Here is a 56,912-nt window from a genome sequence, read left to right as displayed (position 1 = left end):
ACTGTGTGTTCCTCCGGAAATAGGGATAAGCTTAACACTTGTCGATCCTTTTTTTACCATGGCGTCATAAGCCGTCTGTGAATTCAGAAAAGGAACATAAGTGTCCTTGTCTCCATGATAAAGATTGGTCGGTACCTTAGGAGCCCAGTCGTAAATGTCATTGTCTTTTACCGCGTCAATGAACTTAGTGTCGGTGCCGTTAAGGATGCCGGTCACAAACGAAGGCTGCAGTATTTCATCAAAACTTTTGCTGATCAAGGCCATGTGTCCGTCTTTTTGTATCTGGCTCAGGTATGGTTCGATGAAATAGGTATTGAGGTTCCTGTTGAGGCCGTAAATACGGTCATAAGTTTGAAGAACCCAGATATAAGAACGGTTATTGCTGGCCTCTCCGCTGGTTTTATTTTTCAGGAAAGATTCGATGGTTTTGGTCTTATTATATGCACCGGCTCCGCAGCTTGACGCTTTCAGGTTGAATTCGGAAGCGTATTTTTCTTCAATCAGCTTTTGCATCGCCAGCGTGACATATCCTCCCTGGGAATATCCGCCAATCATCAGGTTGTTGTTCCAGTTAAGCTTTTCTTTGGCAATGAATTCTTTTACCGCCCTGATAAAGTCCACGTTGGATTCAGAAGAACCTTTATTGTGTTCGTAAGGGTGGGGGACGTCTTTTGAATCTCCATATCCTATATAATCCGGCAGACCCACGATAAATCCTGTGGAGGCGAGGACTGACCCGAGGGTTGACTCGGTGGCAGGGTTAAAATAAGAAGGAGCGTCTTTTTCGTTAAACAGCGTACCATGCTGCACACAACTCAGGGCAAGTTTCTCTGTCGAAAGATCTGTCGGAACCATTACAGCACCCGATGCTGTGATGGACTCACCTGTGATGGTCTTGGTTTTATACGAAATCTTGTATTGTTTGATACCAGAGCGGATCAGAAAACTGGCTGCACTGGCTTCAGGGCCAAAACTGGCTACTATCTGGGTTTTCAGATCTGCCTGACTGATGGTGTTGACTAATACGGAATTGGTAAGGTAGGACGGTTGAGGATCGGGGTCGTTTTTAGTGTCTTTACAGGCTACAAAAAACACAGCAAATACGATAAAAAGCCACTTATAACTTTTAAGCATTGACATTACTTGTTTTAATTTATTTCAAATATAGTTATTAATGACTTATGCCGTAGTGATTTTTAAAAGGACCTAATTTGATCAGAAAGATAAATTGAAATAGTTTAATAATATATACAAATAGTTCTATTTATTATTTCTCAGTTTGTCCAGTAAATGACTCAGCTGCTCCGCTTCTTCATCTGTGATGCCTACCATCAGTCGTTCAAGTTTCATCAGGTCCTCTTTGATGATTTTTAAAAGTTCTATGCCTTCATCCGTAATGATGACATCGCAGGCCCTCCGGTTGGTTGACCGCTGATCACGGGTGACCAATCCTTTTAAAAGAAGCTTATCCACCAGCCTCGAAGCATTGGACATTTTGTCCAGCATGCGTTCTATGATCTCATTGATCGTAATCGGGTTAGGATACTGACCATTCAATATTCTCAATACATTGTACTGCTGGCTGGTGATATCGTAATTTTTAAACACCTGGTTATGATTGAGGCCAATCCAGTTGTTAGTAAACATGATATTGACCATCACCTCTTCTTTTTTACTCGAAAAAGGTCTTGTTTGTTTTATTTCGTTTGCTAATCCCATAATTTTACAATCGGAAGCGTAAATGCTTGTAATAACATTAAATACTTATGTATATATTAACTTATAACGTTAATATTAAGTTCAACATTATCAATTAACTATAAAATGATTTTATCCCGTCCGCTTGTTGTGGGTTCCAACTCGCCCAGAAGAAAGGAAATAATGGCAAGTGCCGGTTTTGAATTTACGGTGATGGTCCGCCCGACAGACGAAGTATTTCCTGAGGACCTTCCTGCTCATGAGGTACCTGTTTACCTGGCTTCGTTAAAAGCCGCCTGTTTTGAAGGAGAAATGGATGAGGCCATTATTTTGTGTGCTGATACTGTGGTGATTGTAGACGGGAGGATTCTGAATAAACCGGCTTCAAGAGAAGAAGCCGTCAGTATGCTGAAGTCCCTGAGCAATAAGACACACCAGGTGGTGACAGGCGTTTGCATCAAAACAGGAGAGGAGTATGACACTTTTTCAGATACTGCTTTTGTGAGTTTTAAGGATTTGTCTGACGAGGAAATTGCCTATTACCTGGACACATGTCATCCGTTTGACAAAGCGGGAAGCTACGGAGTACAGGATTTTATCGGGATGATCGGCATTCCGAAAATTGAAGGATCATTTTATACCGTGATGGGTTTGCCCGTTCACCTGGTTTATGAACACCTGAAAAAATACATACAGTGGAACTGAATATTTTCCGGGATCTTTTCCATACTTGACGTAATGAATTTCTTAAATTGCCATTTTTAAACCAATCTGATGAAAAGAGAAGATGTAATCATATATCTGAACGAAGAAGACGAGAAGATTTACGTGAAGGTTCCCAAAGGTATTGAGACTCATTTCCAGCTTCAGAATCTTGCCGGGAAAATCATCCAGGAAGCTATCCATTTTGATGCCCTGCATGATTTTGATTTATCAGGTCTTCCGGAGGGAAATTATTTCGTGATTGTCAACCAGGACGAGCGGATCAGTACCAAAAAAATCATCAAAGGGTATCATCCCTGAAATACATTAAATCCAAAAAATAACCGATATTTGATCAGCCTTAAAAAAACGAACTATGAAACTTGTATTTTTATGCCCTTACTGGGGGCTGGAGCATCTTTCTTATCATGAAGCCGCCAAAAAAGTAAAAGCAGCCGGATATGACGGAATGGAAATAAGACCCTGGGATGAAAAATGGGAGGAAGCGGTTAAAGCCTGCAAAGACCTTGACCTGGCCCTCGTTCTGATGTCGATTACCGGCGGAAATTCCTTTACTGAATACAAAGAAAATCACCAGAAACTTCTTGAGAAATGTGTTTCTTACAAGCCACTTAAAGTCAATTCCCATACCGGTAAAGATCATTTCAGTTTTGCTCAGAATTCTGAGCTGATCAGGATTGCTGAGGGCATAGAAAAGAAGTCGGGCGTTGAGATCCTGCATGAAACGCATCGTTCGCGGGTTTTGTATTCTGCCCCCTCTGCGGTCGATTTCTTTAAATCTTTTCCCCAGCTTAAAATCACTGCTGATTTTTCTCACTGGGTCAATGTCTCTGAATCCCTGCTGCAGGACCAGCCTGAAACGATGGAAGCGGCCATTCGTCATACCCGCCATATTCATACGCGGGTAGGGCACCCTGAAGGCCCGCAGGTCAATGATCCGAGAGCCCCGGAATGGAAAGGGGCTGTGGAGGTGCACATCAGCTGGTGGGACAAAATTGTGAAAAACCACCTGGCAGCCGGAACAAAACAACTGAGCATTACCTGCGAATTCGGACCTGCCGGTTATTTGCCGACATTGCCTTATACCCAGCAGCCCGTAGCCAGCCAATGGGACATTAACCTGCATATGATGAACACCCTGAAAGAAAGGTGGAGTAAAATGCTTTAAATCTATCATTTATAAAACCTTAAAATGGACAAACAACGCATTATCATCGATATGGATGATGTATTGGCAGATGCCAATAAAAAGATCCTCGAGAATTTCAATCTTGCCAACGGGATGGATCTGAAAAAAGAATTTTTTGCTGATAAATCTTACTACGACTTTGTGCATCAGTATAATTATGAACCTGTCAGACAAAAACTTTTTGAGCCGGGTTTTTTCCGGAATCTTGAAGTGATTGAGGATGCAGTGGAGGTAGTGAAAGAACTGCATGAGAAACACGAGGTCTTTATTGTTTCTGCCGCGATGGAATTTCCCAATTCCCTGATAGAAAAGTATGATTGGCTTGGAGAACACTTTCCTTTTATTTCCTGGAAAAATATATGCCTTTGCGGTGATAAAAGCATTATCAAAGGTGACGTCATGATCGATGATCACGAAAAAAACCTGGTGAGTTTTGAAGGAAAACCTTTGCTTTTTGATGCCATGCATAACCAGACCCTGAAGGGTTATCAGCGGGTATTAAGCTGGAAAGAAGTTCATCAGTATTTTTTCTCTTAAACCTAAACGTCTGGAAAAATGGAGCCGGAAAAGATAGTTGAACAGTTGTCGATGTTTCCCCACAGGGCGGTAGCTTCCGGAAATGAAACCAAAACCCTCGATTTTCTGTCGGGCTTGTTCGAAAATCAGCAGGTCGAACGCGAGCGTTTCAGGACTCCGAAAAATTACATTGTCATTGTTCTCTGGCTTATTTCCGGGCTGGTTGCCGGTTTATTGCTCCTGCATGCTGTTCCGGTGGCGGGACTTTTCCTGGTCATTATTTTTGCGACGATGGCCTTGCTTTATTTTAACTGGTATGCGTCTCCAGTCACTAACTTCCCGCCGTTGAAGGACTCATACAACCTGGTGGTAAAGAAAGAAAGCAGGCCTGGGAAGAAAAAACTGTTGCTGATGGCCCATTGGGACACTGCCCCGATTTCGATCCTTTATACCCCTAAAATGGTGGGCAATTTTCGCAGTTCTTTAAAAATAACCCTCATCCTGATGGTGATGGCTGAGTTTACAGCCGTTTTTCACTATTTTATGCCCAATAAGATCACCATGTTTGCCCTTTGGGCCCTGGCTTTGTATTTTGGGATTCAGGCTGTTGTGGCTACGGTTGATTTTTTCAGGTTCGGATATTCCAACGGAGCTTCAGACAATGCCACCGGTGTGGCGGCGGCCATTCAGACCGCCAGGAATCTCTGGGACAAACCGCTTAAAAACCTGAATGTGGAACTGGTCCTGACCGGGGCTGAAGAAGTGGGAATGATCGGTTCAAAAGCCTATCTGAAAAAGCATTACAAAGAATTTGATAAAAACACTTTTCTGATCAATTTCGATACCCTGGGAGCCGGGAATCTCAAGATCATCAACAAAACAGGAAGCTGGGGAGATATTGTTTATACCAATAAACTTGTCGAAATTGCAGAAGAAATCACGGCTGGGAAAACCGGGCTTGAGCATGTTAAAACCGGGGCCTGGCATACGGCTGATTTCGATTCTGTGTGGTTTCACAGGGCCGGTATTCCGTCGGTCACGCTGGCGGCCCTGGATGCCGGCGGCAGGATGCCCAACATTCACCGTCCGACGGATATCCTTGACCACGTTGATTTCAGGCCGATGAACGACGCAATTTTACTTGCTACCCTGATGGGTGAAAAACTGAATAAAAATGAGTAAGGTATTAACAGCCATTTATTTCTTTATCCTGGGTGTGGAAATCATCGCTGATTCTTCAGGAGATACGCAACTGATGTATCTGACGAAGCCTTTGCTGATGCCGGTACTGATGTTTGGCTATCTGCGGTCCGTTCCCCGGGGAGGACTCAAAAAGTTTGATTATTTTATACTTCTGGCATTACTTTTCTCCCTATCAGGCGATGTTTTCCTGATGTTCAGACAGGAGAAGTTCTTTGTTTTCGGCTTGGGGTCTTTTCTGCTCGGGCACGTTTTTTATATCCTCCTGTTTACGAAAAACAACCGGTTTAACTTTCTCAGGGCCTTGCCTTTCCTGATTTATTCGGTTACTTTTTTCCTGATCCTTTTCAATAAATTACCGGAAGGGCTTCTCATTCCTGTAGGGCTTTACAGCCTGGTTATCGCACTGATGGGAATCTGGGCAGCTAATCGTAAGGCAGAAGTCAGAAGCTACTACCTGGTGCTCAGCGGGGCGGTTTCGTTCATTGTTTCAGACTCACTTATCGCCTACGGGAAGTTTATCAGAGAGCTGCCTTACTCGAGTTTCTGGATCATGACTACCTACGGACTGGCCCAGTACCTCATTGTTGAGGGGACCATCGCCGGAAAAGAAGGCAGATATAAGTACAATGCGTCATTATGATCTGGTAAATTCTCTGTTTAAAAAGGGCTTTTACAGAGCGGTAAAAGGCTGTAAAACAGCCTGTATAAGCTGAATTTTGAATATCTCTGTGATATTTAGCTGTTTAACTCCGAAATTTCTCAGGAATCTTTGATAAATGAAAAAAAAGATTTACTTTTGCAATCCAAATTTTTATTAAACAATAAAGTTCATTAACATGTACGCAATCGTAGAGATCGCAGGTCAGCAATTTAAAGTAGAAAAGGGTCGCTATATTTACACCAACCGTTTGGTAGGTGAAGCGAACGCTGAGCTTGCATTCGACAAGGTACTCCTTGTTGATAATGAAGGAGCCATTTCAATAGGAGCTCCAACTGTAGCCGGTGCATCCGTAAAAGCTACAATTTTAGAACACTTAAAAGGCGAGAAAGTAATCGTTTTTAAGAAAAAGCGTCGTAAGAGCTATCAGAAATCAAATGGTCACCGTCAGGCATTGACCAAGCTGGTAATCAATGATATCGTAGCTTAATAAGAAATTCAAATCCTTCGGGACTATTTATTAAAAAATTAAATTTTTAGAAATTATGGCACATAAGAAAGGTGTTGGTAGTTCAAAAAACGGTCGTGAATCAGAAAGTAAACGTCTTGGCGTTAAATTATATGGTGGTCAGAGTGCTATCGCTGGTAACATTATTGTTCGTCAGCGTGGAACAAAACACAACCCGGGTCGTAACGTAGGGTTGGGAAGAGATCATACTCTTTTCGCTCTTGCTAACGGTATCGTAACTTTCAACAAAGGCCGTGACGGAAAATCTTTCGTTCACGTACTTCCAACTGAAGTTGTTGCTGAAGCATAAGTATTATACTTCTTCAAAAGAGAGAGGCTCCCTTGCAGGTGGCCTCTTTTTTTATGCAGGTCATTTTCATGATCTGGTAAACTAATTCAAGTGTATATCTGTTGTAAAAAATAAATAAGAGAACTATGTTGAAGCGTAATACAATGATTTATACCGAATTGAGCCCGAATCCGAATTCAATGAAATTCGTGCTTAATTTTGAGCTGGTGCCCGACGGGCTTTCTTTTGACTATCCCGATATGCCATCTGCCCTGGCTGAAGATAAAGCTTCTCCGCTGGCGGCTGATTGTTTCCAGTTTCCGTTTGTGCAAAGGGTTTTTATCGCCTCCAATTTTGTGACGATCACCAAAGACCAGGAAACGGTGTGGGAAGATGTCCTGTTTGATTTTAAGAAGTTTATCAAGATATATTTTGACGAAAACTACCCTGTTTTTGCCAATAAGACCATCGAGAAAAATACCCTTATCATTGATGCCAATGATTCACAGGTTGTGGCTAAAATCAAAGCAACGCTTGATCAGTATGTACGCCCTGCTGTGGAGTCAGACGGTGGAGCGATCAACTTCTCTTCTTATGATGAGAACACGGGTCTTGTAAAGGTTTATCTGCAGGGTTCATGCAGTGGTTGCCCGTCAGCTACGGTGACACTGAAAGACGGTATCGAGCGTTTGCTGACTACCATGGTGCCGGAAGTGAAAGAAGTCGTGGCAGAAGGTGTTTAAAATACGCTGAAGCTTGTAAGATATGAACAGGCCGGGGCTGAAAAGCTCCGGCTTTTTTATTTGAGGTTATTGATCGCTTTGATCATCTCGTGGCGGTGTCTTCTCTTTTGAAGGATCGTGGGGGCGGCCACTCTTTCCTTGCAGTCAAACAAGCCGCATTTTTCACAGGTCTGATTAACCTGCAGTGAGACAATGGCCGGGTCATTCAGGAATTTTACCGTGTCCCTTAATTTCTGATCAATCTGGAAGCCCAGGGTAACACTCACGTTGGTTTGCTCGAGGATATTCAGCGGCCGGGCGACAGAAATGACAAAATATTTATTTTTAGCGTCGATGTAATCAGAAATCTGGACATCGATCAGGGGCTGGGTATACTTTTTATTCCACTGCACCGCTGATAAATCATCCAGGATTTTCAGGGATATCCACCTTCTGCAATAGTTTTCATTTTTTGATTCCTGCGGATCATGCTGTTTTGATAAATGCATTTCTTTGGTCAGTGAATAGGTTTTAGAACCTACCGGGGCCTCAAAACGCAGAAAGAAAACATTGTCTATTCCAAAAAAGTCAGGAAGTACATTGCTTATCCGGTGTAAAAGGGTTTCAGGAGTGGCCTGAAAGCCCGAGATCATTTCCTGGAAGGCTTTAGCAGAGAATTTCTCGAGTTCGAAGAAACTCCTGAGTCTGGATACCAGCTTTTCCCGGCGGATCAGGATGGCTCCGGCAAAATAAGAAGCTTTGAAATTATTAAAGACTTCTTCAAAAGAATTTACCTCAATCCATGAAGAGGTCATGGGTCTTTCTTTGAGGTTCATGTACAAAAAACCAAGTTCACGGCCTAAGGTAAACGCCCGCTGATCGGATGATATCCGTTTGTTGATCATCAGGGTCTTGGTTTTCGGAATATATACCGACCTGATGTTGGCAATGGTCGGATGGTCTTCTTCGTCAAAATAATTGATAGAAATACCGTAACGGTCAGAAAGCAGATTGCCCAGAAGGAATTCATCTATCTGTTGGTCTTCACTTAGTTTAAACTGCGTCAGGAAATTGGCAGCCTGCTCTTCCAGTTCCGGAAAATTATTATCGTGCATCTCCTGGTACGACCTCAGAACGGCAAAATAAAACTGTTCAACGCTCATGCTGTAGCTTCTCCCGATCTTGATCACGGTATTGATAAAAGCACTGAGTTTGGTTGGAGCATCAGAAAGCATTTCGAGGAGGTTGGCAGGATCTATTCCAAAGAAGTCAAAGGGTATTTCGGTCAGGAAATTAGAGTTGAGCAGTTGTGAGATGGGTTCCAGTTTTTTGCTCAGTTTGAGCGAGACGAGTGTATCATATTCAATCCCCAGGGCTTCGGCCAGTGCCGAAATTTTGTCGGTCTTGGGATATTTCTTGCCTTTCTCAATTTCATTAATGTACGACATAGACAAGCCTGACTTCTGAGAGAGATCGCTGAGCGAGAGATTTCGCTCTTGTCTGATCTGTTTCAGTTTCAATCCAAATATCAGTCGGATGTGATCGGTGTTTAGGCTCATAGTTTGGCGTTAGCAAATGGTTCTTAAATATAGCAAAATAATCTTATAACCACTGTCGCTACATTATTTTTAAATATTAAAGATGAAGTTGATTTAGTGTGAAATGAAATAAAAATCAGAGTTTTTCTGATTTTTATCACTTGTTTTCAATGGATTATATAAAAAAAATAATAAAGTTTAAGAAATGGAAACTTAAACTTTATTATTTATAAAAAATGCAAATGTAATGATCTGAAATGCTGTTACCCTTGATTTTATTTGGTAACTGAAAATTCAAGGTTCAGAGCTTCGCCTACTCCGGTAAGGAAATTTCCTGTAGGAGCCTGAAGTGTCAGCTTGCTGTTGGTGATAGCCAGGATCTTGAATTTGATAGGTGTCTTCAGGCTTTTGATATCCACGTCAACGGCTGTTTCGTTGTCTGCCAAAGCCCAGGTGCCACGGTCAACGATCAGTTTATTGGCTTTTTCATACGCTCTTGCTTCTCCGTTGCTGCGGAATTCAAACGTCATGTTGAAAAGAAGGTCGGCGGCTGAATTAGTTAACACTTTGCCGTCTTTATCGGTCATTTTTTCCAGTGTCCAGCCATTTTGAGTGATTAATTCGACGGTCGTTTTTTGAGCCTCGGGGTCATTGTTTTTACCGCAGGCAAAAACCACAACAGCCGTTAATATAAATAAAAATACTTTTTTCATCTTTAATGAGTTAAATTTGTAATACAACGAATAGTAATACAGTTAATGTCTGCAAAATTAGTTTTTTTTTATAAAAGAATAGTTAAAAATGTCCATTTCGGGGCATTTTTTATTCTGATCTCCGGCTTTTTTAACGGATTTGCACAGGATTGCCCTCAAAACCCGCTGCCGTCTTTTACTCCGGCAACGATCAGCAATCACGTCAACTGGCAGCAGTTTCCGGAATTTTCGTTGCCGTTTAAGGTCATTTACGGCGGTCAGGCTTCGTTTAGTAATCCTGACATTGTGTTGAAAAGGGGCTTTTCTCATCTTGCGACGCCACATGATATCAGCTCTGTGCAGAAGTCACAACGGGCCATGATTTATTCGGGGACTGCCTACCCCAACCGCAGCCAGCCCTGGGAAATTTATAAAGGACCGTGGGGAAATGATATGGGTATTTATACCAATAAATGGGCAGCAGAATTTAACTATTTCAAACAGATTACCGGAAACCAATCGACGGTCGAAACAGATCTTTTTGTGTATGATATCGAACGCCAGCAGCGAAGCAACGATTCGATACTGGTGCTCAAAAATATGGCAACGACGCCGGTAGCCTACAGGAGTTTATCCAACGAAAACTTTATCGAGCAATATAAAAAGAGTCTCCAGGAGTTGTACGCTACTGCCGTAAACTTCGGGAAAAACGGCCCTCTGAATCCTTCCACCCAGGTAAGTTCTTATGCTGATACGCCCATATGGAACACTTTTACCAACATACAGGGATACACCTGGGCACAATGGAAGCAAAATCCTGCCGTGATTAATTACCTGATCTATAATTTCGGTCAGAACCAGGTGGGCGGGTCGTTTTACAATGCCCTTGATTTTCTGACACCTTCAGCTTATTATTATTATGATTATCCGCATCCTTTTGCCTCTGAATATTTGAGTTATCTTTTGTTCCAGATTGAGGCTAACCGGGCCTGGTCAACCAAAGACAACATTGTTTTTGTGTGGATGAAATACAGTTTTAACCAGGAATATAAAGGCAAATTCATCAAACCCTGGATGGCGGAGGCCACCGCGATCTTTCCGTTTTTTGCGGGAGCGAAGGGATTGTGGCTCTGGGATGATTTCACGGGCCAGAATCAGAACTATTCTACCTATGAGTATTTCCTGAAAGGGCTTTACCGCCTTTCCCTTTTCAAAGATATGTTTACGGGTTCGTATGAAAGGGTGGAGGAGACTTCTGCAAGAGATTACAATGAAAACAAGAAGCCGATCTGGCGGGGTGTGGTGAAAGGAAGTAATATCCTCGTAGCAGCCCATAACCCTTATGCCAAAACGGAGGATGAACTGGTGACAGTGCTGGTTACCTATAAAAACTGGTCAAAAGTGATTCAGCTGAAAGGTTATGAGGTGTTTTTGTGTCAATATGACCTGAATGCCGTCACCGGTCTTGAGCCTTCCGGCAATATCGGAAAACTCTCGCTTTATCCGAATCCGGCTGTGGAGGATTTTACTGTGGAGTTCACTCTGAAAAAAACAGAAGAGGTCAAGGTCTTTGTGCATGATCTTCAGGGAAGGTTAATTGATGAGCATGTGGTGGAAGGTCTTGCCGGTATCAATACAAAGAAAATAGAGGTGAAGGGATATCATCAGCTGATTGTGACCGTGATGACCCCTGAAGAACAGCTGACGAAAAGAATAATAGTTAAATGAGCCATAAAAACAGGTTAGCGAAAGAAACGAGTCCGTATTTGTTGCAACACGCAGAAAACCCGGTGGATTGGTATCCCTGGGGCCCTGAGGCCCTGGAGAAAGCCAGGTCTGAGAATAAAGTCATATTGGTGAGTATCGGTTACTCTGCCTGTCACTGGTGCCATGTCATGGAGCATGAATCGTTTGAAAACCAGCAGGTAGCAGAGGTAATGAACCGGCATTTTGTCAACATCAAGGTGGACAGGGAAGAGCGGCCGGACGTGGATGCGATCTACATGGATTCACTGCAGGCCATGGGTGTTCGTGGCGGATGGCCTTTGAATGTCTTTCTGATGCCTGATGCCAAACCCTTTTACGGAGGTACTTATTTTCCTAAAAACAACTGGGTAAATTTGCTTCACAGCATACAGAGTGCTTTTAATGAGCAGCGGGACAAACTGCAGGAATCAGCCGATGGTTTCGCTTCGAATCTTCAGCAGAAAGAATCTGCCAAATACCGTCTTAATCTGAGTCCGGCGACTTCCGAAGCGGGTTTCACGGAGGATGAGCTCAGGATATTGTTAAATACGATTTCAAAAGATTTTGATACAAAGGACGGCGGTATGCGTCGTTCGCCGAAGTTTCCGATGCCGGCCATCTGGGATTTCCTGACCGGTATGGGCGATCTGACGGGGAGTGAGCCTTTGCTGGCTCATCTTAAACTGACCCTGGACAGGATAGCCTTGGGTGGCATTTATGACCATCTGGGCGGTGGTTGGACGAGATACTCGACTGATGAAATATGGAAGGTGCCTCATTTTGAAAAGATGCTGTATGACAATGGTCAGCTGATGACGGTTTATGCAGGTGCTGCCGGATTGTTCAGGGAACTGGGCATTTATCCTGAAAGTGTTTCATTATACCAATGGGCTATCCGCAAGACGATCGCCTGGCTGGAAAGAGAAATGACAAATCCGGAAGGTGGGTTTTACTCTGCACAAGACGCTGATTCTGAAGGCGAGGAAGGTAAATATTATGTTTGGAAAGCCTCAGAGCTTAAAACGGTTTTAGGCGAAGATTACGATACGTTCGCGACCGCTTATGAGATAACCGGAGAGGGCAACTGGGAGCACGGCAATAACATCCTGCATCTTGAAAACCTATTGCCTGCCGGAGATTGGAGTAAGCTGGAAAAAGTGCATGACCTGCTTTTTGAAATCAGGGATAAAAGAATCAAGCCGGGACTGGATAATAAAATTCTGTGCTCATGGAATGGACTGATGCTCAATGGCCTGATTGACGCCTACAGAATGTCGGGTGATGAATTGATAAAAATGCTGATCCTTAAAAATGCGGAATTCATACGGGAAAACCTGCTCATCAGGGTATTTGACGAAGATGGAAAAGAGGGCAGGGGGCTCTGGCATATGCATTCGTTGAAAAATGCTGATGGAAGTGGTATTCACGGTTTTCTCGAAGATTACGGCACCATCATTCTGGCTTTTGTTAACCTTTACCAGGTTACTTTTGACGAAAGCTGGCTGAAAGAAGCAGAGATGCTGGCTGATTATACCCTGGCCAACTTTTTTGATGCAGAGGAAGGTCTGTTTTATTTTACAGACATCCAGGGTGAAGAACTCATCGCCAGAAAGAAAGAATTATTTGATAACGTCATTCCGGGCTCCAACTCCATCATGGCTCATGCATTTTTGAAACTTTCGGTTTTAACAGGCAGAAGTGACTTCAGGGAATTAAGCGAAAGCATGTTTTTTAAACTTAAAAACCTGATTTTGGCTGATCCCCAGTGGCTGTCTAACTGGGCAGCTTTAGGACTGTCTTTTACGATGCCGATGCCGGAAATCGTTTTGTCCGGGCCGGATATTCATCGTTTCCGCAAAGAACTGGACCTGAAGTACTATGATTACAATAAGGTATTTGCAGGGACCCGGACCGGGTCAAAACTCCCGCTGCTGGAAGGAAGGAATTCAAACGGAGATACGACGATGATTTATGTTTGTTATGAAAATACCTGCCAGCTGCCTGTTTCTGAAGTGAACAAAGCCGTTGAAATTTTAAAACAAAGTTGAAGAATTCCTGTAAAATATGGCCCATAAGCGAATCAGCCCTGATCGTGAGTTTTGAACAAACCATCAGCGAAACGGTGCATGACCAGGTTTTGAGTCTCCAGAAAGCTATTCTTGATGATCCTTTTCCAGGTTTTACAGAATGCGTTCCGGCTTATGCTTCGCTGACTGTCTTTTATGATTTTTTTGAACTAAAAAAGAAGGTGAAGTCAGTTCTGCCATATCTCACGGCTGTTTTGAAGGAAAAATCAGATGAACTGGCTGATCACTGGGTCAGTAATGAAAACCGTTTGATTGAAATCCCGGTAAAATATGATGGTGAAGACCTGGAGTACGTAGCGGAATCAAACGGTTTGTCTGTAAAAGAAGTCATTAAAATTCACGCTTCCGGATCATACCGGGTCTACATGCTGGGATTTCTTCCCGGATTCGCTTATCTCGGGGGCATGGATCGGCGGATTGCCACACCGAGGAGGATAAACCCCAGACTGGCTGTTGACGCAGGCAGTGTAGGGATAGCGGGCCCTCAGACAGGTATTTATCCCATGAAAAGTCCCGGAGGCTGGCAGATCATCGGCAAAACTGAAGTACCGTTGTTTGATCCGGAAAACAAGACACCTGTTTTACTAAGAGTAGGAGATATTATAAAATTCACAAAAATATAAAATCATGATCATAGCTAAGCCGGGTTTATTAAGCACATTTCAGGACGACGGTCGCAGGAAATACCTGGCCCAGGGTATTAACCGGGGAGGGGCGATGGACCGCCTTTCACTGGAAGCGGGTAACATTCTTCTCGGGAATTCACCGTTTGAGGCGGCTATGGAAATACATTTTCCCGGGCCTGAAATACTTTTTGAAGAGGCATGTGCCTTCACCATCACCGGGGCAGATTTTGGAGCTGAATTTAACCACAAGGCATTATTGAATTATAAAATATATCATGCCGAAACAGGGGATATCCTGAAATTTACAAGAAAAAATGCAGGAGAAAGGGCATATCTGAGTGTGGCAGGAGGCTTCAGAATACCGGCCTGGCTGGGTTCCAAAAGTGCCGGCTATTCTCCGGGCAATTCCCGCCTGAAAGTAGGCGATAAAGTCCGGGTTAATAAGACGGCTCTTTCAATAGCTGAGTCGGGATTTGGTATTTCCAGGGAATTCCAGATGATAAAGAAACCCGTCCAGAAAATAAGATTTGTAGCCGGAAATGAATGGGATTTACTCGATAAGGATTCTACATACCACTTTCAGAAAGGTATTTATGAAATCACACCTAATTCCGACCGCATGGGTTACCGTTTGTCCGGTAAAAAACTGGAAGTAGTTAATCCTCATCAGTTGTTGTCTTCTGCCGTGTCTTTCGGAACGATACAACTGCCACCTGACGGACAGATGATTGTGTTGATGGCTGATGCCCAGACTACCGGAGGATATCCCAGGATAGGGTTTGTGGCGGAGGTCGATCTCCCTGTTCTGGCACAATGCGGCCCGGGTCAATCCGTCACATTCGAAAAAATTGAATTTGAAGAAGCGGAAAACCTTCTGGAAATCCGTTCACATGAAATAAAAAAACTCAAAGCGTCTGTTAATCTCATAAGAAACAAGGCCGGATGAAAGCATTGAAAATAGATCTGAACTGTGACATGGGGGAGTCGTTCGGAGCCTGGGAAATGGGCAATGATCTCGCTGTGATGGATTATGTTACTTCGGTAAATATTGCCTGCGGATTCCATGCAGGTGATCCGGGTATTATGCGGAAGACGGCGGCGGCGGCCCTTCAGAAAGGTGTAAAAATCGGAGCTCATCCCGGTTTTCAGGATTTACAGGGTTTTGGCCGGAGAAACATGGATGTAACGGCCCAGGAAGTTTACGACCTGTGTCTGTACCAGATCGGGGCTTTGCAGGCCACCGTGAAGGCTCTGAGGGGTAAATTGCATCATGTAAAGCCACACGGTGCCTTGTACAACATGGCTGCTAAGCAACCGGGGCTGGCGGAAGCCATTGCCGCTGCGGTAAAAAGTGCTGATTCTGATCTGTATTTGTACGGTCTTTCTGGAAGTTGCCTCATCGCGGAAGCTGAGAAAGCGGGTCTCAAAACCTTTTCTGAAGTGTTTGCTGACAGGACTTACCGCAATGACGGTTCCCTGACTCCCAGGAATGAACCCAATGCCTTGCTGGAAAACCTGGCTGAAATCGAAAAGCATGTACTAAGGATGGCTGATGAGAAGAAGGTAGTATGTGCAGACGGCAGTGAAATTAAGATCAAAGCCGATACGGTATGTATTCATGGCGACGGCAAAAACGCTTTGCCCATCGCCATGAAATTATTCGAGATCCTTATTTAACCAGCTCTCCGCTGATTCTCAATAAGTTCAATTCAGATATCTTAACATTATACTGGGCTACGACCAGGCGGTTCAGAGCCGTATCAAATCTTGACTGGGCATCACTCAACTCCAGGATAGTGGAGGCCCCAAGCTTAAATTTCTCCAGCGATATTTTGAGGTTTTCTTCAGCCAGCTCCTTGTTTTCCATTTCAAGTGACAAAAGAGATTTGTCGGTCTGGTATTGGTTATAAGAAGAATTCAGATCCGCGGAGATCTGATTGAGAAGGTCGTCTTTTTGCTGCTGAATAATCTCCGTATTGATTTTGGTCAGCTGAATATTCCTTTTGATCCTTTGTCCGTCAAAGATCGTCCAGGCCATCGTAATACCCGTATTCAAACCTACCTGCTGGTTGAGGGTGATCAAACCGGCGTTGTTCGTGTTGAATGAGTAACCGAAAGAGCTGTTTAAAAGAATTCTCGGTAATCTGAATGACTCTGCTTCTTTTTCATTCAGCAGGTTGATTTCAGCTGATTTATTGATCAGTAAAAGCTCCTGGTTCTGGGTTTTGGCCCTCTGAAGCAACTCATCCAGGTTATAATTAGGATTAAGCTCAAGCTCTTCATTGACCGTGAATTCCGTACCTGCGTCCCTGGCCAGTAATGAATTAAGCCTAATTTTAGAAGACTTCAGCTGGCTTTCCGCATTGATGAGGTTGGCTGTCTGGGTCGTCAGATCCGTTTTGGATTGCAGATAATCCAGCTTTGAACCACGACCTATCTGCCATCTTTCATCTGTGATAGAAAGACGCTCGTCGTAATATTTAATGATGGTTTTCAGAAACTGAACCGTCCTCTGCAACCTTTGCACGTCATAAAAAGACTGCATGACATTGCTGAGGGTATTTTGAATGACCACCTTGCTCTGGATCTGACTTTGTTGCCCCTGGGCTTTCAGGCGGTCATAAATGACATACATTCTTCTGCCGTCATAGATGGTCCAGCTGAGTGCCAGGTTGGTGTTCGGGGTATAGGACTGCCCGAAACGGTTGATGACCCTGCCATCCACAAAGTTCTGATTTACCTGGTTAAAAGTAGAGTTAAATCCGGTGTTCCAATCAATAATAGGCACCATACCTGCATTCGATTTGAAAATCCGGTTTTCAGCAGCTTCAATTTGCTTTTTAGATATTTTGATCCCGAAATTTGATTCAAGTGCTTTGTCTATTACTTCATCAATTTTAAGAACTCCCTGAGCATGTCCTGAAAGAGTGATGGTCAGAAATGAAATAAAGAGAAATATATGTTTTTTTGGAAAACCCTGCTTTTTAATTCTTATGAAATTATTCATTGTCAAAAACCTAATCTTTTTAGTTTATTTTTAAAAGGCATAGCTGAATTTACTTTCAGCGACGGCTGTTTTTATACCGGTTCTTCAGCCAGTTTATCAATTTTCTTCATCTGGTCATAATCCTTATTTCTGCTGAAATAGATATAGAAAGCAGGAATGACATACAAGGTAAGCAGAAGAGAAACCAACAAACCACCGATTACTACAATACCCATCGCACGGCGGCTTTCCCCGGCTGCTCCCAATGCCAGGGCAATCGGAAGTGCACCCAGTACCGTCGCCAGGGTAGTCATAAGAATCGGTCTCAGACGAAGCGTCGCGGCCTCAAGGGCAGCATCTGCTTTGTCCATGCCTTTTTCTCTCAGCTGATTGGCAAATTCCACAATCAGGATCCCGTTTTTCGTTACGAGACCAATCAACATGATGATACCGATCTGGCTGAATATATTCAGTGTCTGACCAAATAACCAAAGTGAGAATACCGCTCCGGCAATGGCCAGGGGAACTGTAAACATGATGATCAAAGGATCTATAAAACTTTCAAACTGGGCAGCAAGGATCAGGTAAACCAGAACAAGGGCCAGACCGAATGAGAACAAGGTATTCGATGCACTTTCTGCAAAGTCCCTTGAAGAACCTGTAAGCGTGGTTTTTATCGCCTCATCATTCAGTTTATCCCTGATAGCGTCCATGGCTTTTATACCGTCGGCAATCGTCTTGTCAGGAGCAAGCCCGGCAGAAACCGTGGCACTCATATACCTGTCATAGTGATATAGCTGCGGAGGGCTGCTGTTCTCAACCGCTGAAACGATATTGTCCAGCTGAATAAGGTCGCCCACATTATTTTTTACAAACATACTTTTCAGGTCAAAAGGCTCATTACGGTTTTTACGGTCAAACTGACCTATTACCTGGTATTGCTTGCCTTTCATGGTGAAATAGCTGAATCGCTGTCCTGCAAAGGCCAGTTGCATGGTTTGAGCAACATCAGATACCGAAACGCCTAGACTCTTTGCTTTTTCACGGTCTATTCTGATAGATAACTCCGGCTTACTGAATTTAAGGTTAACATCAGAAATGATGAATGTAGGATCTTTCTGTACTTCTTCCATAAACTTCGGAAGATATTCCCTCAGTTTTTCAAAACCGGGAGCCTGTATCACGTATTGTACCGGGAGCCCGCCTCTTTTATTTACCGCAATCGTTTGCTGCTCATTCACAAAAGCCCTCGCATCAGGGAGCTTTTTCAGCAAGGCAGTCATTTTATCCGCAATTTCGTGTTGAGTACGTTCTCTTGTGTCTTTCTTCTTCAATGAAATCCTCGCAAATCCGGTGTTGGTACTTCCCGTTCCGCCGAAACCTGGTGCAGAAACCGTCATCATACCGTCGATTTCCGGAATGGAATCTGAAAGCAGTTTGGCTGATTTGACAATGAAATTATCCATGTATTCATAAGACGAACCTTCCGGACCGGTCATCTGGACCTGCAGGAACGAACGGTCATCCAGCGGAGCGAGTTCTGATTTCAATTCTTTACCGAAGAAGAAGATCATTGATAAAGTCAGTACCATCACCGGGAATGCCAGCCATTTTTTGGTAAGAAAATTCTTAAGGCTGTTCATGTATCCGCTCTCCATATTGGTGAAGAATGGCTCAGTGGCCTCATAGAACTTATTTTTCTTATGCGTTTTCCTGTTAAGATAGGCATTAAGCATCGGGGTCAGGGTCAGTGAAACGAAGGCCGAAATCAATACGGCGGAGGCGAGAACAATACCGAACTCTCTGAATAACTTACCTACGAAACCTTCCATGAAAATCACGGGCAGGAATACCGCCGCCAATGTAATGGAGGTGGAGATTACCGCAAATATGATTTCATTTGAGCCCTTCACAGCCGCTTCCACGGGATTCATACCCTCTTCAATCTTCTTGAAGATGTTCTCCGTGACCACAATACCGTCATCCACCACAAGACCGGTGGCCAGAACAATGGCCAGGAGGGTCAGGACGTTGATGGAGAACCCGAAAATATACATGATAAAGAAGGTGCCTACCAGCGAAACCGGGATGTCAATCAATGGTCTGACGGCCACAATCCAGTCCCTGAAGAACAGGAAGATGATGATAATTACCAGTACAACCGCTATCAGGATGGTTTCACCCACCTCAGTAACCGATTGTTTTACAAAGACGGTATTGTCAAGGATGGTTTCCATCGTAAAATCCTTGGGAAGGATCTTTTTGATCTCATCTCTTCTTTTATAAACTTCTTTGGCAATATCCAGGTAGTTGGCTCCCGGCTGGGGTTGTATAGCAATCCCTACTGTAGGGTTTCCTTTCCAGCGGGCTATGGTTTCCTGGTTTTCTGCTCCTATTTCTGCGTACCCGATATCTTTCAGACGAACAACATTCTCATTAATGTTACGGATGATGAGGTTGTTGAAATCTTCCTCAGTCTGGAACCTTCCGATGGTTTTAACCACTAGTTCTGTGGAATTTCCCTGAAGTTTACCACTGGGAAGCTCAACATTTTCACGATCCAGGGCCGCTTTTACGTCCTGAGTGGTGATGCCTTGTGATACCATTTTGTCCGGGTCCATCCAGATCCTCATAGAGAACCTCTTGAATCCCCAGATCCTCACCTCACTGACACCTTCTACGGTCTCCATTCTCGGAGAAATAACATTTTCGGCAAAGTCACTGACTTCCAGAAGAGTTCTGGAATTACTTTGAAGACTCAATGACATGATAAACTCAGAGTTGGCGTCGGCTTTTCTTACCGTCGGCAAGCCATCAAGGTCTTTCGGCAACAGGAAAACCGCCTGCGAAACCTTGTCTCTTACATCATTCGCGGCTCTTTCCATATCTACCCCGAGATCAAACTCGATGGTGATGTTGCTTGAACCCTGGTTACTTGATGAACTTACAGAGCGGATACCTTCCACGCTGTTCAGGGCTTTCTCCAGGGGCTCAGTGATCTGAGATTCAATGATATCAGCATTGGCACCGGGATAACTGGCTCCTACCGTTACAATCGGCGGGTCAATAGACGGATATTCACGGACACCCAGGAACTGGAATCCGATGAATCCGAATAACAGGATAAGCAGGTTCATGACAATGGCAAGAACCGGCCTTTTAATAGATAATGTTGATATTGACATAAAATTATTTTTTAGTAAACACAGGAGCACCTGGTTTTAATGTCATTAATGCTGTCGTTATTAAAGAATCACCTATAGAAAGTCCTTTCAATACCTGCACTTTCTTGTCGGTTCTCAGGCCGGTCTCAATCATAACCTCTTCTGCCAGACCATTACGCTTCACAAATACTTTTTTTCCTTCCAGTACCGGGATGATGGTTTCTGAAGGGATCATGATAGATTGCTCACTGCCCAGGTTAAGGTTTACTTTAATAAACATACCCGGTAAAAACAGGCTTCTCGGATTCTGAGTGATGGCTCTTACTTTAAGGGTCCTCAGAACAGCATCAATTTTCGGGTCAATAGCGATGATTTTTGAAGTAAATGTTTCGTTACTTCCGTCAATTTGAAAACTAACGGTTTGTCCGTTTTTCAGAGATGATAAATATTTTTCAGGGATAGCAAAATCAATTTTGATAGGGTTGGTCTGAACCAGGTTGGCAATGACGGTGGCAGGAGTCACATAGGCTCCTTCAGAGATGTTCTTAAACCCTATTCTGCCTGAAAAAGGGGCTCTGATCTCCGTTTTTTCCAACTGAACCTTGATCAGTTCTTTATCTGCATCAAGCGTACTCACCCTGTTCAGTGATATCTCGTATTCTTCTTTGCTGATGGCGTTGATTTCAAGCAATTTCTTTTGTCTTGCTTCGATCTGTGCCGCCAGTTTCTCTTCGACTTCGATTTTCTTTAGCTGGGCTACAAAATCATTATCCCTGATTTTGGCGATCAGCTGTCCTTTCTGAACAAATGAACCTTCGTTGATGGTCAGTTTTGTAATTCTGCCTGATATTTCACTTCTGATCTCTACTTCTTCATTAGGGATGGAAGTACCGGAAGAAAATACAATTTTGTCGGATTGGTCAATACCTACTAAAATGGTGCTTACCGGCAGTGGGGGCTGTTTTCCGCCAGGACCACCTGGTCCGCCACCTTTTCCACCTTGTGGACCACCTTTTTCTTCTGAACTGAAGAAAAATATTTTGCCTAAAATGAGTAAGACGATTACAATTGCAGTGATGATTAAAGGACGCATAAATACGGGATTAGAGACTATGTTTCAGAGATGATATTAAAAATTTACTAAAATAAATTAAAAATTATGGATTGTCGTCAAAACTGTGGATAATTTCATTGATTGAATAGACAAAAGAAAGTAATTAAGAAACGAAGAAAAAATGATGCCAAATTGAATTTTACGAATATTTTATTGGCCTTACGTATGCCTGAATTCAGCTTTTTATCCTTATTTTTTCTTTGTTTTTTGATAAATTTAAGATGTTTTTGCCCTTCAGACCTTATTATCTGACCTGTAATGCCAATGTTAATTTTTTTATAGTAGTTTTATCCGGTTTTTGAACTGTAATTACCCAACCTGCTGAAAATGAATAAAAAGAACTCTGCCCTGATAGGAGCAGCATTTTTGATGGCTACTTCTGCCATTGGTCCCGGTTTTCTGACCCAGACCACCGTTTTTACGGAACAGTTACTGACCAGTTTTGGGTTTGTCATTCTGCTTTCCATTATTTTGGATATTGTGGCCCAGACTTCGATCTGGAGAGTGCTGACGGTTTCTAACCTGAGGGCCCAGGACCTGGCCAATCAGTTTTTCCCTTATCTGGGGCATTTCCTTGCTTTCCTGATCGTTTTCGGAGGGCTGGCCTTTAATATAGGTAATATAGCCGGGGCAGGATTAGGTCTGGAGTCGCTGCTGGACGTTCCTCCTGTTTATGGAGGCCTCATTACGGCTGTTCTGTCTATCATTCTTTTTATAGCCAAAGATTTCGGGCGGACGCTCGATATTTTTGTGAGAGCCATGGGTGTGATTATGATTATCCTGATCATTATGGTTTGTTATCAGTCAGGCCCGCCTTACGGAGCGGCTTTGTCCGGTACGTTTATACCTGAGGTGTTTGATGCCAAAGCTACCATTACACTGGTGGGGGGCACAGTAGGGGGCTATATTACATTTGCAGGAGCCCACAGGCTTATTGATGCAGGAATGACCGGCAAAGAGAATCTCAGGGAAGTTACTAAAAGTGCTTTTTCAGGAATATTGATTACAGCCTTGATCAGGTATTTCCTTTTCCTGGCCAGCCTGGGTGTTATTCTGGCAGGCGGTGTTTTACTGGAGTCCAACCCGACCTCTTCGGTTTTTGAGTTTCCTTTCGGTGAACTGGGCAAGCGGTTTTTCGGGCTGATGATGTGGTCTGCGGCCATTACATCGGTTATCGGATCGGCTTTCACGTCCGTCTCATTTCTGAAATCCCTGCATCCTTTTTTTGATAAGAATGAAAGAATTATCATTGTGGTGTTTATCCTTGTTTCCCTGACTGTTTACCTGGTTTTCGGTAAACCGGTGAAGCTCCTGATTTTTGCAGGATATATCAACGGTTTTATTTTGCCCATAGGCCTGGCCATCGTTTTGCTGGCTACCAGGAAGTTGAAATCTGTGATGAACTATGAGCATCCCATATTGCTGACCATAGGAGGGTGGACGGTGGTTGGGATTATGAGTGTACTGGCCCTGAAAAGTCTGACGGAAATTTTTTAGAAAAAGCTTATCGTCTAATTATTTTTATTGTATTTTTGTGACATATATTAATTCAAAAAAATCTTATATACTATGTTTGGCTATCAATTTCCAACCTGGGTTCCGATATTATTCTTTGTTTCATTGTTAGTGCTGTCGTTTTTAACGGGCAAATGGCTGGTGAAAAAAGAAAGAAAATACTAAGAAAAATGGCGGCTTTAATGGCCGCCATTTTCATTTAAAATATACCTTCTTCCAGGTGGAGGATTTTAACCTCCGGTAATTTCTTCGTTAACAAGCGGGCCACTATACTGCTTCTTGTGCCGTTTGAACAGGCTACAATGATCTGATTGTATTTCTTAAGGGCTTCTACATGGTCGGTTATCTCATGTGGCGGAATATTGATTCCCCCGATATTAAAATCTCTGAATTCCCATGTTTCCCTGACGTCAAGAAGAACCGTATTTTCTTCTTTCAGGTAATTCTCTAATTCACTTTGTGTTATCTCCTGAAATTCATTCATCTGTTTTAGTTTTTACATCATGCCGGCATCGGCCAGGCTAAAATACCCATTATCGGTAAATATAATGTGATCGGTTACATTTATTTCGAGTATTTTACCGGCGGCTACCAGGCCTTTGGTAATGCTCTTATCCTGCTGACTGGCATTTTTATTTCCTGAAGGGTGGTTATGCACCAGGATCAGCGAGGTAGCAAGGTTCTCAAGGGCGTGTTTGAAAATAAGTTTAGAGTCTGTGAAGGTGCCGGATACACCGCCTGAGCTTATCCTTACTTCTTTGATGATGACGTTCCTTTTATTGAGCAGCAGAATCCAGAACTCTTCATGTTTAAGGTCCAGCAGAAACTGTTTGAAGTAATTGTAAACGTCCCGGGAGCCGCTGATCTGTGGTTTGCCTTTGTACTCACTTTCTTTTCGCCTTCGGCCCAGTTCAAGAGCCGATACGATGGAGATGGCTTTGGCTTCTCCGATCCCTTTGAACTTCATGAGATCATTCGTTGATAACTTGGCAAGCTCATGGAGGTCGTTGCCCACACTGGCCAGGATCTGCCTGGACAGTTCAACGGCGGAAACATCAGCATTGCCTGACCCGATCAGGATAGCGATCAGCTCGGCTTCAGTGAGGGCATACTTGCCTTTGTCTCTGAGTTTTTCACGTGGGCGATCTTCTTCTGCCCAGTTTTTGATGGCATTGGAATGCGGATTTTTCATTGTGTCGGATGGTGGTGTAAAACAAAAAAAAGCCAACTGAATAAACAGGTGGCTTACGAATTTCTTTTCGCAGAAATTAGGCTGCTAAACGGTTAACAAGCTTAGTCAATGAAGACTTAAGGTTAGCTGCTTTGTTTTTGTGAATCACGTTTTTACGGGCCAACTTGTCTACCATTGAAGAAACAGTTTTTAACAAGGCTTCTGCCTGCACTTTGTCAGTTGTCTGACGCAATTTTCTGATTGCCGTACGTGTAGTTTTATGTTGAAAACGATTTCTAAGACGTTTAGTCTCGCTCGATCTGATTCTCTTTAATGCTGACTTATGATTTGCCATTGAATAAAATTTTTTCTAAATTCCTCTATTAATTGGGGTGCAAAAATACGAATAAATATTGCTTTTGCAAAGGATAAGCTAAAAAATATATCTTTTTTTCTAACTTAAGTTTCTGATAATAAATAAAAGAGGCCGGCGTGAACCGGCCATATTATCTTATACAGCTATTATGCTCTGCCTAATGCCTTCAACATGGTTTCACCGATTTCAGCAGGTGATTCCACTACAAAAATGCCACATTCTTTCATGATAGCCATCTTGGCAGCAGCAGTATCGTCTGCTCCGCCGATGATAGCTCCGGCGTGACCCATTCTGCGGCCTTTAGGGGCTGTCTGGCCGGCGATAAAGCCTACAACAGGTTTCTTGTTGCCGGTAGCCTGAATATATCTTGCAGCTTCAGCTTCCATGCCTCCGCCGATTTCTCCGATCATAACGATGCCTTCAGTTTCAGGATCGTTCATCAGCAGCTCCACAGCCTGCTTGGTGGTTGTTCCGATGATCGGATCACCTCCGATACCGATAGCGGTTGTCTGACCTAAGCCAGCTTTGGTCAGCTGATCCACAGCTTCATACGTTAATGTACCTGATTTGGATACCACACCGATAGTGCCTTTCTTGAAAATAAAACCTGGCATGATACCTACTTTAGATTCACCGGCAGTGATAACACCCGGACAGTTAGGCCCGATAAGCGTTACGTCTTTTCCCTGAATATAAGATTTGGCAGTGATCATGTCTTTGGTAGGGATTCCTTCAGTAATACAGATGATTACTTTAATACCCGCATCAGCAGCTTCCATGATGGCATCAGCAGCAAATCCCGGTGGAACGAATATAATAGAAACATCTGCACCGGTTTGTTGAACAGCTTCTTCCACGGTATTGAAAACCGGACAATCCAGGTGAGTCTGTCCACCTTTACCCGGAGTAACGCCACCTACAACATTGGTACCATATTCGATCATCTGTCCGGCATGAAATGAACCTTCCGAGCCGGTAAATCCCTGAACAATAATTTTTGAATTTTTATTTACAAGAACACTCATTTTACGAATTTCGGCCGTTTGAAGACCTATTTTAAAGGTGATACTCTGAATTATTGAAAAACTTACCCAAAAATAGGTTTGAAATTAGAAGAATACAAAAAAAGTTTCGGCAGGCAGAATTGAAAATATACGCAAACGGCTATAAACCAGTAGCTTATATTAATCTGACAACTTGAAAAAATATAATTATTTATGCTTAGGGCAATCGCAGGCATTTTTGCCTTTGAAGAGGCGTTTGAAAAAGCCGTTTTTCTTTTTGTACCTCCCGCTCTTTTTTCTCTTGCCACCCTGGTTGATTTCGGTTTTTGCAGCAGGTGTGGCGGCAAAACTTTCTAATCCCGACGCAGAAAACAGGACAGTGAAGAATAGGAATAAGATGTATATCCGGGAGTTTTTCATGATGAATTGGCTTTCTTGTTTTAACGCAGAAAAAGGGGACAACGTATTTCGGTCAGATCAAAAATAACAGATCAATCGCATCCCGGGAAATTATTTGCTGAAAAATGTCATTTTCAGCAGAGCTTACCTCCGGTATGTTTTGATTATCAGGACTATAGAGGAGGAGGAAAGTTGTGCTGCAGGCTGCTCCCGTTTTTAACGAAAATTAACATTTTAAATCCGGCCGCCATGCAACTATATGCAAAACGCAGGGTCATTGGGCTAAACTTAAAACAATTTATCAAAATGAAAAAGTCATTGGTATTACTAAGCGGCGGCTTGTTGCTGGCCGGAGTGGCTTTTGCTCAGGAGAAAACAGAGCAGAAGAAAGAAAAGATCAAGGTTAAGGTGGAAAAGAACATTAATGGCAAAAAAGAGGTGTTCGAAAAGGAAATCGATGCTTCAGGAATGTCTGAAGATCAGAAGAGCGACATGATTGATCATCTGCAGGATTCTCTGGGTATAAAACACGGAAAAGGCGGAAAGGTGAAGATCATGATTGATGAAGATTCTGAAGAGCTTGACAATGATGATTTTACCTTTGAACACAAGCCAAGGGTTCGTGTTTATAAAAGACGTGGTAATTTCGATTCGAATAGTTTTTCAAACGATTTTGAATTTGATATCGACAAATTCTCCGAACGCATGAAGGATGTTTACGCCGATCTGCCGAGGAGAATAGAACAATTACCACAGATACACCGTTGGGATGACCACGTATTTTCGGCAGTTGACGGTGCCCCGATCCGTTCACTCGATGTTTTCCCTAACCGCCCGGATGTGGAAACACTCAACGTGAGATTCTATGCCCTGAAAGAAGGAGATGTGAACATTACGGTGGTGGACCTTAAAGGAAATGTGGTTTCAAAATCTGAAATAAAGGCTTTCAAAGGAGAGTATGTAGGTCAGATCAAGCTTAAAAAGGCAGATCCGGGTGTTTACTTTGTGATCGTAGCACAAGGGGATGACGGGATATCTAAAAGGGTATCTATCTGATAAAAAGCAGGAAAGAGTGGGGGAGATAAGGAGGAATCCCTGAATGAACAGAAAAGACCGGAAAATAAAAATTGAAAAAAAATTAGTACTTTGTATTGCATAATACTAAATAAAACATATATCTTTGCAAAGTAATTTATCAATCAACAATTATGAAAAAGTTCTTCTTATTTTTCCTGATCTCATTGACCGCTCTTAATGCTTCGGCTATCGGCTTTACAGAAAGTCACTCATTAGCCAAAGGGAAAAACCAGCATTCGATCGTGAGTAATGCTGTTGAGAAAGGCAGGATGCTGGAGTTGCCGATGGTGAAAAGCCCGGAAGCTGAAATCGAGACCAAAACCATTTCAACTTCTATCGTCGGATTGGTTACTGATTTCTTTTCGAGAGTCTTCTCTATATTCTTTGGTGATTATATGAGTCTTTCTCTTGACAATACCTGTAAAACAGGGTTGAATGTGGAAAACTGCTGATTTTAAAGTATATATCGCATATAAAAAAAGAATCCCGGGTGACCGGGATTCTTTTTTTATGCTCTGAAGGCAGTATTATTTACCGAATAATCTGGCAAAAAATCCTTTTGTCTTTTTGGTTACTTCCTGAACGGCCTCTTCAGCTTCAGTAGCCAGCTCAGAAGCCTTTACTTTGGCTTTGTTGATGGCTTCTTCAGCATCTTCTTTAAGGTCTTCAAATTTTTCAGAAGCTTCGGCTTTGAATTCATTCAGTTTTTCTTCGTTAACCAATTCCTGAACTTTCGCCTTGGCGGTATTGAATGCTTCACCGGCTTCACCGGCGATCTCTTTAACTTTTGCTTTCGCGTCGTTTAAAGTTTCAGCAGCATCTTCTTTGATTTCTTTGATTTTTTCTTCGTTAACCAGTTCGCTGGCTTTGGCTTTGATATCACTCAAGGCTTCTGCAGCGTCATTTTTAAGGTCTTCGAATTTCGAACTTACCGTTTCTTTTACGCTTTCGGCAGTTTCTTTGGCAGCTTCCACTTTCTCTTCCACTACTTCCGCAGCTTCAGTTTTAACTTCTTCTACTTTAGCAGAAACTTCTTCCTTAGCTTCTTCGGCAGCTGCTTTTACTTCAGCTACTTTTTCTTCAACGGCTTCCGCAGCTTCAGTTTTGATTTCTTCAACTTTAGCGGCAGTTTCTTCTTTAACTTCTTCAACTTTGGCTTCTGCAGCATCTTTCACGCTTTCAGCAGTGGCTTTTGCTTGTTCTACGGTTTCTTTTCCTTTGTCTGCCAGTTCAGCAGCATTATCTTCGATCTCTTTTTTATTCTCTTCCATTGTTTGTAATTGATTTTAAAGGATTTGCATCGCAAATTAAAAAAATTAAATCATATATTTTAGTCTGATAACTTCTTTTTCCGTCAGAAAACGCCATTTTCCTCTTGGCAAATCCTTTTTGGTCAGGCCTGCATAAGTGGTTCTGTCAAGTTTAAGTACTTCATAACCGAGATGCTCGAAAATTCTTCTTACAATCCTGTTTTTACCACTGTGGATTTCGATACCGACTACTTCTCCGTCAGGTGTAATAATGCCCAGGTCATCGGCTTTTACCTGGCCGTCTTCCAGCTCAATACCCGCCAGGATCATATCAAAGTGTTCCTGGGTGATGGGTTTATCCAGTTCAACCTGGTACACTTTTTTAATACCGTTGGAAGGGTGGGAGAGTTTGTCAGCCAGTTCGCCGTCGTTGGTCAGTAAAAGTAAGCCTGTTGTCATTCTGTCAAGACGACCTACCGGGTAGATTCTCTCTTCACATGCCTTGGCTACCAGTTCCATTACTGTTTTACGGTCTTCCGGATCTTCGGTTGTGGTAATGAAATCTTTCGGCTTGTTCAGAAGCACATAAACGATTTTTTCACGGTTAAGTATTTTACGGCCGTATTTGACCACATCACTTGGCTGCACTTTATAGCCCATTTCGTCGATCACTTTCCCGTTGACGGTAATCTGACCGCTTGAAATAAACTCATCGGCTTCTCTCCTGGAGCAAAGACCTGCGTTGGCAATGTACCTGTTGAGCCTGATGGTGCCGTCTTTTTCTTCTTTGATGTTCTTAAGGACTTTGGGAGGCAATTGCTTCTTCATACGATCTTCATCATATTTAGGAGCATAGGTTAAGCCGGTCTGTCTGTTCTCAGAAAGCTTTTCTCTGCGGGCATCCAATGCTTCAGAATTTTCACCTTCTTTTTCTTCACGGGCTTTGCCTTTGAAGAAAGCTGGTTTTCCGGTGCTTTTGTTTTGGAATTCTTTTGATCTGGAATCTGAAGAAGCCCTGTCGTCAGATTTTGAGAATCTGTCGTCTGTTCTCGGGCTGAAAGGTTTTTTGTCAAATGACCTGCTTTCTCTCGGCTGGAATCCGCCTGCTTCTTTATCGCTGTCCCTGTTATCTGATCTGAAAGGTTTTTTGTCGAATGGACGTGAATCTCTTGAATCTGATGACCTGTTAAAGCCACCTTCTCTTTTGTCGCCGCCTCTGCTATCTGTTCCGAAAGATTTTTTGTCGAACGATCTGGATTCTCGTGGCTGGAACCCGCCTTCTCTTCTGTCGCCGCCTCTGTTATCTGATCCGAAAGGTTTTTTGTCGAATGATCTGGCTTCTCTCGGCTGGAAACCGCCTTCTCTTCTGTCGCTGCCTCTGTTATCTGATCCGAAAGGTTTTTTGTCGAATGATCTGGCTTCTCTTGGCTGGAAACCGCCTTCTCTTCTGTCACCACCCCTGTTGTCTGATCCGAAAGGTTTTTTGTCGGATGATCTGGATTCTCGTGGCTGGAATCCGCCTTCTCTTCTGTCACCGCCTCTGTTGTCTGATCCGAAAGGCTTCCTGTCAAATGGTTTTGATTCTCTCGGCTTAAATCCGCCTTCTCTCTTTTCTCCGAATGGTTTTGCTCCCGCCTCTCTTGGTTTGAAACCATCTTTCTTAAACGGGTCATTTTTTCCGAACGGCTTTCCTTTTGCTGTAGCAGCACCGTCTTTAGGTCCCCTGTTTTCCGGTCTTCTTCTGTCTGTACTTCTTCCTTTTTCTCCCCTCGAAGAATCTTTTTCTTGAATTCTTTTTCTCATTGGTCTTGCAGTATCACTACTGTAATTATTTTAATTGTATTATTTGGGTACAAAATTAGTGTTTCTATTTTGAATAACAGTGCTAAAGTCATGAAAATAAGTTTTTTAGTTCAGAAAAGCGATTTAACAGTCTGATAATATTTTAATAATTTTACGTTTACGCAGCATTAATCCGGTTTGTGCCGCCCGTTCCTGTTCTTCCGCTTGTAAATCTTTTGCCTTGATTTAAACGGGAAAAGGGTGTTTTGTCCCAATTTCCGATGGTAATCTGGCCAAAAATGCTATCTTTGTAAAATCCATTAATTTAAATATATATTCTTATGTACCCTACTTTAGCAATTACCCTTTTAGTGGTCGTGGTCATTATGATGGCCGTAAAAGTTGTGCCTCAGCAAAAAGCTTATATCGTGGAGCGTCTCGGTAAATTTACCGGAACCCTTCAGCCCGGTATCAACTTTATCATTCCTTTTTTTGACAGAATAGCCTATAAACACGGCTTGAAAGAACAGGCTTATGACATTCATGAACAGATATGTATTACGCGTGACAACGTGCAGGTGCGTGTTGACGGTGTGATATTCCTCCAGGTGGTAGATCCCCAAAAGGCTTCTTACGGTATCAACGACTACGTATTTGCAGTTACCCAGCTGGCTCAGACGACCATGCGTAGTGAGATCGGTAAGATTGACCTTGACAAAACTTTCGTAGAGCGTATGGTGATCAACCTGGCTGTGGTGGCCGCCATCGATGAAGCCGCTATCGGCTGGGGTGTGAAGGTCCTGCGTTATGAGATCAAAAACATTACGCCACCGACCACGGTATTACAAGCCATGGAGAAACAAATGCAGGCTGAGCGTGAAAAAAGGTCAGTTATCCTGGAATCTGAAGGTAAAAAACAATTTGCCATCAATGTGGCTGAAGGTGAGAAAGAACGTGTGGTGTTGGAATCTGAAGCTCAGAAGCTGCAGCAGATCAACAAAGCCGAAGGTGAAGCCTCTGCGATCAAGGCCGTTGCAGAAGCAACCGCTGAAGGTATCCGTCTCGTGGCTTCTGCCATCAAAGAGAAAGGTGGTATGGAAGCGGTACAATTGAAAGTGGCTGAAAATTATATCGATCAGTTTGGTAAACTGGCTAAATCAACCAATACGATGATTTTGCCGTCCAACCTGGCTGACGTTTCGGCGGTAATTGCTACTGCCATGAGTGTGATCAAACAACAGGAGACCAAATAAGTAAGATTTTAAATTGTAAAACTATGGACTTATCGAACGTTACCATCTGGGTTATTGTGGGCGTGATTATGCTCATCGTGGAGATATTTTCCACTTCGTTCTACTCTATATTTTTCGGCGTAGGGGCTTTTATTACGGCGGTATTCAGTTACCTGGGGCTTTTGGATGAAACCAGTGCCCAGTTGATCGTTTTTTGTTTCAGCTCCGTCATTTCCCTGGTATTGTTCCGGAAAAAATTCAAGGAACTCTTTCTCAAAGAGCAAGGGTCCTACACAGAATTTATTGATGAACATGCGAGGGTTTCTGTGGAGATTCCTGTGGGCGGAGAAGGCAAGGTCTTCTACCGCGGGTCAGAATGGATGGCCTTTTCAGACAGCCTGAACAGCCTTCTGCCCGACGAAAAAGTAATCATTAAAAAGATAGAAGGGATTAAGTTGTTTGTTGTTAAGCAATCATGAGTCTTGAATGAGTGAACGAAGGAATATCTCCTCGTTCACTCATTCAGAATTATTTTTTATTGAGGCATTCAAGACTTTCTCAATCCCTATCAATAAACCGTTTCGTAATCGGCTGATAACTGTCTATGCGGCGGTCACGGAGGAACGGCCAGGTGGTCCGGTAGTATTCTGTCTGATCCAGGTCTATTTTTTCTACATGTACCTCTTCCTGATCATGCGAAGCTAGGTAAAGCAGGCGGCCATGCGGATTGGCTACAAATGAACCTCCCCAGAATTTTTGTCCGGCTTCACTACCCACCCTGTTGACAGATACTACATACAGGCCGTTGGCTACTGCATGAGACCTCTGTATGGTTTGCCAGGCATCGTGTTGTTCCTGGTTGATAACCGGGTTGGTCTCGCTTTCGTCCCAGCCTATGGCGGTCGGATAAAACAATATTTCAGCTCCCATCAGTGAAGTGATCCTGGCGGCTTCCGGATACCACTGGTCCCAGCAGATCAGTACACCTATTTTGGCAAATTTGGTTTCGAATATCTTATATCCGAGGTCACCCGGAGTGAAATAGAACTTTTCATAATAACCCGGATCATCCGGAATATGCATTTTGCGGTATTTGCCAAGGTATTTGCCGTCGGCGTCGATAACGGCGGTGGTGTTGTGGTAAAGTCCCTGGGCTCTTTTTTCAAAAAGAGAGGCAATGATGACCACATTCAGCCTTTTAGCCAGCTCTTCCATGGTGCTTGTGGTAGGGCCGGGGATGGCTTCTGCCAGTTTGAAATTTTCATGATCTTCCACATCACAAAAATAAAGAGAGGTAAACAGCTCCTGAAGACAAACGATGTTGGCACCCTTGGCGGCCGCTTCTTCAATTCCTTTAACTGCTTTTTGGATGTTGGCTTCAACGTCGGCTGAACACGACATCTGAACCAGTCCTATATTGACATTTTTCATATGATAGTCTTAAATATGCTGATCTTAAAACCTGATTTTAAATCTTTGGCCCAGTTCCTCAAGGCTTTCCACTACTTTTTCGTTCAACGGAATGCCGTTTGCGAGTCTTTCGGCCATAAAATTCCTTTCCTGGTCGCCGGGTATCTGTACTTTTTCTCCGTCAATGTGTGTGGCTGATCTGAAACGGTTGATCCACACGTCCATGCTTTTCTTGAAGTCTTCTTTTGATCTGAAACCGTCTATCCTCATGGCTCCCAGAAAATGGCCTGTGCCTTTACCGACCTGTTCTGCTGCCACCCCGTGAAAGCCTGCGGTGGCGAACGGGGGGACCCATGGCCCGAAATTGGCTCCGGATAAAACCCCGGAAAGTATATCTACAATGGCTCCCAGCCCATATCCTTTATGACTTCCGTGCTCACGGTCACCACCCAGGGGAAGCAATCCGCCTCCTTCTTTTACCGCATTGGCATTGGCAGTCGGGAGACCTTTTTCGTCCTGTACCCATCCTAAGGGAGCGTCCAGGCCTTTTCTTTGAAGGATTTCCATTTTTCCGTAAGCTACCGCCGTTGTCGCAAAATCAGCTACGAAAGCGGGTTGCGTTTCGGCAGGAACGGCCAGAGCTATGGGGTTGGTGCCTAATAATTTTTCTGTTGAGAATGTCGGGACAACGAGCGGAGCGGCATTGGTCATCGCCCATCCGATCATGTCCTGGTCAGACGCCAGCATGGCGTGGTAACCGGCAATGCCAAAATGATTTGAGTTTTGCACTGAAATCCACCCAGAACCTGCCCTTTGGGCCTTTTTTATGGCTATTTTCATGGCAAACGGAGCCACTACCAGGCCAAGGCCTTTGTCGCCGTCGATAACCGCTGTACTCGGGGTTTGATGAATGATTTTGATTTCCGGTTTCGGATTTAACCTGCCGTGGTCAAATAACCTGACATAACCGGCCAGCCGGGCTACACCGTGAGAGTCTACCCCCCTGAGGTCTGCATTGACCAGGACATCGGCTGCCAGTCTGGCATCGCGGTTGGAACATCCGATGGCCCTGAATATTTTTTCTGTGAATTTTCTGACTTTTTCAGATGAATACATGCTTTCTTGTTTTAGAGGATGTCCGGAACCCGGTTATCTTAATGAACAGGTTTTTTCGGCTTCCGGTGCGAAATTATTAAATAAAGTGCAATTCATTGCCCTGGTCAAAAAAGATTATCTGTTGTTTGATGTATTTTTTGATTTTTTGCGTTTATTTGAAAATGCGTACTTTTTAAGGAGTAAATACACAAAATATCATGAAACATTTATCAATTCTGGTTTTATTGTTTGGGTTATACGGATCGATTTTCGGTCAGACCAGTAAAAGGATCAGTCCCAAAATTGACCATGTAACCGTTTTTCAGACCAAAGCTCAGATTGATGCCTCAGCCACTGTCAACATCATGGCAGGAAACTCCAAAGTTATTCTGGATGATATCGCTTCCACAATCGATCAGAACAGTATCAAAGTAGGAGGGAAGGGCGATTTTGTCATTTTAAGTGTAAAATACAGGACCAATCTCACGAATAAGAAAGTCAGTGCCATCCAGGATTCCATCGCCATAGTAGGTACTGAAATTGAAAATATCGACATGCTCCTGGGCGTAGTGGCCAATGAAGAGCGTATGGTGATGGCCAATTCAAATGTTAAAAGTGATAAGGACGGGTTGGTGCCTGAAGACTTTAAAGAAATGATCGACTTTTTCAGGACCAAATTAACAGAGCTGGGTACGAGGAAACTACAGCTTACCCGTCAGCTGGCTCCCTTGAAGGAAAAGAAACTGCGTCTGGAAAGACAACTGGCATCGAATCCCGGAAGCAGGCTCCCGACCGGTGAAATTGAGCTGGCTGTTTCTGCCAAAGGCCCCGTGAGTGCCGCTTTGTCACTTTCCTATGTGGTCAATAATGTGGGTTGGTATCCGAGTTATGATGTCAGGATTAAAAATACAACGAGCCCGGTTCTGATGGCTTACCGTGCGAATGTTTATCAGAATACGGGTATTGACTGGAGTAATGTGAAACTCACCCTTTCGACTTCCAATCCGTCTGAAGGTGGTCAGAAACCTGAATTATATCCGCAGTTCCTGTCCATTTTCGAGCCTCAGCCGGTCTATTCTGATAACGTCAGAGCGGCCAGGGTGGAGTCAAAAGTTTTAACTATGGCACCTGCTCCGGCTGCCGGATCCGAGCCTCTGATGGAGGTTCAGAGTACGGCTGATTATACCAGGGTGGTGGAGTCGGCTTTATCTGTCAATTTTGAGATTGACCTGCCTTATTCTATACCAAGTGGCGGAAACCCTGAGCTGGTGGAGATCAGGAATTATTCATTGCCTTCCAAATTCAGTAATTATATCCTTCCCAAGCTGGACACAGACGGATTCCTGACCACGGAGGTGACTGAGTGGGAGAAGTATAATTTACTTCCGGGTGAAGCAAACGTTTACTTTGAAGATACATTTATCGGGAAAAGCAGGGTAGCCGGCGTTGGCACTGAAGAGAAAATGATCTTCAGCCTGGGAAGAGACAAGAAGATTACTTCAAAAAGAGAAGAAATTGAGAATTATAAAGCCCGTAAATCGATGGGCTCTTCTATCCGTGAGTCATTCGGATACAGAACCACCATCAGGAATGCCAAATCTGAACCCGTGACGGTCATCGTACAGGACCAGGTTCCGGTTTCGCAGGACAGTTCCATAGAAGTAAGCCTGGAAGAAGCTGACGGTGCCCAGTATGACAAAGCCACGGGCAAGGTAACCTGGGAAGTTACCCTTCCGCCTGCACAAAGCAGAGAACTAAATCTGAAATATACTGTTAAATACCCTAAAGACAAGAAGGTAAACAACCTTTGATTTAAACCATAAGCTGATGTCTGATAATTTCAGAAAGATATTTAACAGATTACTGTCGTATTTTGTTAGGGGTTTGCTGTTTGTAGCCCCTGTAGGATTCACCATACTCATTCTTTACAGTGCATTCGACTTTGTGGACAGCCTGGTGAGGATCAGGTTTCCGCTGGCTAATTCCAACCAGGAGTTCTTTATTCCGGGGCTTGGCTTCTTTATAGTTATAGGGGGTACTATTGTTATCGGGTTTGTATTTACGGTTTTATTGCCCCAGACGATCCAGAACTGGCTTGAAAACGGGATCAAGAATCTGCCCTTTGTCAGGATATTTTATTCTGCTTTTAAAGACCTGATCTCGGCTTTTGTGGGCGACAAACGGAAATTTAAACAGGCGGTGATTGTCACTCTCAACGGTGAATTCAATATCAAAAAAATCGGGTTTATTACCCAGGAAGACCTCTCAGATATCGGGCTTGATAACATGGTTTCAGTTTATTGTCCGCACAGTTATGCCTTCTCGGGCGACATGTTTATTGTGCCCAAAGCCCAGGTGGAAATGCTGAATATCTCAAGTGCTGAGGTTATGAAAATAATAGTTTCCGGTGGTGTGTCGTTTAAGGATAAGTAACAAACCTTTTTGTAATGAATTTTAAAAAACTCCTGGTTTTGCTTTTTCTTCCTTTGATGACTCTTGCTCAGGATCCCCACAAGAAAGAGGCTGTTCCTGTTGAGAAGCTGCTGGAGAAAAATAATGCCACCCAGTTTAAAACCATTCAGGACAAAAAGAATTTCCTGGTGGTAGATCACCTCAAAACAGGCAGGCGGGTCAGGTTTTATGAAGGGGATGTTTTCCGGTTCAGGACGAAAGAAGGCGTGATTTTTCAAGATGAAATCTGGGAAATATCAGACAGCACCTTTACTATCTTAAAATACGATGAAAGCGTGAGGCACCTGGAGTATTTTACCTTCGGGATGAATGACGTTGAAAGATATTACAAACGACCGGTCAGGAAAGGCATCCGTCATGGTATATCCTGGACCAGCACGGCGGCCTTAATGCCGTTAGCCTATGACTGGGTCTATTTTAACATTGAACCCTGGAAAAACCCCAATTCCATCAAAGGGATTCTGATCATTCAGGCCGCTCTGACGCTCATACAAAACCGCGACAAGTTTTTTAATTCCAGGAAGTTTAATGACAATGTCAGGCTGAAAGTGTTCAAAGCCCTTTAGATATTTCGACGGAGAACTTCAATAATACGGCTTCATTCAAACTTTTCTTGGTTTTTTTCTATATTTGAATATCATTTATTCAAATTACCCTTTTCTATGACCAAAAGTTCCGCTCCCTTTGTCCAAAGGCTGGCCTCTGTTGACGTTTACCGTGGTTTCGTGATGTTCCTGATGATGGCTGAAGTTCTTGAGTTTTCAAAAGTCTCCAGGGCAGTTCCTGACAGCCGTTTCTGGCAATTTCTTTCTTTTCATCAATCTCATGTGCCCTGGGTGGGCTGCTCTCTGCATGACCTCATTCAACCTTCCTTTTCATTCCTGGTAGGAGTGGCTCTCCCTTTTTCGATTGCGGGGCGTGTGGCTAAGGGAGGGAAGTTCTCCGATTTGTTTTTACATACACTGAAGCGTTCGCTGATCCTGATCCTGCTGGGTGTTTTTCTCCGGTCGATGGGCAGGGAAATGACCAATTGGACTTTTGAAGATACACTTTCTCAGATTGGTTTGGGTTACCCCTTTTTATTTCTCCTGGGTTTCAGGTCGCTGAAGGTCCAGGTGGCTGCTTTGGCTGTTATACTGGTAGGTTACTGGCTCGCTTTTGCCTTATATCCGCTTCCCGGTCCGGCGTTTGATTATGCCCTGGCCGGAACCGCCCCTGATTGGGAACATAACCTGCAGGGTTTTGCAGCTCACTGGAACAGGAACACTAATTTTGCCTGGGCTTTTGATCGCTGGTTTATGAATATTTTTCCAAGGACCAAAGAATTTTTTAACAACGGCGGAGGTTATTCAACCCTGAGTTTTATCCCGACTTTGGGAACGATGATACTTGGTCTGATAGCCGGTAAGCTGTTAAAGGAAGAGTCACCGGGGAGTGATAAAATCAGGAAATTTCTAACCCTGGGTTTAGGTCTGGTCGTAGCGGGTGTTCTGCTGAATGTTCTGGGCATATGCCCGAATGTGAAGCGGATCTGGACCCCTACCTGGGTTTTATTCAGCGGCGGACTTTGCTTTTTGTTTTTAGCTCTGTTCTATTTTGTGGTGGATATCAGGGGGAATGTCAAAGCATTTGACTGGCTGAAAATCATCGGGATGAATTCTATTGCCGCTTATGTGCTCGCACATACCGTAAATGATTTTATTGATGAATCGTTTAAGACCAATATCAGTCAGAAATACGATATGATTTTCGGAGAGTCGTATCACACATTGGTCAGCGGATTTGTGATCCTGGCAGTGGAATGGTGGGTGCTGTACTGGATGTATAAAAAGAAATTATTCATCAAAATATAAAGCGGCATCTCTGACATGATCTGTTTTCGGAGTACGACAAAAGGATGGTTTATGGAAAGTAACGATTAAGCCGGAATCCTTCAGGTGAAAATACTGGTCTTTTTTGTCTGTAGTTAAGAAGTGCAACAGGAGAAGAAATCAGTATGTCAATACTTATCCCGTACATTTCAGGATAAGTATTGTCAAAACCGGCAAAGACCATTGGTTGCGAAATGGCTTTACTTTTTCTTTAAGGGTTGATTTGCGAAAATCCCGGGATCCAAAAAAATGAGAGGGATAGGAATAATGTTTTTGTAAAAGTTTTCATGACCATAAACATAACATTTAGTGAAATCTAACCGCCACAAAAATATACTTTCCAGATTGCCGAAAAGGGCTGATATTGTCTGAATTTATAAGTTCGGACACCTTTTTGGGGAGTCCGGAATCGTAATCTGTTCAATATGAATGTCTTGGGCCTTTCTGAACTCCAAAGGCGTGTACTGGGTATATTTCTTAAAAATGGCATAAAAAGTGGATTTGGAATTAAATCCGCACTCGTAACCTATGCCTTCCAGGGTCAGATTGGCGTTTTTCGGACTGACCAGCTTCTCTTTTGCTTCTTCGATACGGTAGTGATTGACAAATTCGTAAAAGCTTTTATTTAATCCCTTATTGAGTATCTCCGAGAGCTGGTAAGCCGGAATCTCCAGATAATCGGCCAGTTCTTTCAAAGTCAGCTCAGGATTGAGGAATGGCTTTTTATCCTCCATCAGTTTGGTAAGTATCACGGCCTGATCTTCATAATCATACTGCAGTACGGTAGTGGTGTCTTTTTCCGGAACCGGGGCAATGATAATTTCTTTTTCGAACATTCCGGGTTTTCTGAGAATGTGCCATGCTACATAAAAGACTATCGGTATGTTGACGATGTACAGGTTCTTGAAATAGCCCATATCAAGGTAATAGACCATAAAAGGGATCAGGAAATGTACAGCTGCCAGGAACACCAGGGTATTAAAGATCCAGTCAAACCTTACTTTCTGCAGATTGGAGTAGTTTTGCCTGATATCGAGACGGTGCTTAACCAGCCTGAGCAGGCACAAAAAGATATAGAAGACATTCTGGATGTACACAGCAAAATTAAAGAGGGTATACTTTTTAAAGAGGTAGTCTTTGTTTGAGGCATATTCTGACAGGTTTTTTAAGCCCACCGTTAAAATCTGGTAGCTGAAAAATAACAGGGCAAAAAGAAAGGGAAGGAAATGTATCAGGATCCGCCAGGGTTTGTGCTCTTTTTTGCCTGATGAACTCTCTACAAAAAGAAAAAGCAGGGGTCCCCAAAGAAATTTCAGGATCAGACCGCTGTGAATCAGATAAGGGAATGAGGCTACATATTCAGAATTATTAAATGAGACAATGCCATTGGAAACGGCATGGAGAAATAATAATAAAGCAAACAGACGTGGCGTAACCGACGTAGTTTTTTTTAGAAACAAATAGGCAGAAAGAGACAAATACAGCAAAATGCTGAAGAAATTGATGTAATTAGTTGACATTAGGCTTTATAATGGGTCAGATTCGATGCAAAATAATTTCAAATTCCCATGGGATGAAATATTATTACCATTTTTATTTCGGGCTGACTATCTTTGCGGCTCTATTTTAATACAATATAACGATGGACAGCCTTTTAATCAGGGAGAATAATAAATCATTTAATCAGAAAATACCTTTAGCATCTTCGAAAAGCGAAAGCAACCGTGCTTTGATCATCAATGCCCTCACAGGATTCAAAGGGGAGCTTTCGAACCTGGCTTCTGCAAGAGACACCCAAACGATGATCCGTTTGCTGGAGTCCAATGATGCCGTGGCTGATGTCCTGGACGCAGGTACAACAATGCGTTTTCTGACTGCTTATTTTTCGATCACCAACCAGCAGAAGAAGATGACCGGAACGCCAAGGATGTGCGAAAGGCCGATTGGTATCCTGGTGGAAGCCCTTAAGTCTTTAGGTGTGAAAATAGAGTATCTTGAGAAAGAAGGCTACCCGCCACATCAGATCCATGGGTTTCCGGAGCAGCTGACTTCCGAACTTTCGATCAGGGGAGATGTGAGCAGTCAGTATATTTCTGCTTTGCTGATGATTGCCCCCTTGTTGCCCCAGGGCCTGAAAATTAATCTTACAGGCGAAATCGGTTCTATTCCTTATATCCAGATGACCATCCGCCAGATGGAAGCTTTTGGTGTAAAAGTGGAAGAAAACTGGGAAGCTAAAACTTTGAGTGTCGCTCCGCAGGTATACAAGCCTGTTGCCTATAAAATTGAATCCGACTGGTCCGGAGCTTCTTACTGGTACAGTATCGTGGCTCTGGCTAAGGATGAGAATTCACGCGTTGAGTTGCTGGGTTTAAAAGAGAACTCTTTACAGGGAGACAGTGCTATCGTGGCAATTATGGACCAGTTAGGGGTTAAAAGTACTTTTACAGCTGAAGGCGTGCTTCTTGAGAAACAGCCACCGGCTGCTTCACTGGAGTGGGACTTTACCAATTGCCCGGATCTTGCCCAGACTGTGGCTGTTACTGTGGCCGCTAAGAGAATTCCAGCTGTTTTTACGGGTATTGAAAGCCTGAAGATCAAAGAAACCGACCGGGTAGTAGCCTTGCAGAATGAGCTGAAAAAAATCAATGCCGACCTGGTAGAGGTTGAATCAAACACCAGGTATGAAGTACGTTCTGATTTTAATAAATCAAACCTTGCAGCTGCACCGCTGATCAAAACTTACGAAGATCACCGCATGGCCATGGCTTTTGCTCCGCTGGCTATGCTCATCGATGTTGAAATCGAAGAGCCGGGTGTGGTGGTTAAATCGTATCCGAGCTTCTGGGATGACCTTGAAAAGGTAACGGAAGTGGTAAAGGGCTAATCTACCTGGTATTTTACCCTTTTTTCGTCCAGAAACCTGAGGATGGCCTCTACGTGCACTCCCCAGCCTACATTCAGGAATTGATTTTCTTCAATTTCCTTATCGTCTTTTTTGATGGTGGGAGAAAAACCCAGTGGAAGATGATGGGTCTGAGACTGTATAGCCCAGATTTTTCCGTCCTTATCAAAAGTTGGTCCGCCGCTCTGGCCTCTGAGTCCCGGAGTCGAGGTCTCCAAGAATTTGTAGTCAAATTTGCCGTCCGGGCTTTTTCCCGTGATGATGTTGCGGGTATAAATACCGTCGATCGGAAATGAAGGTATCGGAAAAACAGACGGATCAAACCTGAACTGGTTGTTCTTTTCATCAAAAGTAGCTTTGACATCATAAAACGGATACCCGAGCTTGCACAGACTGGTGCCCGGCTCCAGTTTTCGCGGATCTTTGAATACAGGATAAGTCTTGACAAAGTCAGGATTATAATTCTCGATCTTTCCTATTGCCAGGTCATTTTCCCCTAAAATGTGGAATTGCCGGATAAAGTGATGATCTGCTCCGAACCAGATGGAATGATTGCTGATCCATTTCGGGTCAATTTTCGCTCCTGTCTTGGCATTGTATTGTTCTATTTCAGCCTGGTGCTTGTGATACGTCAGCAAAGAGTCCAGGATATGGCCTGCTGTGGCAATCCAGCCTTCTTTGTTGATAATGACAAAACTGCCCACGCCGCTGGTGACAGTGCCGTCATAAAACCTGTTGGAGATCAATAAGGGATGTGTGTACTGACTGGATATTTTATAAGCTTTCGAGAACATACTGTTTGATTTTTTATCATTGCGGGACAAGATCAGTAATAAATTCCGGATTTGAATAAAACAGTCCTAGGTTTGTATCACGCCCACTTTATATTCGCCTTCAATGGGGGCATGATTGGCGGCGTCAATCCCAACAGAGATAATCCGCCGGGTTTCTGCCGGGTCAATGACCCCGTCTACCCATAACCTGGCTGCGGCGTAATAAGGACTCAGCTGCTCATTGTACCGGTCGGTTATCTTTTTGAGCAATTCCTCTTCTGTTTGCGGGTCGATTTCTATTCCCTTAGCTTTCATCGCCGATTCCTGTATCTGTAGGAGGGTTTTTGCGGCAGTAGCTCCACTCATGACGGCCATCCTGGCACTTGGCCAGGCATAAATAAGCCTCGGGTCATAGGCTTTACCACACATCGCATAATTACCCGCCCCGTAAGAATTTCCGACAATAAATGTGAATTTAGGGACAATCGAGTTGGCCATAGCATTGACCATCTTGGCCCCGTCTTTGATAATGCCTCCTTGCTCGGAGCGGCTGCCCACCATAAACCCTGTGACATCCTGGAGAAAGACCAGCGGGATACGCTGCTGGTTGCAGTTCATGATAAAACGGGCGGCTTTGTCTGCCGAGTCAGAATAAATAACCCCGCCCATCTGCATTTCGCTGGAACCCATAGGTTTTTTGGCTTTGACTATTTTACGTTGATTGGCCACAATTCCTACGGCCCAGCCGTCAATTCTGCCTAAGCCGCAGATGATGGTTTTGCCGTAATCGGGTTTATATTCTTCAAATTCGTTCCGGTCGGTCAGGCATTCTATGATGTTGAGCATATCATAGGGTTTCAGCGGGTCTTCCGGCATGATGTCATAGATTTCTTCCGGTTTTCTACCCGGCTCGCCGGGAGTGATCCTGTCAAAGCCGGCTGTGGTTTTATGGCCGAATTTGCCCACTACTTTTTTGATGGCATCCAGGCATTCTTCATCCGTTTTGAATTTATTATCGGTCACGCCTGAGATTTCAGAATGCGTAGATGCTCCGCCCAGCGTTTCGCTGTCGACGTCTTCACCGATCGAGGATTTAACCAGGTAAGGTCCGGCCAGGTAAACGGAGCCAGAGCCTTCCACGATATAGGCATAGTCTGATAAAATAGGTAAATAAGCCCCGCCGGCCACACATGGACCCATGATGGCTGCGATCTGTGGAATGCCCATCGCCGACATTTTTGAGTTGTTCCTGAAAATCCTTCCGAAATGCTCTTTATCAGGAAAAACCTCGTCCTGCATCGGCAGGTAAACCCCTGCTGAATCTACGAGGTAAATAACCGGAAGTTTGTTTTCCATGGCTATTTCCTGGGCCCTCAGGTTCTTTTTGGCACTGATCGGAAACCAGGCCCCGGCCTTCACGGTGGCGTCGTTGGACACCAGGACACATAAGCGGCCCGAAACATAGCCTAAACCACAAACGGCCCCTCCATTGGGACAGCCGCCTTCTTCGGCATACATGCCGTCGCCGGCAAAGGTCCCGAATTCTGTAAAGTGCTGAGGGTCATCGAGTAAGTAATTGATGCGTTCCCTTGCTGTCAGCTTTCCCTTCGATTTATGTTTTTCTATCTTTTTTATTCCACCCCCCAGTTTTAGCTTTTCAAACCGTTCCGTTAATTCTTTCAGTAATGTTTGCATTTGTGTATTTAACTTTGTTTATTAGCAAATATGTGATATTTTTTCTTAGAAAAAGGATAAATGTGCACAAAGATATTTATATTTGTTGTCATATTAATATTTAGTATGACAATTTAATCAAAAAAGCTACAACACAATGGAACAAATTGAAATGGAAGAACAATTGTCGATGATCAAGGCAAGTGCAGCGGAATTTGCACAAACACACATTCTTCCCCATGTGATGGAATGGGACGAGCAGCAGGTTTTTCCTGTTGATTTGTTCAGGAAGCTGGGAGAACATGGATTTATGGGGATTCTTGTTCCTGAAATTTACGGAGGAAGCGGGCTGGGTTATCAGGAATATATCACGATCCTGGATGAAATCTCTAAGGTCTGCGGTTCTATCGGTTTGTCTGTTGCAGCTCACAACTCATTATGCACCAATCATATACTCAGTTTTGCTAATGAAGACCAGAAAATGCACTACCTGCCGAAACTGGCTTCAGGGGAGTGGATAGGAGCCTGGGGGCTTACAGAAGCCACGACGGGTTCTGATGCGGGAGGTATGGAAACGACGGCAGTGGAAGATGGTGATTACTTTGTGATCAACGGGTCCAAAAATTTCATTACCCATGCCATCAGTAGCCAGGTGGCGGTGGTCATTGCCAGAACAGGGCCGAAAGGAGACAAACACGGTATGACGGCTTTTATCATTGAAAAAGGTACGCCGGGGTTTTCTTCAGGTAAAAAAGAGAATAAATTAGGTATGCGGGCTTCTGAAACGGCCTGCCTGTTTTTTGACGGCTGCCGGGTGCACAAGGACCAGGTGGTCGGAGAAGTGGGCGATGGCTTTGTTCAGTCGCTTAAGTTGCTCGACGGCGGGAGGATCTCCATTGCGGCACTTTCGCTCGGGATTGCCCGCGGAGCGTATGAATGTGCCCTTAAATATGCTTTGGAAAGAAAACAATTCGGAACGGAGATCTTCAATTTTCAGGGGGTAAGTTTCAAACTGGCCGAAATGGCTACTGATGTCGAAGCTTCTGAACTGCTGATCAGAAAAGCCGGAGAAATAAAGAACAGCGGAGGCAAAGTGACCAAAATATCGGCCATGGCCAAGCTTTTTGCGTCTGAGGCGGCAGTTAAGGTTTCCAACGAAGCTGTTCAGATCCTGGGAGGATACGGCTTTACGAAGGATTTCCCGGCAGAGAAATTTTTTAGGGACGCCAAGTTGTGTACGATCGGTGAAGGAACCAGCAATATCCAGAGAATGGTTATTGCGAGAGAGATCAGTAAATAAGAGATGCTTAAAATTATTGAATGCCCCAGAGATGCGATCCAGGGATTGGAGCGGTTTGTTCCAACCCAGGCAAAGATCAGATATATCAATACACTGTTGCATTCCGGGATTTTTGATACGATCGATTTCGGGAGTTTTGTTTCTGCCAAAGTGATTCCCCAGATGGCTGATACCGCTGAGGTGATCAGGGGGTTGGACCTGGGCGGGACCAGAACAAAACTGCTGGCCATCATTGCCAATGAGCGGGGGGCTGAAGAAGCCGCTGCTTTTGAGGGTATTACTTATCTCGGGTACCCTTTTTCTGTCTCGGAGACTTTTCAGCTGAGAAATACGAAGGCCACTATTGCAGAGTCGCTTGACAGGGTGAAGTTCATGCAGGAATTGTGTGAAAAATCAGCCAAGCAACTCGTCATTTATATATCCATGGGCTTTGGGAATCCTTACGGTGACCCCTGGTCTGCGGAGGTGGTGCTGGAGTGGATTGACCGCCTGAAGCAGCTGGGTATTAAAATCTTTTCTCTTTCGGATACCATCGGTGTGGCAGAGCCGAAAATCATTACCTACCTGCTTCAAAACCTGATTCCCGTTTATCCTGACCTTGAAATCGGGGTGCATCTGCATACCCGGCCAGGTAGCTGGGAGTCTAAAATTACGGCAGCTGATGAAGCGGGTTGCCGGCGTTTTGACGGGGCTATTCTCGGTTACGGAGGATGTCCGATGGCCGACGACAAACTTGTGGGGAATATGCCCACAGAAAATATGCTGCAATTCTTTAATTTAGCATCCCATGATCAGATTGAAGCCCTGAAACTGGCTTTCACAGAAATGATTTATTGAAAACTATGTCAGACAACAGTGCGTCCGTATTTGAAGTGCCTTTTATTTACATCAAAGTAAGACAGGAAGAACATGTTTTTTACCTGACCCTGGCCAGGCCTGGAAAAAGAAATGCATTTACGCCTGTGATGGTATCTGAAATGGCATTTGCTTTCAAAAAAGCCAATGAGTCGCCTGAGGTAAGGGTAGTGGTGATCGAAGCGGAGGGCCCGGTGTTTTGTGCCGGAATGGACCTGAATGTATTCAATAATCCGGAGACGGAGGCTGGAAATCCCCTTGTCCCGGTATCGGATATTCCTTTGGCAGAAGCGGTGTCGCAGCTTGATAAACCTTCCATAGCCCTGGTAAAGGGTCCGGTGATAGCCGGTGGTTTTCTCATCATAGGTGAATGTACTTTCGTGGTGGCAGGTCCTGAAGCAAGTTTCAGCTTGCCGGAGGTAAAAAGAGGCCTTTTTCCGATGCAGGTCATGGCTACCTTGTCCAAATCCATGAGCCAACGGAAACTGCTGGAAATGTGTATCCTTGGTAACACCTATTCGGCCATTGATGCCCTGGAAATGGGACTGATCACCCATCTGACGGAAGATCCTGAAATGCTCACCAGGCAATTGGCTGAACAAATTTCTGACAACGCCCCCTTTGCGATAAAAAAGGGAATAGAAGCATTGAAAACTCTGGGCTCATTGCCGGAGGCAGGGCACCAGAAATACCTTAAAACAAAACTGGAAGAAATCAGGTCATCAGAAGATGCCCGTGCAGGCTATGAAGCTTTTAAGTCAAAAAGTAAACCTGTATGGAAGAATAAATAAGCTATGCCATGATATTTCGTAGAGACGTTGCATGCAACGTCTCTACTTTTTTTATTACGTTATTTGCCATACACCAAACCCTGTGAAGCCAGCAGGGTATTGTGCATCAGAGCAGCTACGGTCATCAATCCTACACCGCCCGGCACGGGAGTAATATAACTCGTTTTCGGAGCCACTTCGTCAAACTTAACGTCGCCTTTCAAAGCAAAGCCACTCTTTTTAGAAGCGTCAACGACCCTGGTAAGACCGACGTCAATCACCACCGCACCTTCCTTGACCATTTCGGCTGTAATGAATTCAGGTTTTCCAAGGGCGGCCACCAGTATGTCGGCCTGACGGCAGATTTCAGGAAGGTTTTGGGTACGGCTGTGAACCAGGGTTACGGTGCAGTTGCCCGGATACGTATTTCTCTGCATCAGGATACTCATCGGTAGACCCACGATCTGGCTGCGGCCCACTACCACGCAGTGTTTACCTGCCGTTTCAATATTATATCTTTTGATCAGCTCCAATACGCCGAAAGGGGTCGCCGAAATATAAGAAGGCAGTCCTTTGGCCATACGGCCGATATTGATGGGATGGAATCCGTCCACATCTTTTTTAGGATCTATAGCCTCGATGATTTTATCAACGTTGATATGGTCAGGGAGCGGAAGCTGCACAATAAAGCCGTCCACGTCTTCATCCTGGTTGAGCTGTCCGATGATCTCAAGCACTTCAGCTTCGCTGGTGGTGGCATCTCTTCTGACCAGGGTCGATTTAAAGCCGATCTGCTCGCAGGATTTTATCTTGCTGGATACGTAGGTTTCGCTGGCTCCGTTGTCACCAATCAGTACTGCGGCCAGGTGGGGGATCTTGCCTCCTTTGAGTTTTATATCTTCTACTTTTTCTCTTAACTCTTCTTTTACCTGAGCGGAGATCAGCTTGCCATCAATAATATTCATACGTTAATCAGATAATTTGTTATAAAAATCGCCGCAAAGATACTTATTAACTTAATACGAAAACCGGAAAAGCCTGATGAAGTGATGAATCCGGAAGATAATCCCGGACCGGCTGTATTTTCTACCGGTTGCATAAAGGCCCTTCCGGCAAAAAATGCGGGAAATCTGGGATATGATAAGGCTTATGTCATTCACAGGAGCTTGAAAATAAGAGACGAATTGTAAACGTATATGTTATATAGTTTATATGTTCTCCGGCGTTTAAAATGTTGTTTTTCTGGGATTGTCCGGAAAGGAGATCCGGAAGTAAGCGGTGTGCTGTTTTGTTGCCGTATTTGAATTTACAAGCGGAGGGCATGAATCTTAAATCCAGAGGCCTGACTTCCGGAGTTCCGGCCTGTGTCCGGATTCTTTTAAGAAATATTATTTTTTTAATAAGCAGTATTAGAAATTCAAAAAGAAATAATTACTTTCGTATCAAAAGTTAAAACTTAATTAAAAGAATGTCCAAATCAGTTGTTTTATTGTTTCTTGTTCTGCTCATTACTTTTTCATTTCAACCACAAGATTTTACGTCGTATACAGAAAAAATCCCCAACACCAACCAGGCTGTAGACATGATAGCGATTCAGGGAGGAGATTTTTTAATCGGAAGTCCTGAGACCGAAGCTTTGAGAAGAGATGATGAAGGCCCGCAGAAAAAAGTGGTTATCAGTCCTTTCTGGATGTCTAAATATGAAGTTACCTGGGACAATTATCTTGTTTTCCAAAACAAAGAACTCGAGACCAAAGTGATCAGTGCCCCGAAAGTGGATGCTGTGGCCCGTCCTACCAAACCTTATGTTGAAATGTCTTTCGGACAAGGTAAGCTGGGTGGTTTCCCGGTTTGTAATGTGACGCAGTTTGCAGCCCGCCAGTTTTGCAAATGGCTGTATGAAAAAACCGGTAATTTCTACAGACTGCCAACTGAAGCAGAGTGGGAATATGCCGCCAGAGCAGGTTCTAAAACGCCTTATTATTTCGGAGAAGCCGGAGACCAGCTGGGCGATTATGCCTGGTTTTTTGAGAATTCCGACGGAGCTTATAAAAAAGTGGGTTTGAAAAAACCGAATGCCTGGGGTTTATATGACATGTATGGTAATGTGGCTGAATGGACTTCAGATCAGTATGTGGCTGATTTTTACGGTAAGCTGACTGACGGTGCCAAAGATCCTGCTAATAAGGCAGTTACATTGTATCCTCATACCATTAAAGGCGGACATTGGGACGATGACGCTGAAATGCTGAGAAGTGCTTCAAGAAGACCTTCGACCATAAGACTCAAGCAAAGGGACCCGCAGATTCCGAAATCTGACTGGTGGCTTACAGATGCTCCGTTCCTTGGTTTCAGGATCGTGAGGCCTCTGAATCCTCCTTCTGCCAAAGAAATTGAGGAATATTTTGCCCGGCCTCCAAAAGATATGTAAAAAAATTGTAAATTTATAAATCTAATAATTTAATTCAACCTTACAAAGATGACTGATAATTTTAAAAGAAGAGATTTTATTAAGACCACAGCTGCCGCAACGGTAGGGGGTCTTTCACTGGCCGGTCTTCCGGGACAGGCTCAGGGTTCTTACTATGTAGATGGTAATGACCAGATTAAAGTGGCTTTGATCGGCTGCGGCGGACGTGGTACCGGTGCAGCATTCCAGGCTTTGTCTGTAAAAGAAAATGTGGTTCTGGTAGCGATGGCCGATGCCTTCAAAGACAGAATAGATGGTTGCTACAGCTCTCTGACTTCGGAAAAAAATGTGAAGATCAAAGACAAAGTAAAAGTTGCTCCTGAAAACAAATTCGTAGGTTTTGACGGTTATAAAAAAGCGATTGCTCTGGCAGACGTTGTGATCCTGACCACTCCTCCGGGTTTCAGACCTATACATTTTGAAGAGGCTGTAAGACAGGGTAAGCACGTGTTCATGGAAAAACCTGTTGCTACTGATGCTCCGGGTATCCGTCGTGTACTGGCTGCTGCTGAAGAGTCTAAAAAGAAAAATCTTAAAGTGGTAGTAGGTCTTCAGAGACACTACCAGACTTCATATCTTGAAACCTACAAAAGGGTGATTGACCAGAAGATGATCGGAGACATCGTGGCTGCGAGATGTTACTGGAACAATGACGGGGTGTGGGTAAAGAAAAGAGAATCACAAATGACCGAAATGGAATACCAGATGAGAAACTGGTATTATTTCGTGTGGTTGTGCGGTGATCATATCTGTGAGCAGCACATTCACAATATCGACGTGGTCAACTGGTTCAAAAACGGTCACCCGACTGAAGCTGTTGGTATGGGTGGACGTGAAGTAAGAAAAGGCAAGGAATACGGTGAGATCTTTGATCACCACTATGTGGAGTTCAAATATGATGATGGCATGATCTTAAGCAGCCAGTGCCGTCACCAGCCGGGTACCGTTTCTGACGTTTCAGAGCATCTGATCGGAACGAAAGGAAGGGCCACAGAAGGAAAAATTTTCGATCTTCAGGGCAAAAGCCTCTGGAGACACAGAGATACGGAAGATAAAAACCCTTATCAGGTAGAGCATGATGTCCTTTTCGATTGTATCGTAAACAACAAGCCGGTTAATGATGCCGAATGGGGTGCTATGAGTACTATGACATCTATCTTTGGCAGGATGGCGACTTATTCTGGTCAGAAACTTAAATGGGATGATGCTATCAATTCTAATATCAGCCTGATGCCTGATGCCTTTACCTGGGATACGCTTCCAAAAACATTACCGGACGCAGACGGGTTCTATCCGATACCTGTTCCGGGTAAAGCTAAAGTGATTTAATACCTTTGGCTCTTAAAAGACACCAGTTCGATGTATATATTTGTCAGGTTTGCATTGGACTGGTGTTTTTTTATATACTTATGTCAGCTTTGAATGAGTAAATAATTTACTTGTAGTGCTTATTATAATGAGAAGACTATTTTTGGTTTTTATTATTTTAGTTGGCGTCTTTGGCATATACAACCTCTGGATCGAGGAGAAATTTTATTTCAAAGTTTTTAGTTTCATTTTCATTCCTTTGCTGTTAACTTTTTACGTGGTTTACAGGACATCGCTATGGAATAAATTTGATTACCTTCTTATCCTTTGTTTGCTTTTTGCTTATTTGACGGATGTCCTTAATGTGATTGAGTTTGAAACCATTCTGAAAATTCAGATTCAGATTGCTTTTGTATTTATATATCAGCTTTTATACATCATCATTTTCAGGAAAGAAGGAGCTTTTCTGGTGCATAATTCATTTTATGACTCCATAAAAATCTTTGGCCCTGCACTGATCGTGTTTATACTCTTCGGGTATTTCCTGGACGAGTCCAGCGACCTGTCTTATTTCCTTTTGTTTATCTGTTCTATTCAGATTGTATTCTTTACGGTACTGGCTCTGTTCAGACCGGCTAAGGTGACGAGTTATGCACTTGTTTCCATCGGAGCATCCTTTATTTTTTCTTCAGATATCCTGTATGTATTTTATTTCTTCGTTTCTCAAAAACTAAGTATATATCTTTTCAGTTATACGTTTTATGTGATAGCTCAGGTATTGCTTGTTTATGGGTTAATGCTGAATTTCAATGACGGGATATCCAGGAAGATTATATCACTTTCTATTTTTGAATCAAAAAATGACAAAATAAGCTGATGAAACGTAAGGAGCTTTACATATTAGGAGCTTTAACATTCATTGAAATTGTTTCATATCATTTTTTGCCGATGGGGGTCAATTTCCTCTTTAAACCGCTTCCTTCGTTATTTATCATCTACACCTACTGGGCCAGGGTCAAAGACAGTATCGGGATCAAGGAGCAGTTGTTTTTTACTTCTTTTTTGTTTTCGATCCTCGGTGAATTTGCTTTTAATTTCAGGGCGGAGGTGCTGGGACTTATGCTCGTGCTGCTGTTCTATCTCATTGAACACCAGTTATATATTATGATTTTCAGGCGTGAGAAGGCCATTGCCTACGGAATAGAACATAGCAATTACTTCCAGAAAGGACTTCCCTATATCATCATCTCTTTTATCTTTTTCGGAGTCTTCCTGATGAACAGCGTACCTGACCGTAACTTCATCATGGTGTTGCTTTACGTGGTTCAGCTCGCTATCCTGGGGACGCTCTCATTGCTGAGGCCGGCAGAGCCTTACAGCAAGACCATCATTATTGTAGCCATAGCCGTAAATACTTTCTCTGACGCCATTTCGTCCATTCATCTGTTCGTAGGCCATTTTGCCCTGGAATATTCTATTATCCGGGTTACTTTTGTGGCCTCAAAATACATGATGGCAATAGGGCTGGCTCAGAAGAGCCCTTCAAATTAATCCTCAGGAAACGGCACGTAGATAAATCCGGCGAAGTTCTGGTCAATCACAAAAAGGCAGCAATATTCTTCGGGATCCTTATAGTTCTCTTTAAACAAGCCTTCCGATTCTTTACCCACAATTTCAAGGGCAAGAAACTCTTCTATGAAAGAAGCCTTGTAGTCATAAAGGGTGCTGAAGTCTGATTTGTTAAAGAGCATGTTCCCGACGTCGACACTCTCAAGAGCCAGCACGAATATGGGAAACTCTGAGAACTTTCTTTTTCTTATCTGGTAAGACGCTTCTTTAAGGTGTTCGCAGACTTTAATAAAGTCGGAAGACACTTTCCCTAAAAGTTTTTTATCAAGATCAGGAGAGTTGGCGTCATCCATGATCATATTTTCATTGCTGTGATTTATCATAATCTGATTAAGTAAATTTAAATTCTGGCTGCCAGCAGAAGACCCAGGTCCCTGTATCTTAAATTGAATTTTTGGGCCAGATGGTAATTGGTGATGCTCCCTTTGTAGGTATACACTCCCTTCATAAACCATTTATTCGTAAAAATCATTTCCTCAATGCCTCCCAATGTGCCTGTTTTGATCAGGAAAGGGGAAAATATATTACTGAGGGTAATGCTTGCTGTATGGGCAAACCTGGAAGCTATATTAGGTACGCAATAATGGATGACATCGTGTTTTTTGAAAACAGGTTCCCTGTGGTTGGTCATTTCAGACGTTTCGAAACAGCCTCCCTGGTCGATCGCCACATCGATGATGATAGAATTGGGTTTCATTTTCGAGACCATTTCTTCAGTCACCACCATAGGCGACTGGCCTTTTTCGCCCCTCATGGCCCCGATCACCACATCGGCATCTTCAAGGGCTTTGGACAAAGTCTCCGAATCAATGATGGAAGTGAAAATCCTGTTTCCTACGGCGTATTGCAGCCGCTGCAGTCTATAAATATGGGTATCGAAAACCTTAATGTCTGCTCCAAGGCCCAAAGCTGTTCTGGTGGCATATTCGGCTACTGTGCCTGCTCCTAAAATAACCACACGGGTAGGAGGTACGCCTGTGATACCTCCCAGGATGATACCTTTGCCGTTCTGGATGCTGTTGAGGTATTCGGCAGCAATCAGTAAAACGGTACTCCCGGCGATCTCGCTCATGGCCCTGATAACGGGAAAATCACCTACTTTGTCTTCGATGTGTTCGAAAGCTATACCGGTTATCTTCTTATCGTTGAGCTGGTCAAAGTATGATTTGGAAAGGTTAGGCAGATTCAGGGTAGAGATGAGTGTGCTTTCCGGTTTGATGATCTCAAATTCTTCTGAAACGAGCGGCTCGATTTTCAGGATGACATCCGAAGCAAAAACCTCTTTATGAGAATAAACCAGCCTGGCACCGGCATTGGAGTATTCTTCGTCGGAAAAATTGGCCCCGTCACCGGCTCCTTTTTCCACATTGATTTCATGGCCGTTTCGGACGAGGATGGAAACGGCATCCGGTGTCAATCCGATGCGGTTTTCCTGGTAAGAGATTTCCTTAGGTAATCCAATGGTCAGGCTTTTGGACTTTTTCCGGGTCGCAAAAGGGGATTCCTTGGGGATAATCGCCGATTGTAATGCTAGATCTTTCAATAACTGCGATGCCATATTTACGGGTTACATTTGACGTTAATGTTTCTTCCTCCTTCTGAGGACTGAGACAATTCGATGCTTATATGATTGTCGGGAAGCAGTTCCTCGATCCTGTCCGGCCATTCAATCAGGCACAGGTGTCCGGAATCAAGGTATTCTTCCATGCCAAAATCAAGGGCTTCTTCATAAGTTTCCAAACGGTAACAATCAAAATGATATATTTTCGAGTGATCGCATAGGTGCTCATTCACTATGGAAAACGTCGGGCTCTGGATATCTTCCGTGACCCCGAGGGCTTTACAAATGTATCCGATCAGGGTCGTTTTGCCGGCACCGAGATTGCCGTTGAACAACCAGATGGTCTCTTTGCCGGCAAAATCAATGAGCTTCAGAGCGACCTCCGGATACTCCTCTTCCGGTACATTTTCAAAGTTTATCTCTTTCAATACTAAAGAAAAGTTTTTACAAAATTACGAATATTTTTTTGAGCTGCCTTCATAATGAAACAGTTTGAGTTTTTTTGAATGCTGAAATCAGGGAAATAGTTTCCGTCTTGCTCGGAATGTTCAAAAAATGTGGTTTTTTTGGCTTTTTACGGTATAAATCAGGCCGCCGCTTGCCATAAAATAAATTTTTTAACGTTTGGAAATAAATTAAGAAACAATCATAAATTAAAGCCGAATTTTTTAGAAATTTGCATGATTTTTAAATCTTCCCCGAATTTATGTTAGAAAACCGCAAGCAAATTATTTTGTTTTTTTTCTATACAATTGGTATTATTTACCTGAGCAGACTATTGTTTCTTCAGGTGATAGACTCTAAGTATCAGTCACTTGGATCCACAAACTCCATTAAGCGTGAAGTGCAGATTCCTTTACGCGGTCAGATTTACGACCGTACAAGAAAGCTGATGGTTGCCAACGTGGAAGTATACGACATGTATGTCGTACCCAAAAATGTAAAAGATCTGGATACCCTCAAATTTTGTAACCTGTTTGGTATCGACAGGCACTATTTTGACAGCACCCTGAATGCAGCCAAGAAATTTTCGATGAAGCGTGCTTCACTGTTTCTTCGACAGCTCTCAAAAGAAGATTTTGCCAGGGTGGCCGATGCCCTTATCCAGTTTCAGGGCTTTACTTTTGAGCAGTCTTTTTTCAGGACTTATCCCGGAAACACGATGTCCAATGCCCTGGGTTATATCGGCGAAATTCCCAAGTCGCAATTTGAAGAACAGGAAGAGGAATATTACCGGAAGGGGGATTATATCGGTCTTACCGGATTGGAAAAACAATATGAGCTGACCCTCCGGGGGCAGCGGGGGGTGCGGTTTAAGCTGATGAATGTGAATGCCGAAGACAAAGGACGGTATGCGGACGGGGAATTTGATACACTTGCCGTGATCGGTAAAAATTTATATTCGACCATAGACCTGGAAGTGCAGCAGCTAGCAGACAGCCTGTTCCAGGGGAAAGTAGGCTCAGTAGTAGCCATTGAGCCATCTACAGGTGAAATACTGGCCCTGGGTTCTTACCCGACTTATGCTCCGAGTCTGCTTTCAGGACGTGAGTTTTCAAAGAATTTCTCTGTTCTGAGCCGTGATCCTGATAAACCTTTGCTTAACAGGGCCACTACGTCGTTTTACAGACCCGGTTCCACCTTTAAGTTGGTGCAGGCAGCCATCGGCCTGGAAATGGGGGTAATCACTCCTTCTACTTCCTTTGTAGGAGCTCCCACGGCGTTCCGTTATCACAGCGGTGCTTACGAAGCAGCTAACCTGAACAATGCCATCCAGTTGTCGAGTAATCCGTATTTCTTTAATGTATTCAGAAAAGTGATCGGTAATAACGCTGAGACGAATCCTTTCAAGTCGGCCAGAACTGGTTTAAAGACCTGGCACGAGATCGTTGAAAGATTTGGTTTCGGAGTTAAGCTCGGAATTGACCTTCCCGGTGAGAAAAAGGGGCTTTTGCCGGATGTGGAGTATTACGACAAGATATATGGCAAGTCGCAGTGGAAATATTCCAACATCTATTCGGTGAGTATCGGTGAGGGTGAGCTGGGGGTTAACGTTTTGAAGCTGGCCAACGTGGCGGCTACCATTGCCAACAGAGGCTACTGGAAAACACCCCACCTGGTCAAAGGAATCGGTTTTAACGGCGAGAAAATTGATGACAGCAAGATAGAAAAGCATGACACGCAGATAGACGCGAAGCATTTTGAGGCTGTCATTAACGGTATGGCACTGGTAGTTAAAGCCGGTACCGGCCGTCAGGCAGGTCTTCCGGACATAGAAGTATGTGGTAAGACAGGTACTTCCCAGAACAAGAAGGGAGAAGATCACGCCATCTTTATAGCATTTGCACCGAGGGTTAATCCTAAAATTGCGATAGCGGTGGTGGTTGAAAATGCCGGGTTCGGTGGATCCGCTTCTGCACCCATATGCGGGCTTTTAATTGAAAAATACCTGAAAAGAAAAATAGAGAGGACGGCTTACAAAGAGCAGGTGATGAGCAAGAGGTATTCGACCGTGGCAGCAGGGCATTCAAAAACCAAAATCGCCCCTGTTAAAAACGCCGCTACCACCAGGGCTACGCCTCCGGCAGGGGAAGTGAAAAAAACAAATCAATAAAAATCTAAATACTAATAACTTTTAAAATGTCTAAAGAAATAGATATCAAACAAGGGATTGACTGGACGACCATCTGGCTGTACATCATTCTGCTTGCCATCGGCTGGTTCAATATTTATGCTGCCGTATATAATCCTGAGGATCGTAGTATTCCGTGGTATTCCATGTCTCACAATGCCGGGAGACAGCTGTTGTTCATCGGTACCTCGCTCTTCCTGATCCTGATTATTTTGTTTGTTGACTATAAGATATATGACACTTTCGCCTATATTTTTTACGGGTTTATTATCCTGTGTCTGATTGCCACACTTTTCCTGGCAACCGACATCAAAGGATCAAGGTCGTGGATTAAAATAGGGACGTTCTCCCTTCAGCCCGCCGAATTTGCCAAAACGATTACGGCCCTGGCCCTGGCTAAGTTTTTAAGCACACAGGGCACGAACATCGCCAAAATGCGTGATACTTTCAGGGCCTGTCTGCTGGTTTTCACTCCGCCGATCATCGTTATTCTGCAGAAAGAAACAGGTTCAGCCCTTGTCTTCGCTGCTTTTGTTATTGTGCTTTACAGAGAAGGCCTTCCGGGTGTTTACCCGGCCTTCGGTATTGCTTTTATTGTACTCTTTGTACTCTCGCTGATATATCCCAAAGGCTTCATCGTGCTGGGGCTGGCTTTGCTGGCCGTTTTATTCTGGTATCTGTTTCTTAAACGATATGAAAGGACACGACAGAACCTCTACCGGATCATAGGGATGTACTGCCTGTTCTCGGTCTTTGTTTTCGGGGTTGACTTCTTTATCAACAATGTTTTGCAGCCTCACCACCAGAAAAGGATCAAGGTGTTGGTTGATCCGGACATTGATCCGCTTGGAGCCGCCTGGAACGTTACACAGTCGCGTATCGCCATCAGTAGCGGGGGATTTGCCGGAAAGGGTTATTTGCA

At 43.7% G+C, this 56,912-nt stretch carries 56 protein-coding genes (2 of these 56 cut by a window edge); 34 read left to right on the top strand and 22 right to left on the bottom strand.

Annotation, left to right across the window (positions count from 1 at the left end; translation table 11 throughout):
* Both GVN16_RS22545 and GVN16_RS22540 read right to left on the bottom strand, forming a co-directional pair.
* Window positions 1–1,134, bottom strand: the 5' portion of a protein-coding gene (locus GVN16_RS22545; RefSeq protein WP_166566214.1) for a S9 family peptidase. The gene continues 63 nt to the left of window position 1, outside the view; 1,134 of the gene's 1,197 nt are visible here — the first part of the coding sequence; the start codon lies at window positions 1,132–1,134; its stop codon lies beyond the left edge, outside the window.
* A gap of 126 nt (window positions 1,135–1,260) precedes the next feature.
* Window positions 1,261–1,719, bottom strand: a complete 459-nt coding sequence (locus GVN16_RS22540; RefSeq protein WP_166566213.1) for a MarR family winged helix-turn-helix transcriptional regulator — start codon at window positions 1,717–1,719, stop codon at window positions 1,261–1,263.
* 105 nt (window positions 1,720–1,824) lie between these two features.
* On the opposite strand from GVN16_RS22540, the gene GVN16_RS22535 reads away from it, so the two are divergent.
* The 9 genes from GVN16_RS22535 (at window position 1,825) to GVN16_RS22495 (ending at window position 7,527) form a co-directional block, all read left to right on the top strand.
* Window positions 1,825–2,403 carry a Maf family nucleotide pyrophosphatase gene (locus GVN16_RS22535; RefSeq protein WP_166566212.1) on the top strand — a complete coding sequence of 193 codons (579 nt, stop codon included), beginning with the start codon at window positions 1,825–1,827 and terminating at the stop codon, window positions 2,401–2,403.
* 69 nt (window positions 2,404–2,472) lie between these two features.
* A complete protein-coding gene (locus tag GVN16_RS22530) occupies window positions 2,473–2,721 on the top strand; it encodes a T9SS type A sorting domain-containing protein (RefSeq protein ID WP_166566211.1) in 249 nt (82 codons plus the stop codon).
* Between the two features lie 55 nt (window positions 2,722–2,776).
* Window positions 2,777–3,589, top strand: a complete 813-nt coding sequence (locus tag GVN16_RS22525) for a sugar phosphate isomerase/epimerase (RefSeq protein ID WP_166566210.1) — start codon at window positions 2,777–2,779, stop codon at window positions 3,587–3,589.
* Between the two features lie 24 nt (window positions 3,590–3,613).
* A complete protein-coding gene (locus GVN16_RS22520; protein ID WP_166566209.1) occupies window positions 3,614–4,147 on the top strand; it encodes a 5' nucleotidase, NT5C type in 534 nt (177 codons plus the stop codon).
* An 18-nt stretch (window positions 4,148–4,165) separates the two neighbouring features.
* The gene (locus tag GVN16_RS22515; protein ID WP_166566208.1) at window positions 4,166–5,308 is read left to right on the top strand and encodes a M28 family metallopeptidase; all 1,143 of its coding nucleotides are present in this window, start codon (window positions 4,166–4,168) and stop codon (window positions 5,306–5,308) included.
* Entirely contained in the window at window positions 5,301–5,969 is a 669-nt protein-coding gene (locus GVN16_RS22510; protein ID WP_166566207.1) for a lysoplasmalogenase, read from the top strand. Before GVN16_RS22515 ends, GVN16_RS22510 begins: the two co-directional genes overlap by 8 nt.
* Window positions 5,970–6,165: 196 nt before the next feature.
* Window positions 6,166–6,477 carry a 50S ribosomal protein L21 gene (gene rplU / locus GVN16_RS22505; RefSeq protein WP_166566206.1) on the top strand — a complete coding sequence of 104 codons (312 nt, stop codon included), beginning with the start codon at window positions 6,166–6,168 and terminating at the stop codon, window positions 6,475–6,477.
* A 55-nt stretch (window positions 6,478–6,532) separates the two neighbouring features.
* Window positions 6,533–6,805, top strand: a complete 273-nt coding sequence (gene rpmA, locus GVN16_RS22500; RefSeq protein ID WP_166566205.1) for a 50S ribosomal protein L27 — start codon at window positions 6,533–6,535, stop codon at window positions 6,803–6,805.
* 125 nt (window positions 6,806–6,930) lie between these two features.
* A complete protein-coding gene (locus GVN16_RS22495; protein ID WP_166566204.1) occupies window positions 6,931–7,527 on the top strand; it encodes a NifU family protein in 597 nt (198 codons plus the stop codon).
* A gap of 56 nt (window positions 7,528–7,583) precedes the next feature.
* On the opposite strand, the gene GVN16_RS22490 is transcribed toward GVN16_RS22495, so the two are convergent.
* The gene (locus GVN16_RS22490; protein WP_166566203.1) at window positions 7,584–9,065 is read right to left on the bottom strand and encodes a helix-turn-helix domain-containing protein; all 1,482 of its coding nucleotides are present in this window, start codon (window positions 9,063–9,065) and stop codon (window positions 7,584–7,586) included.
* 254 nt (window positions 9,066–9,319) lie between these two features.
* Window positions 9,320–9,757: a hypothetical protein gene (locus GVN16_RS22485; RefSeq protein ID WP_166566202.1), complete on the bottom strand. Its 438-nt coding sequence runs from the start codon at window positions 9,755–9,757 to the stop codon at window positions 9,320–9,322.
* 45 nt (window positions 9,758–9,802) lie between these two features.
* On the opposite strand from GVN16_RS22485, the gene GVN16_RS22480 reads away from it, so the two are divergent.
* From GVN16_RS22480 to GVN16_RS22460, 5 genes are read left to right on the top strand one after another with little or no spacing between them, the layout of a single operon-like run.
* Complete coding sequence (locus GVN16_RS22480; RefSeq protein WP_166566201.1) at window positions 9,803–11,464, top strand: T9SS type A sorting domain-containing protein; 1,662 nt, start codon at window positions 9,803–9,805, stop codon at window positions 11,462–11,464.
* Window positions 11,461–13,530: a thioredoxin domain-containing protein gene (locus GVN16_RS22475; protein WP_166566200.1), complete on the top strand. Its 2,070-nt coding sequence runs from the start codon at window positions 11,461–11,463 to the stop codon at window positions 13,528–13,530. The genes GVN16_RS22480 and GVN16_RS22475 overlap by 4 nt, the downstream gene beginning before the upstream one ends.
* Window positions 13,527–14,192, top strand: coding sequence for a 5-oxoprolinase subunit PxpB (gene pxpB, locus GVN16_RS22470; protein WP_166566199.1), 666 nt, complete (start codon window positions 13,527–13,529; stop codon window positions 14,190–14,192). Before GVN16_RS22475 ends, pxpB begins: the two co-directional genes overlap by 4 nt.
* 4 nt (window positions 14,193–14,196) lie before the next feature.
* Window positions 14,197–15,141: a biotin-dependent carboxyltransferase family protein gene (locus tag GVN16_RS22465; RefSeq protein WP_166566198.1), complete on the top strand. Its 945-nt coding sequence runs from the start codon at window positions 14,197–14,199 to the stop codon at window positions 15,139–15,141.
* Window positions 15,138–15,872, top strand: a complete 735-nt coding sequence (locus tag GVN16_RS22460; protein ID WP_166566197.1) for a LamB/YcsF family protein — start codon at window positions 15,138–15,140, stop codon at window positions 15,870–15,872. The genes GVN16_RS22465 and GVN16_RS22460 overlap by 4 nt, the downstream gene beginning before the upstream one ends.
* On the opposite strand, the gene GVN16_RS22455 is transcribed toward GVN16_RS22460, so the two are convergent.
* The 3 genes from GVN16_RS22455 to GVN16_RS22445 all read right to left on the bottom strand — a co-directional run bounded on the left by GVN16_RS22455 (window position 15,865) and on the right by GVN16_RS22445 (window position 21,438).
* Complete coding sequence (locus tag GVN16_RS22455) at window positions 15,865–17,202, bottom strand: TolC family protein (protein ID WP_166566196.1); 1,338 nt, start codon at window positions 17,200–17,202, stop codon at window positions 15,865–15,867. The genes GVN16_RS22460 and GVN16_RS22455 overlap by 8 nt on opposite strands.
* A 71-nt stretch (window positions 17,203–17,273) precedes the next feature.
* Window positions 17,274–20,366, bottom strand: a complete 3,093-nt coding sequence (locus GVN16_RS22450) for an efflux RND transporter permease subunit (RefSeq protein WP_166566195.1) — start codon at window positions 20,364–20,366, stop codon at window positions 17,274–17,276.
* A gap of 4 nt (window positions 20,367–20,370) precedes the next feature.
* The gene (locus tag GVN16_RS22445; protein WP_166566194.1) at window positions 20,371–21,438 is read right to left on the bottom strand and encodes an efflux RND transporter periplasmic adaptor subunit; all 1,068 of its coding nucleotides are present in this window, start codon (window positions 21,436–21,438) and stop codon (window positions 20,371–20,373) included.
* Between the two features lie 348 nt (window positions 21,439–21,786).
* Between GVN16_RS22445 and GVN16_RS22440 the strand changes: the two genes are divergently transcribed.
* Complete coding sequence (locus tag GVN16_RS22440) at window positions 21,787–22,956, top strand: NRAMP family divalent metal transporter (RefSeq protein WP_166566193.1); 1,170 nt, start codon at window positions 21,787–21,789, stop codon at window positions 22,954–22,956.
* A 217-nt stretch (window positions 22,957–23,173) separates the two neighbouring features.
* Here the strand turns inward: GVN16_RS22440 and GVN16_RS22435 are convergent, their stop codons facing one another.
* The 4 genes from GVN16_RS22435 to sucD all read right to left on the bottom strand — a co-directional run bounded on the left by GVN16_RS22435 (window position 23,174) and on the right by sucD (window position 25,546).
* Window positions 23,174–23,458 carry a rhodanese-like domain-containing protein gene (locus GVN16_RS22435; RefSeq protein WP_166566192.1) on the bottom strand — a complete coding sequence of 95 codons (285 nt, stop codon included), beginning with the start codon at window positions 23,456–23,458 and terminating at the stop codon, window positions 23,174–23,176.
* A gap of 12 nt (window positions 23,459–23,470) precedes the next feature.
* Window positions 23,471–24,166, bottom strand: coding sequence for a RadC family protein (gene radC / locus GVN16_RS22430; protein WP_166566191.1), 696 nt, complete (start codon window positions 24,164–24,166; stop codon window positions 23,471–23,473).
* A gap of 76 nt (window positions 24,167–24,242) precedes the next feature.
* Window positions 24,243–24,500 (bottom strand): 30S ribosomal protein S20, encoded by a 258-nt coding sequence (gene rpsT / locus GVN16_RS22425; RefSeq protein ID WP_166566190.1) that lies wholly within the window; start codon window positions 24,498–24,500, stop codon window positions 24,243–24,245.
* Between the two features lie 167 nt (window positions 24,501–24,667).
* Window positions 24,668–25,546 (bottom strand): succinate--CoA ligase subunit alpha, encoded by an 879-nt coding sequence (gene sucD / locus GVN16_RS22420; protein ID WP_166566189.1) that lies wholly within the window; start codon window positions 25,544–25,546, stop codon window positions 24,668–24,670.
* A gap of 192 nt (window positions 25,547–25,738) precedes the next feature.
* On the opposite strand from sucD, the gene GVN16_RS22415 reads away from it, so the two are divergent.
* From GVN16_RS22415 to GVN16_RS22405, 3 genes are all read left to right on the top strand, one after another.
* Entirely contained in the window at window positions 25,739–25,882 is a 144-nt protein-coding gene (locus GVN16_RS22415) for a hypothetical protein (protein WP_166566188.1), read from the top strand.
* A gap of 348 nt (window positions 25,883–26,230) precedes the next feature.
* Window positions 26,231–26,980: a T9SS type A sorting domain-containing protein gene (locus GVN16_RS22410; protein ID WP_166566187.1), complete on the top strand. Its 750-nt coding sequence runs from the start codon at window positions 26,231–26,233 to the stop codon at window positions 26,978–26,980.
* 152 nt (window positions 26,981–27,132) lie between these two features.
* Window positions 27,133–27,453: a hypothetical protein gene (locus GVN16_RS22405; RefSeq protein ID WP_166566186.1), complete on the top strand. Its 321-nt coding sequence runs from the start codon at window positions 27,133–27,135 to the stop codon at window positions 27,451–27,453.
* 75 nt (window positions 27,454–27,528) lie between these two features.
* Here the strand turns inward: GVN16_RS22405 and GVN16_RS22400 are convergent, their stop codons facing one another.
* Together GVN16_RS22400 and GVN16_RS22395 are read right to left on the bottom strand one after the other, a co-directional pair.
* On the bottom strand, window positions 27,529–28,272 hold the full coding sequence (locus tag GVN16_RS22400) for a hypothetical protein (protein ID WP_166566185.1): 744 nt from the start codon (window positions 28,270–28,272) through the stop codon (window positions 27,529–27,531).
* A 45-nt stretch (window positions 28,273–28,317) separates the two neighbouring features.
* The gene (locus GVN16_RS22395) at window positions 28,318–30,054 is read right to left on the bottom strand and encodes a pseudouridine synthase (RefSeq protein ID WP_166566184.1); all 1,737 of its coding nucleotides are present in this window, start codon (window positions 30,052–30,054) and stop codon (window positions 28,318–28,320) included.
* Between the two features lie 320 nt (window positions 30,055–30,374).
* Between GVN16_RS22395 and GVN16_RS22390 the strand changes: the two genes are divergently transcribed.
* Window positions 30,375–31,286 carry an SPFH domain-containing protein gene (locus GVN16_RS22390; RefSeq protein WP_166566183.1) on the top strand — a complete coding sequence of 304 codons (912 nt, stop codon included), beginning with the start codon at window positions 30,375–30,377 and terminating at the stop codon, window positions 31,284–31,286.
* A gap of 23 nt (window positions 31,287–31,309) precedes the next feature.
* On the top strand, window positions 31,310–31,744 hold the full coding sequence (locus GVN16_RS22385; protein ID WP_166566182.1) for an NfeD family protein: 435 nt from the start codon (window positions 31,310–31,312) through the stop codon (window positions 31,742–31,744).
* Between the two features lie 79 nt (window positions 31,745–31,823).
* Here the strand turns inward: GVN16_RS22385 and GVN16_RS22380 are convergent, their stop codons facing one another.
* A complete protein-coding gene (locus tag GVN16_RS22380; RefSeq protein ID WP_166566181.1) occupies window positions 31,824–32,696 on the bottom strand; it encodes a carbon-nitrogen hydrolase in 873 nt (290 codons plus the stop codon).
* Between the two features lie 24 nt (window positions 32,697–32,720).
* Window positions 32,721–33,791 carry an Ldh family oxidoreductase gene (locus GVN16_RS22375; protein ID WP_166566180.1) on the bottom strand — a complete coding sequence of 357 codons (1,071 nt, stop codon included), beginning with the start codon at window positions 33,789–33,791 and terminating at the stop codon, window positions 32,721–32,723.
* 197 nt (window positions 33,792–33,988) lie between these two features.
* Here GVN16_RS22375 and GVN16_RS22370 point away from each other — a divergent pair, with 197 nt between their 5' ends.
* The 4 genes from GVN16_RS22370 (at window position 33,989) to GVN16_RS22355 (ending at window position 38,095) form a co-directional block, all read left to right on the top strand.
* Window positions 33,989–35,581, top strand: coding sequence for a DUF4139 domain-containing protein (locus GVN16_RS22370; protein WP_166566179.1), 1,593 nt, complete (start codon window positions 33,989–33,991; stop codon window positions 35,579–35,581).
* Window positions 35,582–35,597: 16 nt separating this feature from the next.
* Entirely contained in the window at window positions 35,598–36,203 is a 606-nt protein-coding gene (locus tag GVN16_RS22365) for a DUF502 domain-containing protein (RefSeq protein WP_166566178.1), read from the top strand.
* A 14-nt stretch (window positions 36,204–36,217) separates the two neighbouring features.
* The gene (locus GVN16_RS22360; RefSeq protein ID WP_166566177.1) at window positions 36,218–36,808 is read left to right on the top strand and encodes a hypothetical protein; all 591 of its coding nucleotides are present in this window, start codon (window positions 36,218–36,220) and stop codon (window positions 36,806–36,808) included.
* A gap of 96 nt (window positions 36,809–36,904) precedes the next feature.
* A complete protein-coding gene (locus tag GVN16_RS22355) occupies window positions 36,905–38,095 on the top strand; it encodes a DUF5009 domain-containing protein (protein WP_310587460.1) in 1,191 nt (396 codons plus the stop codon).
* 392 nt (window positions 38,096–38,487) lie between these two features.
* On the opposite strand, the gene GVN16_RS22350 is transcribed toward GVN16_RS22355, so the two are convergent.
* Window positions 38,488–39,633: an AraC family transcriptional regulator gene (locus GVN16_RS22350; protein WP_166566176.1), complete on the bottom strand. Its 1,146-nt coding sequence runs from the start codon at window positions 39,631–39,633 to the stop codon at window positions 38,488–38,490.
* A gap of 122 nt (window positions 39,634–39,755) precedes the next feature.
* Here GVN16_RS22350 and GVN16_RS22345 point away from each other — a divergent pair, with 122 nt between their 5' ends.
* Entirely contained in the window at window positions 39,756–41,000 is a 1,245-nt protein-coding gene (locus tag GVN16_RS22345; protein WP_166566175.1) for a 3-phosphoshikimate 1-carboxyvinyltransferase, read from the top strand.
* Here the strand turns inward: GVN16_RS22345 and GVN16_RS22340 are convergent.
* Both GVN16_RS22340 and GVN16_RS22335 read right to left on the bottom strand, forming a co-directional pair.
* On the bottom strand, window positions 40,997–41,812 hold the full coding sequence (locus GVN16_RS22340) for a serine protease (protein WP_166566174.1): 816 nt from the start codon (window positions 41,810–41,812) through the stop codon (window positions 40,997–40,999). The two genes, GVN16_RS22345 and GVN16_RS22340, sit on opposite strands and share 4 nt — an antisense overlap.
* A gap of 66 nt (window positions 41,813–41,878) precedes the next feature.
* Window positions 41,879–43,486, bottom strand: coding sequence for an acyl-CoA carboxylase subunit beta (locus GVN16_RS22335; RefSeq protein WP_166566173.1), 1,608 nt, complete (start codon window positions 43,484–43,486; stop codon window positions 41,879–41,881).
* 136 nt (window positions 43,487–43,622) lie between these two features.
* On the opposite strand from GVN16_RS22335, the gene GVN16_RS22330 reads away from it, so the two are divergent.
* Genes GVN16_RS22330 through GVN16_RS22320 form a run of 3 tightly spaced genes read left to right on the top strand, consistent with a single transcriptional unit; the run spans window position 43,623 to window position 46,411 of the window.
* Window positions 43,623–44,765, top strand: a complete 1,143-nt coding sequence (locus GVN16_RS22330; protein ID WP_205748953.1) for an acyl-CoA dehydrogenase family protein — start codon at window positions 43,623–43,625, stop codon at window positions 44,763–44,765.
* 3 nt (window positions 44,766–44,768) lie between these two features.
* Window positions 44,769–45,602 (top strand): hydroxymethylglutaryl-CoA lyase, encoded by an 834-nt coding sequence (locus GVN16_RS22325; RefSeq protein ID WP_166566172.1) that lies wholly within the window; start codon window positions 44,769–44,771, stop codon window positions 45,600–45,602.
* A 5-nt stretch (window positions 45,603–45,607) separates the two neighbouring features.
* Window positions 45,608–46,411 (top strand): enoyl-CoA hydratase/isomerase family protein, encoded by an 804-nt coding sequence (locus GVN16_RS22320; RefSeq protein WP_166566171.1) that lies wholly within the window; start codon window positions 45,608–45,610, stop codon window positions 46,409–46,411.
* 59 nt (window positions 46,412–46,470) lie between these two features.
* Here the strand turns inward: GVN16_RS22320 and folD are convergent, their stop codons facing one another.
* Window positions 46,471–47,355 (bottom strand): bifunctional methylenetetrahydrofolate dehydrogenase/methenyltetrahydrofolate cyclohydrolase FolD, encoded by an 885-nt coding sequence (folD, locus tag GVN16_RS22315; RefSeq protein ID WP_166566170.1) that lies wholly within the window; start codon window positions 47,353–47,355, stop codon window positions 46,471–46,473.
* Between the two features lie 503 nt (window positions 47,356–47,858).
* On the opposite strand from folD, the gene GVN16_RS22310 reads away from it, so the two are divergent.
* The 4 genes from GVN16_RS22310 to GVN16_RS22295 all read left to right on the top strand — a co-directional run bounded on the left by GVN16_RS22310 (window position 47,859) and on the right by GVN16_RS22295 (window position 51,719).
* A complete protein-coding gene (locus GVN16_RS22310) occupies window positions 47,859–48,821 on the top strand; it encodes an SUMF1/EgtB/PvdO family nonheme iron enzyme (RefSeq protein ID WP_166566169.1) in 963 nt (320 codons plus the stop codon).
* A gap of 48 nt (window positions 48,822–48,869) precedes the next feature.
* A complete protein-coding gene (locus GVN16_RS22305) occupies window positions 48,870–50,189 on the top strand; it encodes a Gfo/Idh/MocA family oxidoreductase (RefSeq protein WP_166566168.1) in 1,320 nt (439 codons plus the stop codon).
* 127 nt (window positions 50,190–50,316) lie between these two features.
* Entirely contained in the window at window positions 50,317–51,045 is a 729-nt protein-coding gene (locus GVN16_RS22300) for a hypothetical protein (RefSeq protein WP_166566167.1), read from the top strand.
* On the top strand, window positions 51,045–51,719 hold the full coding sequence (locus GVN16_RS22295; RefSeq protein ID WP_166566166.1) for a lysoplasmalogenase family protein: 675 nt from the start codon (window positions 51,045–51,047) through the stop codon (window positions 51,717–51,719). Before GVN16_RS22300 ends, GVN16_RS22295 begins: the two co-directional genes overlap by 1 nt.
* On the opposite strand, the gene GVN16_RS22290 is transcribed toward GVN16_RS22295, so the two are convergent.
* From GVN16_RS22290 to tsaE, 3 genes are read right to left on the bottom strand one after another with little or no spacing between them, the layout of a single operon-like run.
* The gene (locus tag GVN16_RS22290; RefSeq protein ID WP_166566165.1) at window positions 51,716–52,120 is read right to left on the bottom strand and encodes a hypothetical protein; all 405 of its coding nucleotides are present in this window, start codon (window positions 52,118–52,120) and stop codon (window positions 51,716–51,718) included. The two genes, GVN16_RS22295 and GVN16_RS22290, sit on opposite strands and share 4 nt — an antisense overlap.
* A gap of 17 nt (window positions 52,121–52,137) precedes the next feature.
* The gene (locus GVN16_RS22285) at window positions 52,138–53,340 is read right to left on the bottom strand and encodes an alanine dehydrogenase (protein WP_409013195.1); all 1,203 of its coding nucleotides are present in this window, start codon (window positions 53,338–53,340) and stop codon (window positions 52,138–52,140) included.
* Between the two features lie 17 nt (window positions 53,341–53,357).
* Window positions 53,358–53,786: a tRNA (adenosine(37)-N6)-threonylcarbamoyltransferase complex ATPase subunit type 1 TsaE gene (gene tsaE, locus GVN16_RS22280; protein WP_205748952.1), complete on the bottom strand. Its 429-nt coding sequence runs from the start codon at window positions 53,784–53,786 to the stop codon at window positions 53,358–53,360.
* Between the two features lie 278 nt (window positions 53,787–54,064).
* Between tsaE and GVN16_RS22275 the strand changes: the two genes are divergently transcribed.
* Window positions 54,065–55,972 carry a penicillin-binding transpeptidase domain-containing protein gene (locus tag GVN16_RS22275; RefSeq protein WP_166566163.1) on the top strand — a complete coding sequence of 636 codons (1,908 nt, stop codon included), beginning with the start codon at window positions 54,065–54,067 and terminating at the stop codon, window positions 55,970–55,972.
* A gap of 26 nt (window positions 55,973–55,998) precedes the next feature.
* Window positions 55,999–56,912, top strand: the 5' portion of a protein-coding gene (gene rodA / locus GVN16_RS22270) for a rod shape-determining protein RodA (RefSeq protein WP_166566162.1). Its footprint extends 364 nt past the window's final position; only the first 914 of its 1,278 coding nucleotides appear in the window; its start codon is at window positions 55,999–56,001; its stop codon lies off the right edge, out of view.

The organism is Emticicia sp. CRIBPO (genome assembly GCF_009905725.1).
GTDB lineage: Bacteria > Bacteroidota > Bacteroidia > Cytophagales > Spirosomataceae > Leadbetterella.
This window is presented reverse-complemented; position numbering and strand designations above follow the sequence as displayed.

Excerpts from the sequence above, each read along its gene's own strand:
- GVN16_RS22540 (WP_166566213.1), bottom strand. The coding sequence starts at position 1,719 with ATGGGATTAGCAAACGAAATAAAACAAACAAGACCTTTTTCGAGTAAA.
- GVN16_RS22535 (WP_166566212.1), top strand. The coding sequence starts at position 1,825 with ATGATTTTATCCCGTCCGCTTGTTGTGGGTTCCAACTCGCCCAGAAGA.
- GVN16_RS22530 (WP_166566211.1), top strand. The coding sequence starts at position 2,473 with ATGAAAAGAGAAGATGTAATCATATATCTGAACGAAGAAGACGAGAAG.
- GVN16_RS22525 (WP_166566210.1), top strand. The coding sequence starts at position 2,777 with ATGAAACTTGTATTTTTATGCCCTTACTGGGGGCTGGAGCATCTTTCT.
- GVN16_RS22520 (WP_166566209.1), top strand. The coding sequence starts at position 3,614 with ATGGACAAACAACGCATTATCATCGATATGGATGATGTATTGGCAGAT.
- GVN16_RS22515 (WP_166566208.1), top strand. The coding sequence starts at position 4,166 with ATGGAGCCGGAAAAGATAGTTGAACAGTTGTCGATGTTTCCCCACAGG.
- GVN16_RS22510 (WP_166566207.1), top strand. The coding sequence starts at position 5,301 with ATGAGTAAGGTATTAACAGCCATTTATTTCTTTATCCTGGGTGTGGAA.
- rplU (WP_166566206.1), top strand. The coding sequence starts at position 6,166 with ATGTACGCAATCGTAGAGATCGCAGGTCAGCAATTTAAAGTAGAAAAG.
- rpmA (WP_166566205.1), top strand. The coding sequence starts at position 6,533 with ATGGCACATAAGAAAGGTGTTGGTAGTTCAAAAAACGGTCGTGAATCA.
- GVN16_RS22495 (WP_166566204.1), top strand. The coding sequence starts at position 6,931 with ATGTTGAAGCGTAATACAATGATTTATACCGAATTGAGCCCGAATCCG.
- GVN16_RS22490 (WP_166566203.1), bottom strand. The coding sequence starts at position 9,065 with ATGAGCCTAAACACCGATCACATCCGACTGATATTTGGATTGAAACTG.
- GVN16_RS22485 (WP_166566202.1), bottom strand. The coding sequence starts at position 9,757 with ATGAAAAAAGTATTTTTATTTATATTAACGGCTGTTGTGGTTTTTGCC.
- GVN16_RS22480 (WP_166566201.1), top strand. The coding sequence starts at position 9,803 with ATGTCTGCAAAATTAGTTTTTTTTTATAAAAGAATAGTTAAAAATGTC.
- GVN16_RS22475 (WP_166566200.1), top strand. The coding sequence starts at position 11,461 with ATGAGCCATAAAAACAGGTTAGCGAAAGAAACGAGTCCGTATTTGTTG.
- GVN16_RS22465 (WP_166566198.1), top strand. The coding sequence starts at position 14,197 with ATGATCATAGCTAAGCCGGGTTTATTAAGCACATTTCAGGACGACGGT.
- GVN16_RS22460 (WP_166566197.1), top strand. The coding sequence starts at position 15,138 with ATGAAAGCATTGAAAATAGATCTGAACTGTGACATGGGGGAGTCGTTC.
- GVN16_RS22455 (WP_166566196.1), bottom strand. The coding sequence starts at position 17,202 with ATGAATAATTTCATAAGAATTAAAAAGCAGGGTTTTCCAAAAAAACAT.
- GVN16_RS22450 (WP_166566195.1), bottom strand. The coding sequence starts at position 20,366 with ATGTCAATATCAACATTATCTATTAAAAGGCCGGTTCTTGCCATTGTC.
- GVN16_RS22445 (WP_166566194.1), bottom strand. The coding sequence starts at position 21,438 with ATGCGTCCTTTAATCATCACTGCAATTGTAATCGTCTTACTCATTTTA.
- GVN16_RS22440 (WP_166566193.1), top strand. The coding sequence starts at position 21,787 with ATGAATAAAAAGAACTCTGCCCTGATAGGAGCAGCATTTTTGATGGCT.
- GVN16_RS22435 (WP_166566192.1), bottom strand. The coding sequence starts at position 23,458 with ATGAATGAATTTCAGGAGATAACACAAAGTGAATTAGAGAATTACCTG.
- radC (WP_166566191.1), bottom strand. The coding sequence starts at position 24,166 with ATGAAAAATCCGCATTCCAATGCCATCAAAAACTGGGCAGAAGAAGAT.
- rpsT (WP_166566190.1), bottom strand. The coding sequence starts at position 24,500 with ATGGCAAATCATAAGTCAGCATTAAAGAGAATCAGATCGAGCGAGACT.
- sucD (WP_166566189.1), bottom strand. The coding sequence starts at position 25,546 with ATGAGTGTTCTTGTAAATAAAAATTCAAAAATTATTGTTCAGGGATTT.
- GVN16_RS22415 (WP_166566188.1), top strand. The coding sequence starts at position 25,739 with ATGCTTAGGGCAATCGCAGGCATTTTTGCCTTTGAAGAGGCGTTTGAA.
- GVN16_RS22410 (WP_166566187.1), top strand. The coding sequence starts at position 26,231 with ATGAAAAAGTCATTGGTATTACTAAGCGGCGGCTTGTTGCTGGCCGGA.
- GVN16_RS22405 (WP_166566186.1), top strand. The coding sequence starts at position 27,133 with ATGAAAAAGTTCTTCTTATTTTTCCTGATCTCATTGACCGCTCTTAAT.
- GVN16_RS22400 (WP_166566185.1), bottom strand. The coding sequence starts at position 28,272 with ATGGAAGAGAATAAAAAAGAGATCGAAGATAATGCTGCTGAACTGGCA.
- GVN16_RS22395 (WP_166566184.1), bottom strand. The coding sequence starts at position 30,054 with ATGAGAAAAAGAATTCAAGAAAAAGATTCTTCGAGGGGAGAAAAAGGA.
- GVN16_RS22390 (WP_166566183.1), top strand. The coding sequence starts at position 30,375 with ATGTACCCTACTTTAGCAATTACCCTTTTAGTGGTCGTGGTCATTATG.
- GVN16_RS22385 (WP_166566182.1), top strand. The coding sequence starts at position 31,310 with ATGGACTTATCGAACGTTACCATCTGGGTTATTGTGGGCGTGATTATG.
- GVN16_RS22380 (WP_166566181.1), bottom strand. The coding sequence starts at position 32,696 with ATGAAAAATGTCAATATAGGACTGGTTCAGATGTCGTGTTCAGCCGAC.
- GVN16_RS22375 (WP_166566180.1), bottom strand. The coding sequence starts at position 33,791 with ATGTATTCATCTGAAAAAGTCAGAAAATTCACAGAAAAAATATTCAGG.
- GVN16_RS22370 (WP_166566179.1), top strand. The coding sequence starts at position 33,989 with ATGAAACATTTATCAATTCTGGTTTTATTGTTTGGGTTATACGGATCG.
- GVN16_RS22365 (WP_166566178.1), top strand. The coding sequence starts at position 35,598 with ATGTCTGATAATTTCAGAAAGATATTTAACAGATTACTGTCGTATTTT.
- GVN16_RS22360 (WP_166566177.1), top strand. The coding sequence starts at position 36,218 with ATGAATTTTAAAAAACTCCTGGTTTTGCTTTTTCTTCCTTTGATGACT.
- GVN16_RS22355 (WP_310587460.1), top strand. The coding sequence starts at position 36,905 with ATGACCAAAAGTTCCGCTCCCTTTGTCCAAAGGCTGGCCTCTGTTGAC.
- GVN16_RS22350 (WP_166566176.1), bottom strand. The coding sequence starts at position 39,633 with ATGTCAACTAATTACATCAATTTCTTCAGCATTTTGCTGTATTTGTCT.
- GVN16_RS22345 (WP_166566175.1), top strand. The coding sequence starts at position 39,756 with ATGGACAGCCTTTTAATCAGGGAGAATAATAAATCATTTAATCAGAAA.
- GVN16_RS22340 (WP_166566174.1), bottom strand. The coding sequence starts at position 41,812 with ATGTTCTCGAAAGCTTATAAAATATCCAGTCAGTACACACATCCCTTA.
- GVN16_RS22335 (WP_166566173.1), bottom strand. The coding sequence starts at position 43,486 with ATGCAAACATTACTGAAAGAATTAACGGAACGGTTTGAAAAGCTAAAA.
- GVN16_RS22330 (WP_205748953.1), top strand. The coding sequence starts at position 43,623 with ATGGAACAAATTGAAATGGAAGAACAATTGTCGATGATCAAGGCAAGT.
- GVN16_RS22325 (WP_166566172.1), top strand. The coding sequence starts at position 44,769 with ATGCTTAAAATTATTGAATGCCCCAGAGATGCGATCCAGGGATTGGAG.
- GVN16_RS22320 (WP_166566171.1), top strand. The coding sequence starts at position 45,608 with ATGTCAGACAACAGTGCGTCCGTATTTGAAGTGCCTTTTATTTACATC.
- folD (WP_166566170.1), bottom strand. The coding sequence starts at position 47,355 with ATGAATATTATTGATGGCAAGCTGATCTCCGCTCAGGTAAAAGAAGAG.
- GVN16_RS22310 (WP_166566169.1), top strand. The coding sequence starts at position 47,859 with ATGTCCAAATCAGTTGTTTTATTGTTTCTTGTTCTGCTCATTACTTTT.
- GVN16_RS22305 (WP_166566168.1), top strand. The coding sequence starts at position 48,870 with ATGACTGATAATTTTAAAAGAAGAGATTTTATTAAGACCACAGCTGCC.
- GVN16_RS22300 (WP_166566167.1), top strand. The coding sequence starts at position 50,317 with ATGAGAAGACTATTTTTGGTTTTTATTATTTTAGTTGGCGTCTTTGGC.
- GVN16_RS22295 (WP_166566166.1), top strand. The coding sequence starts at position 51,045 with ATGAAACGTAAGGAGCTTTACATATTAGGAGCTTTAACATTCATTGAA.
- GVN16_RS22290 (WP_166566165.1), bottom strand. The coding sequence starts at position 52,120 with ATGATAAATCACAGCAATGAAAATATGATCATGGATGACGCCAACTCT.
- GVN16_RS22275 (WP_166566163.1), top strand. The coding sequence starts at position 54,065 with ATGTTAGAAAACCGCAAGCAAATTATTTTGTTTTTTTTCTATACAATT.